At 44.1% G+C, this 57,671-nt stretch carries 57 protein-coding genes, 1 pseudogene and 2 riboswitches (2 of these 60 running past the window's edge); of the genes and pseudogenes, 8 read left to right on the top strand and 50 right to left on the bottom strand.

Features of this window, described 5'->3' with window-relative positions:
- The 44 genes from CHH48_RS03865 to CHH48_RS04080 all read right to left on the bottom strand — a co-directional run.
- A protein-coding gene (locus CHH48_RS03865; RefSeq protein WP_095217992.1) for an L-fucose/L-arabinose isomerase family protein crosses the window boundary here: on the bottom strand, positions 1-202 show its beginning. The gene continues 1,274 nt to the left of window position 1, outside the view; the window shows 202 of its 1,476 coding nt (coding positions 1-202); it begins with the start codon at positions 200-202; the stop codon falls past the left edge of the window.
- A 132-nt stretch (positions 203-334) separates the two neighbouring features.
- Positions 335-757, bottom strand: a complete 423-nt coding sequence (locus CHH48_RS03870) for a DUF1801 domain-containing protein (RefSeq protein WP_095217993.1) — start codon at positions 755-757, stop codon at positions 335-337.
- 215 nt (positions 758-972) lie between these two features.
- Entirely contained in the window at positions 973-2,016 is a 1,044-nt protein-coding gene (gene rhaS / locus CHH48_RS03875) for a rhamnose ABC transporter substrate-binding protein (RefSeq protein ID WP_095217994.1), read from the bottom strand.
- Positions 2,017-2,063: 47 nt separating this feature from the next.
- Positions 2,064-3,068: an ABC transporter permease gene (locus tag CHH48_RS03880; protein WP_095217995.1), complete on the bottom strand. Its 1,005-nt coding sequence runs from the start codon at positions 3,066-3,068 to the stop codon at positions 2,064-2,066.
- Positions 3,068-4,087: an ABC transporter permease gene (locus tag CHH48_RS03885; protein ID WP_095217996.1), complete on the bottom strand. Its 1,020-nt coding sequence runs from the start codon at positions 4,085-4,087 to the stop codon at positions 3,068-3,070. The genes CHH48_RS03880 and CHH48_RS03885 overlap by 1 nt, the downstream gene beginning before the upstream one ends.
- Before the next feature lie 16 nt (positions 4,088-4,103).
- Positions 4,104-5,621, bottom strand: coding sequence for a sugar ABC transporter ATP-binding protein (locus CHH48_RS03890; RefSeq protein WP_095217997.1), 1,518 nt, complete (start codon positions 5,619-5,621; stop codon positions 4,104-4,106).
- A gap of 110 nt (positions 5,622-5,731) precedes the next feature.
- Positions 5,732-7,258, bottom strand: coding sequence for a response regulator transcription factor (locus CHH48_RS03895; protein WP_176466360.1), 1,527 nt, complete (start codon positions 7,256-7,258; stop codon positions 5,732-5,734).
- Positions 7,224-9,059: a cache domain-containing sensor histidine kinase gene (locus CHH48_RS03900; RefSeq protein WP_141230049.1), complete on the bottom strand. Its 1,836-nt coding sequence runs from the start codon at positions 9,057-9,059 to the stop codon at positions 7,224-7,226. The genes CHH48_RS03895 and CHH48_RS03900 overlap by 35 nt, the downstream gene beginning before the upstream one ends.
- Positions 9,019-10,038: an autoinducer 2 ABC transporter substrate-binding protein gene (locus tag CHH48_RS03905; RefSeq protein WP_095218000.1), complete on the bottom strand. Its 1,020-nt coding sequence runs from the start codon at positions 10,036-10,038 to the stop codon at positions 9,019-9,021. Before CHH48_RS03905 ends, CHH48_RS03900 begins: the two co-directional genes overlap by 41 nt.
- Before the next feature lie 49 nt (positions 10,039-10,087).
- Positions 10,088-10,849 carry a DeoR/GlpR family DNA-binding transcription regulator gene (locus CHH48_RS03910; protein WP_095218001.1) on the bottom strand — a complete coding sequence of 254 codons (762 nt, stop codon included), beginning with the start codon at positions 10,847-10,849 and terminating at the stop codon, positions 10,088-10,090.
- A 53-nt stretch (positions 10,850-10,902) separates the two neighbouring features.
- Positions 10,903-12,156: an L-rhamnose isomerase gene (gene rhaA, locus CHH48_RS03915; RefSeq protein WP_095218002.1), complete on the bottom strand. Its 1,254-nt coding sequence runs from the start codon at positions 12,154-12,156 to the stop codon at positions 10,903-10,905.
- A gap of 12 nt (positions 12,157-12,168) precedes the next feature.
- The gene (gene rhaM, locus CHH48_RS03920) at positions 12,169-12,483 is read right to left on the bottom strand and encodes an L-rhamnose mutarotase (protein ID WP_095218003.1); all 315 of its coding nucleotides are present in this window, start codon (positions 12,481-12,483) and stop codon (positions 12,169-12,171) included.
- A complete protein-coding gene (gene rhaB / locus CHH48_RS03925) occupies positions 12,473-13,912 on the bottom strand; it encodes a rhamnulokinase (protein WP_095218004.1) in 1,440 nt (479 codons plus the stop codon). The genes rhaM and rhaB overlap by 11 nt, the downstream gene beginning before the upstream one ends.
- Before the next feature lie 11 nt (positions 13,913-13,923).
- The gene (locus CHH48_RS03930) at positions 13,924-15,990 is read right to left on the bottom strand and encodes a bifunctional aldolase/short-chain dehydrogenase (protein WP_095218005.1); all 2,067 of its coding nucleotides are present in this window, start codon (positions 15,988-15,990) and stop codon (positions 13,924-13,926) included.
- A 115-nt stretch (positions 15,991-16,105) separates the two neighbouring features.
- Positions 16,106-17,356, bottom strand: coding sequence for an MFS transporter (locus CHH48_RS03935; protein ID WP_095218096.1), 1,251 nt, complete (start codon positions 17,354-17,356; stop codon positions 16,106-16,108).
- 336 nt (positions 17,357-17,692) lie between these two features.
- Entirely contained in the window at positions 17,693-18,625 is a 933-nt protein-coding gene (locus CHH48_RS03940) for a DMT family transporter (protein ID WP_095218006.1), read from the bottom strand.
- Positions 18,626-18,913: 288 nt separating this feature from the next.
- Complete coding sequence (gene spo0A, locus CHH48_RS03945) at positions 18,914-19,699, bottom strand: sporulation transcription factor Spo0A (RefSeq protein ID WP_095218007.1); 786 nt, start codon at positions 19,697-19,699, stop codon at positions 18,914-18,916.
- 241 nt (positions 19,700-19,940) lie between these two features.
- Positions 19,941-21,206, bottom strand: coding sequence for a SpoIVB peptidase (gene spoIVB, locus CHH48_RS03950; RefSeq protein ID WP_095218008.1), 1,266 nt, complete (start codon positions 21,204-21,206; stop codon positions 19,941-19,943).
- Between the two features lie 160 nt (positions 21,207-21,366).
- A complete protein-coding gene (gene recN, locus CHH48_RS03955) occupies positions 21,367-23,091 on the bottom strand; it encodes a DNA repair protein RecN (protein ID WP_095218009.1) in 1,725 nt (574 codons plus the stop codon).
- A 24-nt stretch (positions 23,092-23,115) separates the two neighbouring features.
- Positions 23,116-23,565 (bottom strand): transcriptional regulator AhrC/ArgR, encoded by a 450-nt coding sequence (ahrC, locus tag CHH48_RS03960; protein ID WP_038561172.1) that lies wholly within the window; start codon positions 23,563-23,565, stop codon positions 23,116-23,118.
- Positions 23,558-24,415, bottom strand: coding sequence for a TlyA family RNA methyltransferase (locus tag CHH48_RS03965; RefSeq protein ID WP_095267091.1), 858 nt, complete (start codon positions 24,413-24,415; stop codon positions 23,558-23,560). The genes ahrC and CHH48_RS03965 overlap by 8 nt, the downstream gene beginning before the upstream one ends.
- 4 nt (positions 24,416-24,419) lie before the next feature.
- Positions 24,420-26,315, bottom strand: a complete 1,896-nt coding sequence (dxs, locus tag CHH48_RS03970; protein ID WP_095218011.1) for a 1-deoxy-D-xylulose-5-phosphate synthase — start codon at positions 26,313-26,315, stop codon at positions 24,420-24,422.
- 288 nt (positions 26,316-26,603) lie between these two features.
- A complete protein-coding gene (locus tag CHH48_RS03975; protein ID WP_176466361.1) occupies positions 26,604-27,491 on the bottom strand; it encodes a polyprenyl synthetase family protein in 888 nt (295 codons plus the stop codon).
- A complete protein-coding gene (locus tag CHH48_RS03980; RefSeq protein WP_095218012.1) occupies positions 27,492-27,725 on the bottom strand; it encodes an exodeoxyribonuclease VII small subunit in 234 nt (77 codons plus the stop codon).
- Positions 27,718-29,064 (bottom strand): exodeoxyribonuclease VII large subunit, encoded by a 1,347-nt coding sequence (xseA, locus tag CHH48_RS03985; RefSeq protein ID WP_095218013.1) that lies wholly within the window; start codon positions 29,062-29,064, stop codon positions 27,718-27,720. Before xseA ends, CHH48_RS03980 begins: the two co-directional genes overlap by 8 nt.
- A 14-nt stretch (positions 29,065-29,078) precedes the next feature.
- The gene (gene folD / locus CHH48_RS03990; RefSeq protein WP_095218014.1) at positions 29,079-29,939 is read right to left on the bottom strand and encodes a bifunctional methylenetetrahydrofolate dehydrogenase/methenyltetrahydrofolate cyclohydrolase FolD; all 861 of its coding nucleotides are present in this window, start codon (positions 29,937-29,939) and stop codon (positions 29,079-29,081) included.
- 14 nt (positions 29,940-29,953) lie between these two features.
- A complete protein-coding gene (gene nusB, locus CHH48_RS03995) occupies positions 29,954-30,337 on the bottom strand; it encodes a transcription antitermination factor NusB (RefSeq protein ID WP_095218015.1) in 384 nt (127 codons plus the stop codon).
- A 123-nt stretch (positions 30,338-30,460) separates the two neighbouring features.
- Positions 30,461-30,850, bottom strand: a complete 390-nt coding sequence (locus CHH48_RS04000) for an Asp23/Gls24 family envelope stress response protein (RefSeq protein ID WP_175072971.1) — start codon at positions 30,848-30,850, stop codon at positions 30,461-30,463.
- A 23-nt stretch (positions 30,851-30,873) separates the two neighbouring features.
- Entirely contained in the window at positions 30,874-32,223 is a 1,350-nt protein-coding gene (gene accC / locus CHH48_RS04005; protein WP_095218016.1) for an acetyl-CoA carboxylase biotin carboxylase subunit, read from the bottom strand.
- Between the two features lie 14 nt (positions 32,224-32,237).
- On the bottom strand, positions 32,238-32,714 hold the full coding sequence (gene accB / locus CHH48_RS04010) for an acetyl-CoA carboxylase biotin carboxyl carrier protein (protein ID WP_095218017.1): 477 nt from the start codon (positions 32,712-32,714) through the stop codon (positions 32,238-32,240).
- 111 nt (positions 32,715-32,825) lie between these two features.
- Positions 32,826-34,652, bottom strand: coding sequence for an ABC transporter ATP-binding protein (locus CHH48_RS04015; RefSeq protein WP_095218018.1), 1,827 nt, complete (start codon positions 34,650-34,652; stop codon positions 32,826-32,828).
- Positions 34,646-36,352, bottom strand: coding sequence for an ABC transporter ATP-binding protein (locus CHH48_RS04020; RefSeq protein ID WP_095218019.1), 1,707 nt, complete (start codon positions 36,350-36,352; stop codon positions 34,646-34,648). Before CHH48_RS04020 ends, CHH48_RS04015 begins: the two co-directional genes overlap by 7 nt.
- 481 nt (positions 36,353-36,833) lie before the next feature.
- On the bottom strand, positions 36,834-37,397 hold the full coding sequence (locus tag CHH48_RS04025; protein WP_095218020.1) for a SpoIIIAH-like family protein: 564 nt from the start codon (positions 37,395-37,397) through the stop codon (positions 36,834-36,836).
- Positions 37,398-37,409: 12 nt separating this feature from the next.
- Positions 37,410-38,051, bottom strand: a complete 642-nt coding sequence (gene spoIIIAG, locus CHH48_RS04030) for a stage III sporulation protein AG (protein WP_095218021.1) — start codon at positions 38,049-38,051, stop codon at positions 37,410-37,412.
- A complete protein-coding gene (gene spoIIIAF, locus CHH48_RS04035; protein ID WP_095218022.1) occupies positions 38,048-38,668 on the bottom strand; it encodes a stage III sporulation protein AF in 621 nt (206 codons plus the stop codon). The genes spoIIIAG and spoIIIAF overlap by 4 nt, the downstream gene beginning before the upstream one ends.
- A gap of 11 nt (positions 38,669-38,679) precedes the next feature.
- Positions 38,680-39,855 (bottom strand): stage III sporulation protein AE, encoded by a 1,176-nt coding sequence (spoIIIAE, locus tag CHH48_RS04040; protein WP_095218023.1) that lies wholly within the window; start codon positions 39,853-39,855, stop codon positions 38,680-38,682.
- A gap of 13 nt (positions 39,856-39,868) precedes the next feature.
- Entirely contained in the window at positions 39,869-40,267 is a 399-nt protein-coding gene (gene spoIIIAD, locus CHH48_RS04045; RefSeq protein ID WP_245609722.1) for a stage III sporulation protein AD, read from the bottom strand.
- Between the two features lie 4 nt (positions 40,268-40,271).
- Positions 40,272-40,478 carry a stage III sporulation protein AC gene (spoIIIAC, locus tag CHH48_RS04050; protein ID WP_038561221.1) on the bottom strand — a complete coding sequence of 69 codons (207 nt, stop codon included), beginning with the start codon at positions 40,476-40,478 and terminating at the stop codon, positions 40,272-40,274.
- A 23-nt stretch (positions 40,479-40,501) separates the two neighbouring features.
- Positions 40,502-41,014: a stage III sporulation protein SpoIIIAB gene (gene spoIIIAB / locus CHH48_RS04055; RefSeq protein ID WP_095218024.1), complete on the bottom strand. Its 513-nt coding sequence runs from the start codon at positions 41,012-41,014 to the stop codon at positions 40,502-40,504.
- Positions 41,011-41,925, bottom strand: coding sequence for a stage III sporulation protein AA (spoIIIAA, locus tag CHH48_RS04060; protein WP_095218025.1), 915 nt, complete (start codon positions 41,923-41,925; stop codon positions 41,011-41,013). Before spoIIIAA ends, spoIIIAB begins: the two co-directional genes overlap by 4 nt.
- Positions 41,926-42,045: 120 nt before the next feature.
- A complete protein-coding gene (gene efp, locus CHH48_RS04065) occupies positions 42,046-42,603 on the bottom strand; it encodes an elongation factor P (protein WP_095218026.1) in 558 nt (185 codons plus the stop codon).
- A 25-nt stretch (positions 42,604-42,628) separates the two neighbouring features.
- On the bottom strand, positions 42,629-43,690 hold the full coding sequence (locus CHH48_RS04070; protein ID WP_095218027.1) for a M24 family metallopeptidase: 1,062 nt from the start codon (positions 43,688-43,690) through the stop codon (positions 42,629-42,631).
- Positions 43,691-43,708: 18 nt separating this feature from the next.
- Positions 43,709-44,137 (bottom strand): type II 3-dehydroquinate dehydratase, encoded by a 429-nt coding sequence (gene aroQ, locus CHH48_RS04075; RefSeq protein ID WP_095218028.1) that lies wholly within the window; start codon positions 44,135-44,137, stop codon positions 43,709-43,711.
- An 84-nt stretch (positions 44,138-44,221) separates the two neighbouring features.
- Positions 44,222-44,698: a YqhR family membrane protein gene (locus tag CHH48_RS04080; RefSeq protein ID WP_175072965.1), complete on the bottom strand. Its 477-nt coding sequence runs from the start codon at positions 44,696-44,698 to the stop codon at positions 44,222-44,224.
- A 119-nt stretch (positions 44,699-44,817) separates the two neighbouring features.
- On the opposite strand from CHH48_RS04080, the gene CHH48_RS04085 reads away from it, so the two are divergent.
- Together CHH48_RS04085 and CHH48_RS04090 are read left to right on the top strand one after the other, a co-directional pair.
- Positions 44,818-45,762, top strand: a complete 945-nt coding sequence (locus tag CHH48_RS04085) for a DUF1385 domain-containing protein (RefSeq protein WP_095218030.1) — start codon at positions 44,818-44,820, stop codon at positions 45,760-45,762.
- 43 nt (positions 45,763-45,805) lie between these two features.
- Positions 45,806-46,228: an SA1362 family protein gene (locus CHH48_RS04090; protein ID WP_245840296.1), complete on the top strand. Its 423-nt coding sequence runs from the start codon at positions 45,806-45,808 to the stop codon at positions 46,226-46,228.
- A gap of 13 nt (positions 46,229-46,241) precedes the next feature.
- Here the strand turns inward: CHH48_RS04090 and CHH48_RS04095 are convergent, their stop codons facing one another.
- Together CHH48_RS04095 and mntR are read right to left on the bottom strand one after the other, a co-directional pair.
- On the bottom strand, positions 46,242-47,129 hold the full coding sequence (locus CHH48_RS04095) for a patatin-like phospholipase family protein (protein WP_095218032.1): 888 nt from the start codon (positions 47,127-47,129) through the stop codon (positions 46,242-46,244).
- A gap of 87 nt (positions 47,130-47,216) precedes the next feature.
- Complete coding sequence (mntR, locus tag CHH48_RS04100) at positions 47,217-47,636, bottom strand: transcriptional regulator MntR (RefSeq protein ID WP_095218033.1); 420 nt, start codon at positions 47,634-47,636, stop codon at positions 47,217-47,219.
- A 194-nt stretch (positions 47,637-47,830) separates the two neighbouring features.
- Here mntR and CHH48_RS04105 point away from each other — a divergent pair, with 194 nt between their 5' ends.
- Positions 47,831-48,217: a rhodanese-like domain-containing protein gene (locus CHH48_RS04105; protein ID WP_038561256.1), complete on the top strand. Its 387-nt coding sequence runs from the start codon at positions 47,831-47,833 to the stop codon at positions 48,215-48,217.
- A gap of 34 nt (positions 48,218-48,251) precedes the next feature.
- On the opposite strand, the gene gcvPB is transcribed toward CHH48_RS04105, so the two are convergent.
- The 3 genes from gcvPB to gcvT are packed head-to-tail and all read right to left on the bottom strand — an operon-like array spanning position 48,252 to position 52,172.
- Positions 48,252-49,715 (bottom strand): aminomethyl-transferring glycine dehydrogenase subunit GcvPB, encoded by a 1,464-nt coding sequence (gcvPB, locus tag CHH48_RS04110; protein WP_095218034.1) that lies wholly within the window; start codon positions 49,713-49,715, stop codon positions 48,252-48,254.
- Positions 49,699-51,057: an aminomethyl-transferring glycine dehydrogenase subunit GcvPA gene (gcvPA, locus tag CHH48_RS04115; RefSeq protein WP_095218035.1), complete on the bottom strand. Its 1,359-nt coding sequence runs from the start codon at positions 51,055-51,057 to the stop codon at positions 49,699-49,701. Before gcvPA ends, gcvPB begins: the two co-directional genes overlap by 17 nt.
- Before the next feature lie 14 nt (positions 51,058-51,071).
- Positions 51,072-52,172: a glycine cleavage system aminomethyltransferase GcvT gene (gcvT, locus tag CHH48_RS04120; protein WP_095218036.1), complete on the bottom strand. Its 1,101-nt coding sequence runs from the start codon at positions 52,170-52,172 to the stop codon at positions 51,072-51,074.
- A 66-nt stretch (positions 52,173-52,238) separates the two neighbouring features.
- Positions 52,239-52,326, bottom strand: a riboswitch (glycine riboswitch).
- Between the two features lie 3 nt (positions 52,327-52,329).
- A riboswitch (glycine riboswitch) is annotated at positions 52,330-52,417 on the bottom strand.
- Between the two features lie 195 nt (positions 52,418-52,612).
- Here gcvT and CHH48_RS04125 point away from each other — a divergent pair.
- Together CHH48_RS04125 and CHH48_RS04130 are read left to right on the top strand one after the other, a co-directional pair.
- On the top strand, positions 52,613-54,268 hold the full coding sequence (locus tag CHH48_RS04125) for a DEAD/DEAH box helicase (RefSeq protein WP_095218037.1): 1,656 nt from the start codon (positions 52,613-52,615) through the stop codon (positions 54,266-54,268).
- Positions 54,261-55,100, top strand: coding sequence for a YqhG family protein (locus CHH48_RS04130; RefSeq protein ID WP_095218038.1), 840 nt, complete (start codon positions 54,261-54,263; stop codon positions 55,098-55,100). Before CHH48_RS04125 ends, CHH48_RS04130 begins: the two co-directional genes overlap by 8 nt.
- Here the strand turns inward: CHH48_RS04130 and CHH48_RS04135 are convergent.
- A pseudogene (locus tag CHH48_RS04135) lies at positions 55,101-55,287 on the bottom strand (YqzE family protein); the annotation flags it as partial. It lies immediately after the preceding gene.
- A gap of 193 nt (positions 55,288-55,480) precedes the next feature.
- On the opposite strand from CHH48_RS04135, the gene comGA reads away from it, so the two are divergent.
- The 3 genes in view from comGA to comGC are tightly spaced (at most 14 nt apart) and all read left to right on the top strand, a layout consistent with a single transcriptional unit that may run on beyond the window.
- Positions 55,481-56,557, top strand: a complete 1,077-nt coding sequence (gene comGA, locus CHH48_RS19745; protein ID WP_245840298.1) for a competence type IV pilus ATPase ComGA — start codon at positions 55,481-55,483, stop codon at positions 56,555-56,557.
- A 1-nt stretch (position 56,558) separates the two neighbouring features.
- Entirely contained in the window at positions 56,559-57,500 is a 942-nt protein-coding gene (locus CHH48_RS04145) for a type II secretion system F family protein (protein ID WP_245840299.1), read from the top strand.
- 14 nt (positions 57,501-57,514) lie between these two features.
- Positions 57,515-57,671, top strand: the 5' portion of a protein-coding gene (gene comGC, locus CHH48_RS04150; RefSeq protein WP_095218040.1) for a competence type IV pilus major pilin ComGC. Its footprint extends 155 nt past the window's final position; the window shows 157 of its 312 coding nt (coding positions 1-157); the start codon lies at positions 57,515-57,517; its stop codon lies off the right edge, out of view.

Below are 57,671 nucleotides of genomic sequence, written 5' to 3' on the forward strand. Positions count from 1 at the left end.
CCTGCTCCTTTTGAAAGTATTCTCCAGCCGTCCTTCCAGCTTGCTCAGAGTCTACCAGACCAAAATTGCATACATCTGCCCATTGCTCAATCTGGTATCTTACATGCTGGTTATATCCTAACAAACGTTCCTTCAAGGAATGAAACTGATCCCAATAAGCCTCCAACCCTACAGAATATAAGCCAATTTTCGCTTTCCTCATATACTCTCCTCCTAAAGGACGTTGAATACTATCCTCCGTCTAGTTAATCTTCAGATTAATGATACCGCTTTCAAATTGCATCGCCAGTCCTTTGAGCTAGCTGAATCTTTTTCCGGTCTTCAGTCATTATGATTATTCTGGATACATTTCTCTTAGAAAGGCGACTGAGTCTGTTATTAATTGTTTCAAGACGTTTTCATCAATATCTGCTGTTTTATTAATATACACACATGCCTTCCCGGTCTTATGCTTACCCAGTTTCTGCAAGCGCTCTTCTCTATTTGTTTCACCTGGTGCCAGATAGAGACTGATATTGGCTTTTCTCGGCGAAAACCCGACAAGCGGTGCGTCTCCTTCGTGTCCGGTTGCATATCGATAGTGATAAGAACCAAAACCAATGATGCTCGCTCCCCACATTTTGGCTTCATGGCCCGTTGTCTCTGTAAAAATATCAAGAAGCTTATATGCATCTTCTCGTTTTTTAGGATTCTCCACAGCTTCAATAAAATCTAGCACACTATTGTCTGTTTCCTTTGTCTTTAGTTCATATCCCAATTATTTTCCTCCTCTATTGCAGATTACTTATTACAAAGGCTTCGAGACGGTCTTAATCAATAGTCGGCTCATTCATATGTTCGATAAACTTCCTTCTATGTCCTTTTTAAGGTTCATAGATATGTGATGAGAACATAGCACCGCCAATCTTGTCATTTATTCTATGAATTGCTATGAAAAAACCAGGGATTAAAAACTCCCCGGCAGTTTTACTATCAATATACATCTTTCCATTCATCGATATTGGTTTCATCGAATTTGAACGGATCTCCGAGCATAATCTGCGTACCTTCTCCGTCCTCGACCACTTCCACTTCACCAAGATCACGCAAGTCTACTTTCTCTCCTAGTTCGCCAGTGATGTTGCCTTCACCCAATTCATAAGCAGCATAAGCAGCTCCTTTACCGACATCAATCGGGTTCCACAAGTACATCCAAGGGCTAACACCGCTCTTAATATAAGTTGCCATCTCACTTGGTAAGCCTAGGCCAGTCAAAGCTATTTGGCCTTCTAAGCCTTTGTCTGTGAGCACTTTACCTGCTGCGGCAATACCAACAGTCGTAGGTGCAATGATTGCCTTCAAGTCAGGGTAAGATTTAAGCAATGCTTCCGTTTCTGATACACTCTTATCACGTAAATCGTCTCCGTAAGCCACTTTTACAAGTTCAATATCTTTATAATCTTCTTTTTCAAGTTCCTTCTTCATCCATTCGATCCATGTATTCTGGTTTGTAGCCTGGCTTGTTGCACTCAGAACTGCAATCTGGCCTTCGCCGCCGATCATTTCAGAAACAGCTTCGATCTGTACCCGGCCGATGCGTTCTGGGTTAGCTTGGTTCACGTGAATATCACGACTGGCAGCATTCACTGCTGAATCAACTGATAAAACTTTGATTCCTTGATCTTTTGCTTTCTTCAATGCCGGCTCCAATGCATCCGGATCGTTTCCAGCTACTGCAATAACATCTACTTTTTGCGTGATCAGCTGTTCGATTATCTGGATCTGTCCTTCGGCAGTTGGCTGATCTGGTGAGCGCAGAATGACTTCTCCGCCTAATTCCTTGATCGTACTCTCAAAACCGTCCAGCATTTTCTCACCATACGGATTTCCTGTATTTTTAAATACGAAAGCATATTTCTTTGGTCCGTCATTTGACTCTCCACCAGATGTACCACTAGATTCCGGTGCCCCTTGGCTGCAGGCAGCCAGCATAAATACTAACAGCATCATAGCAATCCATTTGCTCCACTTTTTCATCTCGGTCTCCCCTTATTATCTATTAGTATCAGCAAGCGCTGGAATACTCACTTTCTTTTCATCATGCCGCCAAGCTTTGGAATGGCAACTGACAGGATTAGCAATGCTCCTACAATAATTAAAAATATTTGACTTGGAAGATTGATTAGCCCGAGTCCATATTGCAAATAGCCGATGATGAAAACAGCTATGACAACACCTAACACCCGTCCTTTTCCGCCAGCTGTGCTGACACCGCCAAGCGCTGCCATCGCAATGATGTCAAGTTCATACATGGTAGCAATGTTCGGGCGTGTGCTGCCCATCCTTGATGTAAGGAAAATTGCCGTCACAGCAGCTAGCAATCCTGCCAGCATGAAGACGATCACTTTGACTTTATCTACCTTGATACCTGAAAAACGACTGGCTGTCGGATTGTTCCCAATGGCAAATACTTTTCTCCCGAAAGTCGTCTTGTGCAGCACGATGCCGAATAGTAGAGCCAACGCTGCGAATACAATCAGCAGAAACGGTATTCCGAAAACATAACCCCATCCAAAGAATCCGAACCATTCAGGAAAACCTCCTGCTGCCTGATCTTCCAGAATGATGTAAGCAATTCCCCGGTAAAGAATCATGGTTCCAAGTGTAACAATAACGGCCGAAAGCTCTTTGAACTTCACAATCAAGAGTCCATTGATCAGACCGCATATAGCGCCTGTTGCTAGACAAGCAATGATGGCCACTTCCATCGGCAGACCTGCACTTGTATAAAGCGTGGCCATGACAACAGACGATAACGCAACTGTTGAACCTACAGAAATATCGATATCGCGCATGATCATGATCATCGCCATCGGAAAGACAATCAATGCTTTATCCAGAAAGACCATCGTTCCGTCCCGCAAACTCGGATAATTCAGGAAATAAGGTGACACATAGCTTCCGAGCAGGAGCACGGCGATCAATATGAGTAAGAGCATCCATTCCCATTGGAAGAAGAGACGCTTCCAGGAGAACGGCAAGTTCGTTTCTAGAGTACGAGGTTGATATGTTTGCTTTTTTTGTTCCATCAGCCAGCCCTCCTAAGCAGATGAATTCGTTCGACACGGCGTTTCACGATGGCATTGACGATAACGGCAAGCAGAATGATAAAGCCTTGGATACCGTTTTGCCAGAATGGCGATACATTCAAAAGCGGCAGTGCATTGTTCAAAATCCCAAGCAATATTGCTCCGAGCAGAACGCCTGCTAGCTTTCCAGAACCACCAGCGATGCTAACCCCGCCCAATATACAGGCTGCAATGACTGTAAGTTCGTAACCCGAGGCTGTATCTCCTTGAGCCGATGCAAACTTAGATACCCACAAGACGCCGCACAGACCGGATAATCCTCCCATGATGGTATACACAAGGAACAAGATTCGCCCCTGTTTAATACCGCTCACAGCTGCTGATTGCGGATTACTTCCGACTGCATAGATCTGCCGTCCTGTACGTGTGTAATTAAGAAAATAAAAGAATACGAGGCAGAAAATAACCGCAATCCAGATTAGATGATTCAGGCCCAGAAAAGTTCCGGTTGCAATTTCCACGAAGCTTTCTGACATTTGATACGAACTAACCCACTCTCCATCACTCACTAAAAACGTAAGACCACGGAAAATGTTCATCAAAGCTAGTGTAGCTATGATTGGCAGCAAGCCGACTTTAGCAACCAGCAGGCCGATGACCATCCCGCACAAAGCTCCGATTATGGTACCAATAAGCAAGCATAGAAACGGATTGACTGTCGGGTTGGCTGCCACAAGCTGCGCTGTCAGCATACCGGAAAGCGCAATAACAGCTCCGATCGACAAATCGATTCCCCTTGTAATCAGAACGATCATCATCCCCAACGCAAGGATGACCAGGATCGATGTATTGGTTGCCATGTCAAGGATGTTTTCTCCCGTTAAAAAAGAAGGATTTCGCAATTGTACCCCGATACATAAAATAACGATGAAGAAAAACAGCCCAAGCTCTCGGAATTGATAAAACAGTGCCAGCGGATTTTTCTTCTCCAGATCTAGATTTTCTGTTTTGATTTCCATTTTGTCGCCTCCTTCTTTATCCGCTTTTCTCTTGTACTTGCTCTTCGCCCATTGCTGCTTCCAAAATCATCTCTTGGGTGATGCCCCTGTTAACGAAGTCGGCTGCAATCCTGCCCTCTTTCAATACTAAGATTCGATCGCTCATACCTAGGATCTCGGGCATTTCAGAAGAGACGAAAAGAACTGCATAACCAGCTTCTGCCAGTTGCTGGACTATTTCATATATAGCCGCCTTTGCTCCGATATCGACACCTTTCGTCGGTTCATCCAGCAAAATCACTTTAAGTTCCTTTGTCAGCAGTTTCGCAACGGCTACTTTTTGCTGGTTTCCACCGGAAAGTGAATTGACCGAATCAAAGATGCTCGTTGCTTTGATATGCACTTTTTCACCGAATTCTTTGGCCTGCCGCTTTTCCTTATCACGGTGTATCCAAGTAAAGGATGATAGATCGGATAAGTTTGCTAAGGTTATGTTTTTTTCGATACTCCAATCAACCAGCAAACCTTGATCCAATCGATCTTCCGCCAAATATCCGATACCATTATTCATAGCTGCCTGTGGATTTTTATTGCGAATCGACCTGCCGCTCAGCAGTATTTCTCCCTTGTCAAAGGCTGTTATGCCGAATATCGCTTGGCATACCTCTGTTCGTCCAGCACCAACCAATCCTGTCATACCGAGTATTTCGCCGCTTTTGATTGAAAAACTGATATCCTCGAATTCACCTAGCTTACACAAGTTTTTCACTTCCAGAACTGTCTCTCCTGCGCTCGTCTTTTTATCAGGGAAAATCTGATTAATTTCCCTTCCGACCATCGCAACAATCAATTTCTCATTTGATATGTCTTCCACATCCCAAGTGCCGATGTAGTTGCTATCGCGCAGTACCGTAACACGGCTGGCGAGTCTGTACATATCCTCGAAACGGTGAGAAATAAAAATGATGGAAGTGCCTTCATCCCGCAGCTTTTCGGTAATTCGATACAGCTCTTCACTTTCTCTTGCAGTCAGTGCAGCTGTCGGTTCATCCATAATGATGATTTTTGCCTTCGTACTTATAGCCTTAGCGATTTCGACGATTTGCTGCTGCGCCACGCTCAGCGTATTCATTTGAGCTTTAGGATCTAAACTGCTGCCCAATTCACGCAGCAGCTGCCGAGCCTGTTTATGCATCTCCCGCCAATTCAGCGTCTTCCATACTTGGTGCCTAATTTCATGATTCATGAAGATATTTTCAGTGACAGACAAGTCGGGATAACTGGTCACGTGCTGATAAATAGCCGCAATTCCATGCTGTTGAGCTTGTTTAGGATTTTGGAAAGACACTTTTTCTCCCACCAGAAGCATCTCGCCTTCTGTTGGTTGATGGACGCCTGTTATGATCTTGATGAAAGTGGACTTCCCCGCACCATTTTCACCCATCAAAGCGTGGATTTCCCCCTTCTTCAGCTGGAACTGCATATCGTTCAGAGCCTTTACACCAGGAAAGGCTTTTGATATCCCTTTCATTTCGAGTACAAATTCGTTTGTCATCTTTTGCCCTCCTTCACTACTGAATGCGCTTACATAAAGAGTATGAAAAAAGTCCCGCTTCGAGAAGGGGACGTCTTTCGGAATAGGAGGTTATTCTTCTGTTATTATCCTTATCGGCGCAAACGACGATATTCTGATGGAGCAAATCCTGTATGTTTCTTGAACAGCTTACTGAAATATTTGTGATCATGGTATCCGACTGAATCAGAGATTATCGTTACTTTATCATCTGTATCCTCCAGCTTGCGCTTGGCAAGCTCTAACCTCTGTTTGGTAACATATTGCAGTACGGTTTCTCTTGTATGCTTTTTGAAATAAGCACAGAAATACGTCGGGTTCATATAGACATGTGCTGCTACTTGTTCAATCGTTATCGCTTCCTGTACATGATGATGTATGAAGGCTTTCGCCCGCTCCACCGCTGTTCGATCTGAATGTTGATCCAATCTGATGCACATATCTGCCAGATCTTTGGTCCAATTTTCAAATCCTTGAAGCAATTCAAAAGCTGGTATGGTTTGACTCGTGTATCTCCCTAACTTCTGGAGCATCCGGTTAACATCATTGACGGGCAATCGTTTGCTGACATCATACAGCATTTCGATACCTGTACATTGAACGAGTGCTATTACCGAATCCAGCTGCTCTGCTGCAAGCTCGTCTTTTAATTTATATAAAGCAGCATCCACATCATCGAATACAAACTGCTTGAAAGAAAACCGCAATGTATGCAGGATATCCTGGGTGTCAGCATTGATGACTTCCGTATATTGACTTTCTGCAGAAGCAGGCTGGAGCTTTATCTCCATCTGCTCCGCTTCCATTGCCGCAGGCAGCAATTCCAATTCGTGCAGTATTTGACCAAGAGAAGCTGTTAGCTTGAAGAAAGTACGGTGAGACAGAGTTCCAGCAATATGATCGATAAATATGGATGGATTTTCTTCCTCAGTATGTACAAGCAGACCAAAGCTTTGTTCTTGATCCCACCACCACCAAAAGGATGAATCTGACCATTGATTTGACAGCTCTGCATTAAATATCCGGACAACTGCACTAAGCTCCTGGTGAAAACGAACAGGATCTCGTTTAGCTTTTTGCTGATGGAAGTTTTGAAGCTGTAAACGGCATGTGTAATACGTTCCTGATGGGAATATTTCTGTCCATTGTGTATCAGCCAGGCTGTTTTCACTCGAAAGAGCACGCAGCAACTGAAGCTGCTCTTGTTTCTGACTCTCCCGTTCTCGCACATTTTCTATTTCTTGTTTCTTTTCACACAGTTGCTGGAGCCGATCCTGCAGCTGCTGCCTATCGATTGGCTTCAAAAGATAATCGGTAACTTGATTCCGTAATGCTTGCTGCACATACTGAAAATCATCGAAACCGCTCAAAACAAGAAATTCTCCAGTGTAGCCAGCCTCTTTTAACTCTGTAATGAGCGTTAATCCATCCATAATCGGCATCTTGATATCTGTCAGAACAACTTCTGCTTTCTTACCAAGCCTCCATTCATCTAATGCCTCTTGCCCATTAGCAAACGTACCAATAACCGCGCATTGTGGCTGATTGCTGATAAAACGCTCTAGTCCCATACGAATTCGATATTCATCCTCTACGATCATGATTTGTAAATTCCGCATCCAGACTTCCCCTTTCCGAAACATGACGAAATGGCAAGTAAAGCCTTACAGTTGCACCCTTTTGATTGTTCTCCAATGAAACACCATAGTTATTTCCGTACAGCATTTTGATTCGATTGGCAACATTGCTTAATCCATAATGCGCAGATTTTGAAGTTATGCCTGGTTCCAGACTAAGCTCTTCTTCCAGCTTCGTTTTAACTGTCGGGTCAAAACCTGGTCCATCATCTTTTATAGTCAGTATGAGCATATCAGGTGTTTGATGAATCTTGATATCGATATGAATGCTAGTCTTGGTTTCCAAGCCGTATTTAATGCTGTTTTCGACAATCGGTTGGAGTATGAATTTTGGAACCTGCACATCAGTGGAGATTTCAGGATAAGCAGTTTTCCAAGTAAGCCGGTCATAGAAACGGAACTGCTGGATTGATAGAAAATCCTCGACATGTCTGATTTCCTCTTTAAGGGAGACAAATTTGACGCCATTATCCAAGGAATACCGCAGCATTCTGCCAAGTGTCGTGATAATATTGATAACTTCCTCCTGTTCCCCTGCTTCTACCGCATAATTAATCGTTTCCAGTGTATTGAAGATAAAATGTGGATTGATCTGGGTTTGGAGTGCATATAACTCGGCTTCCTGCTGCTTGAGTCTAATCATATAATTCTTTTGGATCAAATCGCGTATTTCAACAATCATGTGATTATAGCTCTCCGTCAGCCTGCCAACTTCATCCTGTTTGGTTACTGGCAGCGTTTGCTGGAACTTCCCGCCTTGGACGCTGCGCATATTATCTATCAGACGCTTAATAGGCTGCGAGACATTATAAGCAACAAATGTGTACAAACATAGACTGAATATAATGAACAGAAGAAAAAGAACAATTGAGATGGTTCGGGTTTGCTGCTGTTTGGCAAACAGTTTTTCTGTAGGTATTTCATAAATTAACGCATACTCCTGCTGTATGGCTGGAGTGATACCAACCAATTTACCATCCTGCAGAAAGCTTCCATTTTCGATTGGATAACGATCGTCCGGAACAACTTGATCGCTTTTCTCCTTTTTCGAATCATAAGCTATTCTTCCAGACTCTTTTTCCAAAAGCATGATTCTGGCAGCATTATGTTCTTTGAACGTGCCTGTAATACGGTCGACAAATGATACATCCAACGCCAAAAACATTGTTCCCAGATATTCTTGGTTTTCACGATCCTGCAGCGGTACACCGATTAACAGATAATCAGCATTATTCTCAAATACAAGATTTGTATCCTGCGGAAGAAGAATCATGCTTCCTTTTTCCAGCTCCAAGCTTTGGCCGTAAACAGCTGCTTCACCTTTAGAAAAACCGCTGTAATTTTTGGCTGTTGCCGCGAAAACTCTATTTTTAGAGAAGACAAACACACCGAGCAAATCAGAAGAACTACTATGAAGAAAACTGCTGGAAAGATAACGCTCCATCGTGTATTGCTGCTGCATTGCTTCCGCATGTAACTGAAAGCTATCCTGTCTCAATATCTCGATCATCTGCTGTGATTGATACAGTCTTTCGGGCATATTCGTTACATCCTGTACATTTCGATCGATTTGCTGACTTGCCTGTTCCAGCATTTGCGGTACCAGCGCCCCGATTTGCTCTTCTGCTGCTTTTGTATATGCTGTATAAATGAAAAAACCGAGCAGTGCGACCGGTATGATGGTAAGTAGTGTATAAGATAGCAGCAGCTTATGCATTAACGAAAGATTGCGGAATTTCTTTTTAAAAATCATATTGATCCACATTCTCCGCCGTAAAATCAATCGGTTCCCCCATAATGATTTGCTCTCCCTTTACTTGGATCCTCCCAACATCTTCTATGAACATACCATCCTCGATTACCGTACCATCTTGCATCAGTTTTGCTATCATGACAGTCAAGTAACCGAGTTTCTTAGGACTCCATAAGGTGATTCCTCGGACATCTCCTTCCTTTAAATGTGCATTCATGTCACGCGGAGATGCCAAACCGACTATAACGATATCATTTGATACATTCTCTTCCTTCAGCACTGCCGCTGCGGCTGGCGGACCGAGTGAGGCAATCCCAATAATGCCCTTTAAATCCGGAAAAGCTTTCACCACTCGTTTTGATTCCTGATAAGCTGTGACAGGACTATCATTTGTATAAGCCACTTCTCGAAGTATCAGATTCGGATAATAAGCTCGATTGTGCTGCTTAATCCAATGCAGCCATTCTTCTTGATTGAGCGATGACTGCGACCCGGAAAGAATAATATACTCTCCTTCCTCCCCGATTTGTGCTGCTAGGCTGTCAAGCAAATGCTCACCTAGCATTTCAGCATCTACCATATTGATAAAATAATCTCTAGCTTCAGGATGAGCATCCGCATCCCATGTCAGAACCGTTATACCTTGCCGTCTAGCCTCTATCAGTACAGGTGAGAGTCGATCTGGGTCTATGACACTTACCGCCAGAACGTCGACTTTTTGTTTTATAAAAGTACGAATGATTTCTTCTTGCTGAGCAGGATCTGCTGTTGTTGGACCTTTGAAATGAACAGTAGCACCAGAGGACTTAGCCGCTTCTTCCACTCCCTGTTGTACTGCTTGAAAATAGGGAATTTCCATCACTTTCGGCACAATAGCAATATCGATTTGTTCCGTTTGCTCAGGATGTGACTCTGACGGCGGCGTTTCCTGTACATAAAGTATTTCCTTTTTGTTGCAAGCGCTTACAAAAATCAACAGAATAAGCAGGACAAGTGATTTCTTTTGCATAGTATCATCCTTAGCAACCCCGCAAGCATTGCTTTGCGGGGTCGGTTGATTAGTTCACAGCTTGGAACTCCATGTTTTGTTTTTCAAAATAACTTTTTGTGACAGAATCGATCCCTGTATCTGTGTAGACCTTTGAAATACGCCCAAGATCAGTGATCGTTGCAAAAGCACGCTTTCCGAATTTACTTGAATCAGCGAGCAAAATTGTCTGGCCTGCTATCTCGATCATCTGTTTCTTTACAATAGCCTGCTGTTCATTCGAATCACTCAAGCCGTGTTCGAGATGTACGCTTTTACAAGAAAGGAAGGTTTTATCCACATAATAAGTCGTTAATGACCTCTCCGTCAGTGGACCGACGAAGGATAAAGATTTTGATAGCAGCTGTCCGCCGAGCGAAGTGACTCGTATTTGATCCTTCGTACTGCAGGCGAGCGCCACCTTGATGCTGTTCGTAATGATCGTCAGCGGCATGTTTGGTAATTCCTTCGCCATATACCATGCTGTCGTACTGGCATCCAGAATAATCCGCTCCCCAGTCTGGATTTCTGAAACTGCTGCCTTGGCAATTGCCTGTTTCTCCTGCATTCGCATTACTTCACGCGCTTCATGGGCAATCTCAGTTGCCCCTTCCTCGATGCGAACTGCTCCGCCATGGCTGCGATGCAGCAGCTGTTCCTTTTCCAGCTTCTCAAGGTCACGGCGTATCGTTTCCTCCGTCACATGAAAGAGAGAGCTGAGTTCGGTAACCCGGACACTGGCCCGCTCGTTAACCAGTTCTACAATCTTCCTCTGTCTTTCTACAACTAACATCCCTTTTCCTGCCTTTTTCACGTTTTGATTATAGTGTAGCATAATATAACGCGTTACCGATGAGCCATTTCGTTTCTTTCATACTCCTGGACATGCTGGAGCCAAGCTGTACCGCGCGGAACTTGCATCTCTTGACAGAAATAATCCCACACTGCGCCGAATGGATAACTCTTCATCTCTTCCATCAGCATGAGTCTTTCAGTGAATTGTCCCTTTTCTTGATATTCTTTCAGCTCTGCATGCGGTGTCAGCAAAGCGTAAAGAAGAGCCTTCTGCATATTGCGGGTACCGATTACCCAAGCAGCAACACGATTGATGCTTGCATCAAAGAAATCAAGTCCGATGCGGATTTTATCAAGCGTGTCATTACGGACAAGCTCATGTGCAATTTCCTTCAGCTCGTCATCAAATGTCACCACATGATCACTGTCCCAGCGAACCGGCCGTGATACATGCAATGCAATCTTATCTGTAAATGGAAGCGTGCCGCTGAGTTTGTTCGAAACCATCTCCGTTGGATGATAATGCCCAGTATCCATCAGCAAGTGCTTGCCGCGAGTTAAAGCATATCCCATGTAAAATTCGTGAGAGCCGACAACATAAGACTCAGAACCGATTCCAAACAGCTTGCTTTCCACAGCATCAATATTGTATTTTTCATCAATTTCAACCGCAAAGATTTGGTCGAGTGAGCGCTTCAGGCGTTCTCTCGGTGTCAGACGATCACTTGGTACGTCCTTGTAGCCATCGGGTATCCAAATATTTGTCAGGCTCGCTGTACCAAGTTCTTTTCCAAAATATTCCCCAATCCGTCGTGAAGCGATGCAGTGCTCGATCCAGAATTGACGTATTTCCTCATCTGGATGTGCAAGAGTTAATCCATCGGCAGCTTTACCATGGGAAAAGATAGTCGGATTGAAATCAAGTCCTAGATCATGCTGTTTGGCCCACTCCACCCAATTACGGAAATGTTCTGGCTTGATTTCATTACGCTCCACATGCTGACCGTCAGTCTCTGCGTAAATAGCGTGCAAGTTGATACGATGTTTGCCTGGAATGAGACGCAATGCCATCTCAAGGTCTGCGCGCAGTTCTTCCGGGGTTGTCGCTTTACCAGGATAGTTACCTGTCACATCAATTCCACCTGACAGCTCATTCTGCTGCACTTCGAAACCGCCGATATCATCTCCTTGCCAGCAATGGATACTTATTGGTACCGTTTTCAATTTATCCAATGCCGCTTCAACATCGACTCCTAATCCCTCGTACATCGCTTTAGCTAGTTCATACGCTTTGATCACTGTCATATGCTTTCCTCCTCAATTTAAATGGAATACTTCTTTCACCGTTTCACTGACCGGACTATGATCAGGATTTGTCTGCATAATATCTTGCATATATGCCCACCATCGCTGGCACACTTCCGTTTCAGCTATACGAGCATGCTTTTCTTCTGATTCAGCCTCCAAATAAGCAAATAACATAGCAGTCGGTTCATGCAGAAAGATACTATAGTTGCTGACTCCATGCTCCTTCAAAACTTCCTCCATCTCTGGCCAAAGCTGATCATGGCGTTGTTTGTATTCGTCGAATTTATCCTGATAAACATACATGACACTAGCTTTACGAATCATGGACTGTCCTCCTATTTTTCTCTATTGTATCTTGACTGGCTGGGGTGAAAATCTCGACAGGGAACGATTTACGGATAAGCTGTCTGCCGGCATCCAAGGAATCAAGCTCTCCTGCAGCTATCATTTGTACAATCATATTTCCGAGAGCTGTCGCTTCTGTAGGACCAGCAACTATGTGTAACCCACTGTAATCTGCTGTCAGCTGATTTAGAACGGCATTCTGCGACCCGCCGCCGACAATATGCAAGGTTTGGATGCTCTCTCCTGTCAATGCTTCCAATTCTTTCAAAGCTTCGCTGTAAGCAATAGCCAGATTATGAAATACCGTCAGACTAAGCTCCCCAATACTAGTAGGTACATATTGATCTGTTTCTCGGCAATAGTCCTGGAGTTCTTCAATCATATTGTCCGGCTTTAAAAATCTGGCATCATTCAAGTTGACCGAAGCTACTTGTTTTAGGTCAGTCTGCTTTGCTGCTTCAACCATCTCACTAAAATTATAATCAACATGATATACTCTTCTGATTTCCTGGATAACCCACATACCGATAATATTTTTTAAGTAACGATATGTGTTGTTGATGCCCCATTCATTGGTGAAATTCTTTTCTAAACTGCTGTTCTCAAGAATGGGCTGTTTTCGCTCCGTCCCTATCAGAGACCAGGTGCCGCTGCTAAGATATGCCCACTCTTCCCCACTCGCAGGCACACCGGCAATTGCAGAAGCTGTATCATGAGATCCGACCGCAATAACAGTACAAACGGGCAGATCATACTGTTTATTTAGTAACTCGTGTAGTTCCCCAATAATTGTTCCAGCTTCGATCAGTGGAGCAAACTGCTCCGAATGGAATCCTGTTAAAGCAAGCAGGTCCGCGTTAAAATCCTTGGTGTGTGGATCTAATAACTGCATCGTAGAAGCATTGGTCGCTTCCATTACTTTTTTCCCGGTAAGTCTATAGTGCAGATAATCCGGGACAAGCAATATCGTATCCGTTTTTTGAATCAGCTCCTCACTTTCTGTGAAGAGCTGATAAATTGTATTGAACGACTGATACTGGATACCTGTTTTTCGGTAAATTTCACTTTTCGATACCTTTTCCCACACTTGTTCCATCACACCATCTGTCCTGGAATCGCGGTAAGCGATCACATCACGCAGCCGCTCACCATCCTTCCCAAGTAACACGTAGTCCACTGCCCACGTGTCGATTCCGAGTGTACATTTTGTGATGCCCTGCTGCTTGGCAATTTCCAAGCCTCGCAATATTTGCTCTTCCAAATGATCAATATCCCAGCAATGGTGGTCTCCTTGTTTCTGGTATCCATTCGCAAAACGGTGGATCTCCTGTATGACAAGCTTCCCATCTTTCAGTTCACCAGAAACGAGACGGCCACTTGACGCTCCGATATCTACCGCAATATGCATGTGATATCCCCCTATCTAGTGAAGGCAGCCGGTACGCCGCCATCCACTGTTATCATGCAGCCAGTTGTCTTGAGTGCTGCATCTGAGGCAAAGAAAGCAATGGATTCTGCGATATCACTTGGATAGATATTGACACCAAGTGTCGTCCGTTTGCGATAATGCTCCTCCAGTTCATCTGGCGAAATGTTATAAGCGGCAGCACGCTCCTCACGCCATTTGGAGCCCCAGATTGCTGACCCTTGCAGCACAGCATCAGGCAGGACACCGTTCACTCGGATGCCATAGCTGCCGCCTTCTGCAGCAATACATCTAGCCAAATGCATCTCCATCGCCTTCACTGCACTATAAGCCGCTGCATTCTTACCGGCATAAACGCTGTTTTTTGATCCGACAAATACCATGCTTCCACCAATGCCTTGCTGCTTCATCAAACGGAATGCTTCACGGGCTACAAGGAAATAACCTGTGCCTAAAACATCCATATTAAGCTGCCATTCTTTTAATGTTGTTTCATCAAATGGACTGCTCGTAGCAAGCCCTGCGTTATTGATGATATGATCTACTCCGCCAAACTGTCGGACTGCTTTCTCAAAGGCTTCAGCGATAGCACTTTCATCCGTTACATCCATTTTGACAGCTATCGCACGTCCTGCCCCGTACGTTTCGTTTAGCTCCTGTGCAACCTTTTCTGCCCCTTCAAGATTGATATCGGTCACAACTGCATGAGCTCCGCCTTCCAGGAAGACGCGCAATGTTGCACTGCCAATACCGCCAGCTCCGCCTGTGACGAGAACGACAGAACGGCTGAACCTTGCTTCGGGTGGTGCCAAGGAAAGCTTATACAGCTCAAGTGGCCAATATTCCACTGCAAATGATTCCGATTCGGACAAGGAAACAAAGTCACCGAGTGCTGTTGCTCCCTTCATCACTGCAATTGCACGATGATACAAAGCAGCACTGATATCAGCAGCTTTTTTGTCTTTTCCAGTCGTCACCATACCTACACCAGGGATGAGTACTACTCTAGGCACTGGTTCGAACATCACATCTCCCTCAGACGCAAGGCGACTGAAATAATCTTCGTAATCTTTAGCGAAGTTTTGGATACCTTCTTCTACTTTTAGAAGCAGATCATCAGCATTGTCAGCAGACGGATCGAATGCGATGTACAAAGGCGTACGCTTTGTATGTACAAGATGATCCGGGCACGCAGCACCTACCTGACTCAACAGCTGCGCTTGTTCACTGTTTACGAATTCCAGCACATCTACGCTGTCATCGAAGCTTAGAATCATTTTCTTTTCTCCGCTCACTGCGCCTCTGATGGCTGGCATCACTTTCGTAATAAGCTGATTTCGTTTGTCCTTATCCAAAACTGAAAATTTCTCTCCACTGAAAGCTTTCGTTTCTGACTGCTTTTGAGAAATATAGCTTTCTGCTTCATTAATGACAGCAATCGTACGATCATAGCTTTCTTTCGCTGTCTCCCCCCACACGACCAGGCCATGCTTCTCCATCAGCACAAGTTCCGCCTGCGGATTTGCAGCTACTGCCTCTGCAATCATTTTAGATAAAGTGAATCCAGGACGGATATAAGGCACCCAGACGAATCGCTCACCGAAGATCTCTTTAGCGATTTCCTGTCCATTGTCTGCGCAGCACAGACTGATAATGCTGTCAGGATGTGAATGGTCAACGTGTTTATATGGAAGAAACGCATGCAACAGTGTTTCAATAGAAGCACGCGGATGACTTGCATCAATCATGCATTGACTCAAGTATGAAACCATCTCCTCATCTGACATAGAATCACGTTCAATCAATGGGCGAATATCCTCCATACGCAAACCGGTGAAGTTATGCGCTCCCATTGTTGCCAAATCAGATCCGCTGCCTTTGACATACATAACTTCTACCGGGCGTCCGCGGAAGTCCTCAACCGTAGTTTTCATAGATGTATTTCCGCCACCCCAGTTACAAACAGAACGGTCACTTCCAATCAAATTAGACCGGTAAACTAGCTCCCCTAATCCTTCATAGTGATTTGCATTCGATTCATTCCATTTATTCTGTACCAATTCTACCACTCCTTTTGCATTTGATGAAGCGCTTTCAATTCATGAACTCATTATACATTAGATACAAGCAAATTTGTGTATTTATCTTTATTTTTATTTGTTTATTTTTGTTTTGTTAATTTCTCGCCTGACGCTGTCTTTCTTCTGCTCTTCCATATCGATCCTCCTGGATTTCCTCCAATGACTTCCCTCTTGTTTCTGGTGCCATGATCAAACCAATAACCGCCGCGATAACGAGGAATCCAATCATGATCATACCTGCCGACTGAAATCCGAGTGAAGTTATCATCAAAGGTACAACAAGCGAAATCAATCCGACCGCTATTCTCGCCAAGGCAAAGATAAAACCTTGCGCTTTTGCCCGGTAACGCGTATGGAACAGTTCTCCAGCCCAAAGCCCATAAAATGCTTGGGCCCCGAATCCAGCAGCAATCCCCCAAAGGACGACAAATGTGATCAGCTCGAACATTCCCATTCCGCCAAACGTAAGAACAAGCCAAGCAGCGATTCCCATACCCGCACCTACTCCATAAAGAAGCTTACGATTTACCCGGTCACCGAGCTTAATGAAGACAAAATAAGTAGCTGCCACAGTTAATGTCCAAAGGAAGCCTTGCAGCAAGTTTGCCTGAGATGCAGATAATCCGCCGACCGTTTCGTAAATATAAGGCATGAAATAGCCCATAACACCTGCAACAAGATTCCAAAACACATAAATGCCAACAAGCAGAACAATCGCTTTTAGATTGGCTTTAACAGTAAACAACTGCTTCCAAGATACATCTTGTTTCCCAACTTCTCTTTGGCTTTTTTCTTTTTCTTTCTCTTCCGTCCATATTGTTGACTCATTGATCTGCTGCTGCATGATCCACGTGATAAGAGCCACGACAAAGAGCTGAGCAAAGATGATTCGGCTGCCAAGCAAACCTAAAGGAGCCAATAAAACTGATAGAAACAGCGTAATTGCCGGTCCGATCGACCAAGCAAACTGCCCCCATCCGACTCGTGCTGCCCTCTCCCCCTTGGGCGCTTCTTCCGCTATGTAAGTCCAAGCAGCTGGTATTGCCGCTCCGACAGCGATTCCAGTTACCACATAACCGACAAGCAGCATCGGGAAATTGAACGAAAACATGATTAGTAAAATCCCTAGCATGTACACAAGCAGATCATACTTATAAATGAATTTTCTGCCGAACTTGTCCACCAGGATGCCACCAAGAAAAGCTCCAATCGCCGACCCGAAGCCATTGGCACTCAATGCACCGAGAAGTCCAAGCTTCGCATCATTCAAATTCAGGTACTCCATCCACAAAGTCAATCCGCCAGCTCCGGCAACAATCGAACCTGCCTCCAAGTAGTTGGACATTGCAACGGTAATTGTAGCTTTTAAACTTCCTTCTTTTGCTGCCACTATGCTTCCCCTCCTATGTATTACAGCAGTTATTAATAAAGCGCTTACATAACGTTTTACGATTGAATTATACACTAGATTGTTTTGTTTGTCTTTATTTGTCTTTATTTACTTTGTTTTATTGTGGAAATAGGAATTATTACTCAAAAAACACTAAATAGTTTACATAATTATATTATGATAAACTATGGCATATAAAAAAGCTTGCATTATCGACTACTGATAATACAAGCTTAAAATATTGCTATTAAAGTGCGGTCCCTAAGCATTCGTTTTATTATTTACCTTGAATTAAAACATTCTAATCAAGAATACTCCTGCCAAGATCATAACAAGACCCACTATCTGTATAAAATCAATTTGAGTTTTATAAGACCCCATCAATCCTAAGCGCTGGATCAGCAGACTTCCTGCAATCTGTCCAAATAAGACTAAGACAACTGTTTGTCCTGTCCCTACTTGGCCAACTAAATAAATGTTGATTAACACGTATGCTGCTCCTAAGAATCCACCTAACCAAACCCACCATGCCGCTTTTTGTTTTATGGGATTTCTTACACCGGCAAAAGTGCGTTCTTTTAAGGCAACTACAACAATCAATGTAAGTGCGCCGATGAAAAAGGAGACAAAAGCGGCTTGTATGGAAGAATGTAGAACAATTCCTAGCTGACCATTAATCGCCACCTGTGTTGACATCAGCATTCCTGATCCTATTCCAACTAAACGCCAAATCCACAGATTCAGATTTTTCTCATTCGATTTTTCCCGTCGTGATCTGACTTCTTGTATGGCAATAGCAAAAAACACGCCAATTATAACTAAAGCTATTCCTATTATTCGATACATATCAAATGGTTCCTTCATAGAATGGAACCATCCAAAATTATCAATCAGCATTCCCATGATGATTTGCCCTAAAATCGGCATGATGGCTGTTTGTACACTACCCAGTTTAGGGAATAACAAAATGTTGACAGTAAGAAAAATAACACCGAGCACCCCTCCAAGCCAAATCCAAACCGGTTGTTGGGAGATGAATCCCCATGATATTCCAAGCGGCGAACCTGTTATCAAAGTTATGACGGCCAAAGATAGAGCCCCAATCACGAATGAGATCATGGAAGCCAAATACGGTGAGATAACAAATTTTCTCAACTGTGAATTCACAGCAGTTTGAAATGACAATCCCGTACCTATTAAAATTCCTATTAATGCAGTAAACATAAGATATAACTCCTCAAGAAAATTATTTTATCACTGTTTTTGACAAAATAAGGAGGAGGTAATGAATTATAGCAATCGTTTTTCGTATGTATCTTCCTCTCCCTGATGATAGTTCTATTGTATACCCTTTAAGTGGCTGTTAGTCAACTGTTGCAGGCGTAATAATAACACAAAATAAAAACGCCTCCCTTATCGTCGATCGATAAACAGAAGCGTTAAAACCTTGAATTTATAGCTTAAGTATAACCGTTCTAGGGTTATTTATATAACGATCAATCCATTTCAGCCTTAACTGGCACGGTGCTCAAGCCGCAGGCGATCTGCTACCATTGCAATGAATTCAGAATTTGTCGGTTTTGCTTTGGAGATGCTGACTGTGTATCCGAACAGAGAGGAGATGCTATCCATATTTCCGCGGTTCCACGCTACTTCGATAGCATGGCGGATTGCTCTTTCCACTCGGGAAGCTGTCGTATTGTATGTTTTGGCAATGTCTGGATAAAGAACCTTGGTAATAGAACCGAGCAAGTCAATATCGTTATAGACCATTGTAATTGCTTCACGAAGGTACATATAACCTTTGATGTGTGCCGGTACACCGATTTCGTGGATGATATTCGTGATGCTCGCTTCCAGATTCGGTTTTTTATCACGTTTTTTCTCTTTTACGCGAAGCGGACTTGACTCATAACTTCCGCCATATCCGCTTACCTGACGGATCTGTGCTGCCAGGTTCTCAAGATCGAAGGGCTTAAGGATGAAATAAGCAGCGCCGAGATCGACTGCCTTCTTCGTTACTTCTTCTTGACCGAAGGCTGTTAGCATGATCACATGTGGCATCGGTGCGGATGTTCTTTCTCTTAATGTACGAAGAACAGCCAGTCCATCGACATGCGGCATGATGATGTCGAGTACGACGACATCCGGCTGGATATCTTCCAGCATATCTAAACAATCTTTTCCATTATAAGCTGTTCCAATTACCTCTATATCGGATTGGTCTTCAAAATATTCCTCCATAAGCTGCACAAGCTCTCGATTGTCATCGACCAAAACTGCTTTTATCTTATCCATTCCCAGCTTCCTCCCTTAATATCCCTTATGATTCCACGTTATAGTTTCGACACATCAAGGTCAATTCCTGCCAAATTGAAAAAAACCACGCTTTTATTTCCAAAGAATGAAATCCTGCCCAACATTCGACAACATGTGACACTGTGCGTTCCGAACAAATGTTTCTTGTCTTTACAGTATACCGCATGACTTGAAAAAGAAAAAGACAATCCTATTCGTAAACGAACAGGAATTGCCTTTATCAGCTTGCTTTTTTATCACTTTTGTAAATGTCGATACCTGCTTCCTGCAGCATCCATTCTATGTGTACACCATAACCGGATGTCGGATCGTTAACGAATACGTGTGTAACAGCACCAATAAGTTTACCATCTTGAATGATTGGACTTCCACTCATCCCTTGGACGATTCCTCCTGTTTTAGAAAGCAGCCGCTTGTCTGTCACCTTGATGATCATACCTTTTGTTGCGGGATGGTCCTGCGGTACGCTATTGACGATTTCCACATCAAATTCTTCAATTTTTTCGCCATCCACTACTGTTCGAATGACTGCTGGTCCTTTTTTAACGTCCTCGCTTAAAGCAATTGGAAGTGCTTTTGCTTCTTCATTTTGACGCATATCACTTTCCAGTTTTCCAAAAATACCAAATGGGCTATTTTTCGTGATAGTTCCGATATAATTGCGGTTCATGCTGAATTCAGCGAGTTTTTCCCCTGGTTTGCCATTGTTTCCTTTTTGAATGCTTGTAACATTAGATCTGACGATTGTACCGTCATGAATCTCAATAGGCTTTTGTGTATCCATATCCGATATAACATGGCCTAATGCACCATAGTTCTTTGATGCCGGATCATAAAAGGTCATCGTACCGATACCAGCTGCTGAATCACGGATATAGAGGCCCATTCGGTACTGCTTATCCTTGTCGTCCAGTGCAGGATTGAGTTCAGCAGTCAAAACTTGGCTGCCGCGTTTTACTTCAATGCTGACAGGCTTACCCGCTTTACCAGCTTTTTCGATCAGTGGAGCAACTTCTTCCATCCTGTGGATTTCTTTTTCATCGATTTTCAAAAGAATATCCCCAGTATAGATAGCTGCATCTTCTCCAGGAGATACACTTGTTTCGGCAGTTCTTACTTGGTGATGACCGACAACAAGTACACCTAATGTATGAAGTTTGACTCCAACTGAATGTCCTCCAGGAACAATGCGGATATCTGACAATACGTCAACAGATACCTTTTTGACAGGTATACTGCCTACCGTATAAACAAGGTCTTGTTTGCCTGTTGACTGCCCCTGAAAAGCCTCTTGGTCAATAGCTTCTACAGCCTCTCCGTCCCCAAAGGCCGGGAGAGCGTCAGAAAGATCGTTATTTGAAAACAAAGTCAATGTTTTGGGTATGCTCAAAAAGGACTGTACTGGTTTTGTCAATGGTGCGGCTAATAATACAGCCAGCAGACAAAGACCAATGGCGATGCGCAGTGCTGCTACCTTATTCTTCATTTTCTCATCTCCTAGAAGTCCTACCCCACAGCAGTTCATGCTTGTTTATGTACTTCTAGTTTGACTTTCACAGAGGCTTTTTAAACCCAGAAAACATCAGAAAAAGCACCTATCTTTTCCTTTATTTAAAACGAAAAAGATCCTGCCATATATGGCAGGATCATGAATGTTTGTATTGTCCAGCAAGTGTTATCAGTTCTCTTGCATGTTCTTTGGTCTTTTCCGTGAGAACTGTCCCAGTCATCATTCTGCTGATTTCTTCGACAGCAGTGTCCTGACCAAGTTCTGTTACTGACGTATGCGTACTGTTGTTTTCAACATGTTTTTCGATTAATAAATGCGTATCCGCCATGGAGGCAACCTGTGGTAGATGGGTAATACACAATACCTGCGACCCGACAGAGATACCATATATCTTCTCTCCTATCGCCTGGGCAACACGGCCGCTGACACCTGTATCCACTTCATCAAAAATGACACTCGTCACACCTTGATGCCTTGAGAAAATTCGTTTCAGAGCTAGCATGATACGAGATAATTCCCCTCCTGAGGCGACTTTGTGCAGTTCCTTCAAAGGCTCTCCCGGGTTGGTAGAAATATGGAATGTAATCGCGTCAAAACCATCTGTCGTCAACTGGACAGGTTTACCATTCAATTCTGGATCACCAGAATTCCCATTCTTTAACTGTACGTCAACATGGAAACGAGCTTTCTCTAAATAAAGATCCTTCAGCTCATCATGGATCGCGTCTGTCAACTGGACAGCTGCTTGAACACGCAGGTCATGAAGCTGCTTTGCTTCAAGCATTGCGTCCTCACCAAGATCCGCAATCTGCTGCTCCAGCTGATGAATGTGTGAGTCGCGATTTTGAATCTGATCGATTTGATCTTCAATACTTGCTGCATATTCTAAAATTTCTTCGACCGATTGGCCGTACTTCTTTTTCAATCTGCTTATTTCATTCAAGCGCATTTCAATTTCATTCAAGCGTTCTGGATTATAAGAAAGTGAATCAAGCTGGCTGCTTAGCTGGAATGTGAGATCCTCCATCAGATAATATTGTTCACTGATCATCTGATGGTGCTTCTGTATATCATCATCATAGGAACTAGCCGATTCAAGACTAGCTAAAGCATGCCCTACCCAGTCCAGGCCTTTCTGCTCACCGTAAAGTGCGTTATAAGCATCATGAAGCGATTGATATATTCGTTCATAATTCATCAGCTTTGTGCGCTCTTCTGTAAGTTGTTCGTCTTCACCAGGCTGAAGCTCCGCTTCTTTCAATTCGTTGTATTGAAATTTAAGTAAATCAAGACGCTGGGCCATTTCCTGTTCATTCGTATTCCATTCTTTGTAGCGCTTTTTCAATTTTTGAAGTTCTTTGAATTGAAGCGCATAGGTCTCCTTTGCTTTGCCGATTGCTTCTGCATCGTACAAATCCAAGAGCTCTATATGCTTATCTGCATCCATTAAAGATTGGGTTTCGTGCTGCGTATGAATATCGATCAATGATTTGCCGAATTCACGTAATATAGCCAAAGTCACCAGTTTGCCATTTACACGACAAATACTTTTCCCGCTTGTCGTCATGGTACGCTCCATAACAACCATTCCATCATCAATATCTACACCAAATTGAGCACCTACAGTATAAATAGGGTGATCAGGTGAGTCAATGATAAACAGGCCTTCCAGCTCTGCTTTTTTCTGACCGTGGCGGATGAATTCAACCGACCCTCTTCCGCCGCTAAGCAGCTGGACTGCATCAATGACAATAGACTTACCTGCTCCTGTTTCTCCAGTCAGCACAGTAAGCCCTTCTTTAAAATGTATCCTTATTTGGTCAATAATCGCAAAATCCTTAATCGAAAGTTCTGTAAGCATGGTATCCCCTCATTTCACTTCCGTTTACAGCATGGCCAGCAGTTTGTCTTTCACAAATTCTGTATCAGCTTCCGTACGGCAAATGATCAGAATCGTGTCATCCCCGCTAATCGTACCGAGAATTTCATCCCAATCCAGGTTATCTAAAAGAACAGCAAGCGCGTTCCCGTTACCAGGAAGTGTTTTGAGTACAATAAAATGACTTGTCGTATCAATACTCACAAAAGCATCCATGATAAGCCGCTTCAGTTTTTCAAGCGGATTGAACCGATTGTCTGCAGGTAAACTGTATTTGTAAGCTCCCTCAAAGGTCGGAACTTTGACAAGGTGCAATTCCTTAATATCACGGGAAACGGTAGCCTGTGTCACATTGAATCCTAAATCTTTCAGATGATCTACTAGCTCGTCCTGTGTTTCAATATCGTTGTTTGTGATCAGCTCGCGAATTTTGATATGTCGTTGAATTTTACTCATTGTCTTCCTCCATCGCTTTCTCCGACACGGCTTTTTTCGCAGTTAATTGCTTATGCGCATCGTCGACGACTGATTGAATCGCTTCTGCATCAGGGAAATCAGCTGCAGTATCTTTATCCCAAGCTAAGTGAGCCAAGAATTCGATATTGCCGTCTCCTCCAGTAATTGGCGAAAAAGTCAGTCCTTCATACTGAAAACCAAGCGATTCACTGAATTTCAGTGTATCCTCCAGAACTTCAAAATGCACTTTACGATCACGTACGATTCCTTTTCTGCCTACTTGCTCACGTCCTGCTTCGAATTGCGGTTTTATGAGCGCGACAACATCACTGCCTGGCGCTAATATCTCTTTCAATGCAGGCAAAATCAATCGCAAGGAAATGAAAGATACATCTATCGATGCAAAATTCGGCAGTCCCTTTGTTAGCATATCAGGTGTGACGTAACGGAAATTCGTTCTTTCCATAACAACAACACGCGGATCATTCCGAAGCTTCCAGTCGAGCTGATTATAACCGACGTCAATTGCGTAACTGCGAGCTGCACCACGCTGCAAAGCACAATCAGTAAAGCCTCCAGTAGAAGAACCGATGTCAACCATTGTCCGGTCTTTAACATCGATTTCAAAATAATCCAAAGCTTTTTCCAGTTTCAGTCCGCCACGTCCTACATAAGGAATGACTTTGCCTTTCACAGTAAGGTCAGCTGTATCGTCAACCTTCATACCAGGTTTATCTAGACGATCATTGCCGGAATATACGAGTCCAGCCATGATTGTCCGCTTTGCTTTTTCTCTTGTTTCAATAAGTCCCCTATCAACGAGGAGAACATCTAATCTCACTTTTGCCATTCACTCAAGCCCTTTGCTCTTCATTCATTCTTAGTATTTTACGGAGGCTGTCGATTGTATTTTCCTTGGTTAATCCAACTTCCTCCATTTGTTCCGGTACACTTCCGTGTTCAACAAAGTAGTCAGGTATACCCATTCGTTTGACAGAAGACGCATTGTAGCCATTCTCCTCAGCGAATTCCATCACACCACTGCCGAAACCGCCTTTTAGCGCAGCTTCTTCAATCGTCAGGATCGGTAAATCGGAAGCGAAAATTTCATGCAGCATCGCTTCGTCCATCGGTTTGATGAAACGAGCATTCACAACACGAACAGAAATACCGTCCGCAGCGAGTGACTCACTTGCATCCATTGCCAGCGGAATCGTTGTCCCAAATGTTAGGATAACAGCATCCGTTCCTTCTTTTAGCACTTCCCAGCTTCCGATTGGTAATGCATACGTTTTATCATCTACAGGAACACCGAGAGCGTTTCCACGTGGATAACGCAGAGCAATCGGGCCATCTTCATGTGCCAAAGCTGTATGAACCATGTGCTGTGCTTCATTTTCATCCTTTGGCATCATTATGGTGAAATTCGGCATTGCTCTGAGGAAGGATATATCGTATACACCTTGATGCGTCTCTCCATCAGCTCCAACAAAACCTGCGCGGTCAATTCCGACAAAGACATTGAGATTTTGTCTTGCAATGTCATGAAGCAGTTGATCGTAAGCTCGCTGCAGGAAAGTGGAATAAATGGCTAGGAAAGGTTTTACACCTTGTGTTGCCATACCAGCTGCCATCGTTGTGGCATGCTGTTCAGCTATTCCAACATCAAAAAGACGATCAGGCATTTCTTTTTTGAAGTTTTCCAGTTTGGAACCGAGAATCATTGCTGGAGTAATGACTGCAATCCGTTTATCCGTACGCGCTTTCTCAAGAACAGCTTCACTGATCACCTTACTCCAAGCAGGTGCAGTAGCGGAACTTTTAATCTTTTCACCGGATTCAATCTTATATGGTCCGACTCCATGCCAATTGTCTGTTTTGTCACTTTCAGCAGGTTGATACCCTTTTCCTTTTTGGGTAACAACATGAATGATTTTAGGTCCTTTGGTCTTTTTAGCGTAATTTATTGCTTCTTCAAGGTCTTGGAAGTTATGGCCGTCAACAGGTCCGAAATAGGTGAACCCTAGTTCTTCGAAGAACATGCCAGGAACCATGAAATACTTCATGCTATCTTTCATTCTTTCTGCAGCGGTAGCAAGCTTCCCGCCAACAGCAGGAATCTTTTTAAGCAGTGTTTCCATTTCATCCTTCGCACGCTTGTACTTACCTGCACTGCGCATTCTTCCTAAAACGTGATGCAGCGCACCAACATTATTTGCAATAGACATTTCATTATCATTAAGGATGACGGTGATGTTCTTTTTCTCATCGCCGATATTATTCAGCGCTTCCAATGCCATTCCGCCAGTGAGGGCACCATCTCCAATAATCGGCACGACCTCATAATTCTCGCCCATCATATCTCTTGCTGACGCCATTCCCATCGCAGCAGAAAGGGATGTAGAGCTATGTCCTGTTTCCCATACATCGTGCTCACTCTCAATCCGTTTCGGGAAACCGCACATGCCTTTATATTGGCGTAATGTTTCAAAGTCAGCGGTTCTGCCGGTCAATATCTTGTGAATGTATGCTTGATGCCCTACATCCCAGATAAATTTATCCTGCGGACTATTGAATGCTTTATGCAGTGCTAGCGAGAGTTCCACGACACCAAGATTCGCACCAAGATGTCCTCCTGTGACGGACAGCTTTTCAATCAGAAATGTTCGGATGGAAGCTGCAAGTTCACTTAGCTCCTCATTCGACATCTCCTTCAAGAATGCCGGATTCTTAATTGCTGTTAAATCCATATAACCTTCCCCTTTTGTCACCGGCCTGATCAGCCTGACAGCATAGTATGAATAGGTACATTTCTGCGCCGGACGAAGAAATCAATCCTGTAAGTTTATACCCTGTTTCTATCTCTCCAACATCAATTTCAGACAATTTCTGCACTTCGGCCGTGCAGGAGCCTATTTAAAAATAGCCGCTAGCACATATGTGATAACGGCGTTTTCTATGTTCGTACGTATCAGTTCTGTCCTATATTCCTAGTAGCAATATATCACAGTTGGCTATGAGCTTACAATCAATAACAGTCAGCTCGTCCTTCTGCTCAAATAAACGGTAAGCTCATGCAATCTGGAATCCTTGATTTCCGCTTGTTCCAAACACTGATGCGCCAGGTTGACGTATTTGTCCATTTGCGCCTTCGCTCCGTCAAGTCCAAGCAGCTTAGGATACGTGCTTTTCTTGTTTTCTTCGTCACTGCCGACTGGTTTTCCAAGGACAGATGCGTCCCCTGTTACATCCAGGATGTCATCCTGCACCTGAAAAATAAGACCAATATAGGTGCCGAATTGTTTCATCAGATCCAGCGTTTCCGGTTTCACTCCGGCTAAGTAGGCACCGGCAACAATTGCATATGTTAATAACTTACCCGTTTTTAGATTATGTATTTGCTCTAATTGATCCAACGTGCTTTCTTTATCTTCTGCTTCCATATCCAAAGTTTGTCCAGCAATCATGCCAGTTGGACCAGCAGCTTCAGACAAATAAGACATCAGGTATACCTTTTCCTCAGGCTGAATTCCTACGGCTTGCCCGATGACAGAAAAACTTCTTGTAAGGAGTGCATCACCTGCAAGAATCGCTGTTGCTTCCCCAAATTTCTTATGGTTTGTCAGCTGTCCGCGGCGATAATCGTCATCATCCATCGCAGGCAGATCATCATGAATCAAAGAGTAGGTGTGCACCATTTCGAGCGCCGCTGCGACTGGAAGGACTTTATCTCCACGTCCGCCGAATGATTCAAATGCTGCCCGCATGAGAATTGGACGCAGCCGCTTGCCTCCAGCTCGCATGCTATATAAAACAGATTCAGCTAAAGAGTTTGGAAGGATGTTGTCATGTTCAAGCAAATTCATCATGTACTCGTTTAGCTGCTGCTGTTCTGCTTTCAAATAATCCTGCAACGATTCACTCACTTATTCTTCCTCCTGTACAGTGAATGGCTCGGTTTCGCCGGCATTATTCACGATTTCCACCATTTGCTTCTCGACTTGCTCGAGCTTATCGCCACAGATTTTGGAAAGCTTCATACCTTCTTGATAATAACCGATCGCCTGCTCAAGCGGAACATCTCCTTGCTCCAGCTTGCTCACAATCTCCTCCAACTGCTGCATTGCTTCTTCAAAGGTCTGTTTTTTCTCCTCAGCCATTTGTATCCTCCTTCACTTCCTTGACGATACAATCTATCGTGCCATCCTCCAGATGAATTTGCACATCATCGCCTTTAGTAACCTGATCCACGCTCTTTAGAAGGGTATCTTGTTTGTACGAGATACTATATCCTCGCTTCATCGTTTCCAATGGATTCAATAAAGAAAGCTTATTGATTTGATGAAGAAACTTTTGCTGTTCACTTTGATGCCTTTTTTCCATCGCTTGCTTTAATCTAGCTTGCAGGGCAGTCAGCTGCTGATCATAGCTCTGAGCCTGTTTACCAGGATGAACAAGCGAAAGACGATTAACCAATGTGGTAAATTGCTGTTGCCTTGCCGACACAGCGGTCGTACCCGCTCTGCTTAGTCGATCGGAAAGCTTGTCCAGTTCTATTTCTTTCTGCCTGAGAAGCTGCTCAGGATAGCGAAATGCATAGGAACCTCGAAGTTTTGACAATCGGTTCGCTTCTTGACTGTAGCCTTGACGGACAACATAATGCATCCTGTTAGACAGCTGCACTAAACGATGAAGCAGTTCTTCACGGGCTGGAACTGCCAATTCAGCTGCACCGGTCGGAGTAGCTGCTCTGACATCGGCAACGAAATCACTGATAGTGAAGTCCGTTTCATGGCCAACCGCGGAAATAATCGGGATACTTACTCGGTGAATAGCTCGTGCGACTATTTCCTCGTTGAAGCTCCAAAGCTCTTCAATTGAGCCGCCTCCCCTTCCGATGATCAGCACATCGAAATCATGTTCTTCCGCATAGGAGAGAGCCTGTACAAGCGACGGAGCTGATCTATCACCTTGGACAGATACAGGCAGAACCGTCACTTTAACAATCGGATACCGTCTTTTGATTGTCGTCAAAATATCCCTTACAGCAGCACCCGTCGGGGATGTTATGACTCCAATATGCTCCGGATATTCCGGGAGTGGTTTCTTGTGGGCAGCGGAAAATAACCCTTCTCTTTCCAGCTTCTCTTTTAGCTGTTCATAAGCTTGATACAGCGCTCCCACTCCATCCGGCTCCATATGCTGAATATAAAGCTGATATTGGCCCTGTGGCTCATATAAGCCTATTTCTCCGCGGATCAGAACGGTCATCCCGTTTTCAGGAACAAATTTCATTCCTTTGTTTTGACTTGCAAACATGACAGACTGTATCCGCGCTCCGTCATCTTTCAAAGTCATATACATATGACCGCGACTGTGATGCTTGAAGTTTGATATTTCAGCTCTTAGCCAAATATCCTTCAAATGCTTGTCCGTTTCCAGCTTCCGCTTCATATAGCGGGTCAAGGCAGTCACGGTCAAATAACGGTCATCACTCATACTTTTCCTGCTCCTTACACTACCGCTGCTGCTTGGCGTCTAGCTGCTTTAATTGTGTTAAGCATCAGCATTGTAATTGTCATTGGACCTACACCGCCCGGCACTGGTGTTATAATAGAGGCAACTTCCTTCGCATGTTCGAAATCGACATCTCCTGTCAGCTTGCCTGCTGCATTCCTGTTCACACCCACATCAATGACGATAGCACCTTCTTTGATATCCTCAGCTTTGATCATATGCTCACGTCCAACCGCCACAACAAGGATATCTGCTTGTTTTGTAAAGCTTCTAAGATCCGGAGTGCGTGAATGCGTATGGATAACAGTTGCATGCTCATTTAAAAGCAATTGCCCGATCGGTTTGCCTACAATATTGCTTCGTCCGACGATGACAGCAGTTTTACCTGCAATCTCAACATCCTTCGACTTCAGCATTTGAATGATTCCGTACGGTGTACATGGATAGTATGTATCTTCTCCAAGCATCATTTTCCCAACATTAGCAGGGTGGAAGCCATCTACATCTTTTTCTGGATCAATGCTGTCAATGACAGCTTGTTCGTCGATATGTGCCGGAAGAGGCAACTGGACTAGAATGCCGTTCACATTTGTATCCAAGTTCAATCGCTGAATAAGGTCCAACAGCTCTGTCTGTGTCGTCGAGCTTGGAAGTTCTATCAGATCAGAACTGATACCAATTTCAGCTGAGGCTTTTTCTTTTCCTTTTACATAAGATTTGGAGGCAGGATCGTCTCCTACTATTACAACGGTCAGATGAGGCAGAATATCTTGTTCTTTCAGTGCTGCTGCTTCTTGTTTCAGTTCTTCCCGAATCGTTGCTGCAAGTTCTTTTCCGTAGATTAATTCTGCTGTCATGCTCATCCGCTCCCTTATTTTTTAATTATTCTTGATAGTACGCCGTTAACGAATTTGCCCGATTTTTCATCTCCGAATAGATTTGAAATCTCAATTGCTTCGTTGATGACTACACCTTGTGGTACATCTGAATGATAGAGAAGCTCATATACAGCGATACGCAATGCTGTCTTCTCTACACTCGCAAGCCGGTCGAATGACCAATTCTCTAAATGCTCGGCAATTTTTGCATCGATTGCAGTTTTATGCTCTATTACGCCATTAATAAGACTGGCCAAAAAAGCATTCTGCAACGGCTCTCCTAATACATTTTCCACAGCCTCTTCTGGCTGAATATCGTTCATGTCCATCTGGAAGAGGACTTGGAAGGCAGTTTCCCGTGCCGTACGTCGTTTCATATTCTATCTCCTTTTAACTCATCTCATCAAATCATAACATGATATATAGGCTTAAATCTATCTTTGAACAAAAGAAAAGACCTCAGGGCCGAACCAGCCAAGGTCTTTTCCAACGAAAACAGTCTACTCGACAGTGTCCGCTTTTTGATCGAGTTGTATACCTACTATATGGACATTGATCTCTTTGGTCGCAAGTGCCGTCATCGTCTGCAGCGCCTGACGGATATGCTGCTGAATGTCTTTGGCTACCTCAGGCATCCTGCAATCGGCACTAACCGTGATAAAGACGTCGATTGCAACTCCTTGTTCTGTCAGTTCAACCTTGACACCTTTACCATGTGCCTTCTTGCCGAGCTTCTCTGCCACACCAGTGGCAAATCCGCCCCGCATTGCCATAACACCCTTCACTTCGCTTGCTGCAATTCCGGCAATGACCTCAACTACAGCAGGTGAAAGCATGACATTGCCAAGTGCTCCCTTATGACCGATCGATACGAAAGATTGCTCTTGCAAAGATCTCACACCCTTTAGGTTATTTACTCCATGATTGTGTAGTTTTCAAGGAAGTTCGTGTTGAAATCCCCTTCTACGAATACGGGATGCTCCATCATACGAGAATGGAATGGAATCGTCGTATGCACACCTTCGACAGCAAATTCACCCAAAGCACGCTTCATGCGGGCGATTGCTTCTTCACGTGTTTTACCGAACGTGATCAGCTTCGCTACCATACTGTCATAGAATGGCGGAATAGAATAGCCCTGATAAGCTGCTCCGTCCACACGTACACCGAAACCGCCAGGTGCAAGGTATAAATCAATCTTACCTGGTGAAGGCATGAAGTTTTTGAACGGATTCTCTGCGTTGATACGGCACTCGATAGCCCATCCGTTAAATGTTATATCTTCCTGCGCGTAACGCAATGGCTCGTTATTGGCAATGTGAATCTGTTCCTTGATAAGATCCACACCTGTCACAAGCTCCGTAACTGGATGTTCTACTTGAATACGTGTATTCATTTCCATGAAATAGAATGTATGATCTTTTCGGTCAAAAATGAATTCGATTGTACCAGCACCGGAATAATCAACCGCTAACGCGGCTTTCACAGCCGCTGCACCCATTTTCTCACGGATTTCCGGTGAAACAGCTGGTGAAGGAGATTCTTCGATTAGCTTTTGCATACGGCGCTGTACAGTACAATCACGTTCTCCAAGATGAATAGCATTGCCATGGTTATCCGCAAGCACCTGAATTTCCACATGTCGGAAATCCTCTATGTACTTCTCTAAGTAGACACCAGGGTTGCCGAAAGCTGTTGCTGCTTCCTGCTGTGTTACACTGATTCCTTTTACAAGCTCTTCTTCCGTACGGGCGATTCGGATACCTTTACCGCCGCCACCTGCTGTTGCTTTGATGATGACAGGATAGCCAATCTCTTCCGCAACTTGTTTGCCTTCTTCTGCGTCTGCTACGATGCCATTTGAACCAGGTACTACTGGAACACCAGCTTCACGCATCGTTTCACGCGCAACGTCTTTTGTTCCCATCTTATTGATGGCATACGCACTAGGACCGACGAACGTGATGTTACATTCTGCACACAGCTCTGCAAAATCAGGATTCTCTGCTAAGAATCCATATCCAGGATGGATGGCATCGACACCTGTCAGCGTCGCTACACTAATGATATTCGAGAAATTTAAATAACTATCTTTACTTGCCGCCGGACCAACACAATATGCTTCATCCGCCAGCTGTACATGTAATGCTTCTCTATCTGCTTCCGAATAGATTGCGACCGTCTCAATATCCAGCTCATTACAGGCACGGATAATCCGGACAGCAATCTCTCCTCGGTTGGCAATCAATAATTTCTTAATCACAACGAGTCAACCCCTTAGTTAGCCTTCACTCTGAACAGAGGTTGTCCATACTCAACAAGCTCTCCGTTTTCCACTAGTATCTCGACGATTTCACCAGTTACATCTGCAGTGATTTCGTTGAATAGTTTCATCGCTTCCACGATACATACTACTGTGTCTTTCTCCACCCGTTCACCGACGCTAATGAAATCATCAGAATCTGGATTTGGTTTGCTGTAGAAAGTACCGACCATCAATGATGTAATTTCGTAATCATAATTCTTTGCAGCTGCTTCTGGAGCTTGCGCTGCCGGCTCAGGCTGTGCAGCTGATACCGGAGCCTGCGGAGCACTCACGGCCGGCTGAACTGGCGCTGGTGCTGCTGCTACTTGTACAACTTCTTTGTTTTTGCGAAGAGAGACTTTTTCCCCTTCTGTTTCATAATCGAATTCATCTATTGAAGATTGGTCAATTAAGGTAATAAGTTCTTTCAATTCTTCTAATTTAAGCATATTGGCACTCCTTTACAATGGTCCTGCAAAATGGTTCCTACAGATTTAATCACTAACATATTTTACGCAAACGTTAAAAAAATCGCAACACCTAACGATTAACCTGAAGCATCAGCTGGTTGAGCTATGCTGCTTTTTTTCGCTCTGCAGTGCAGAATAGAAGCCTTTTTGCTCTATCAATTCATGATGGCTTCCTTGTTCTTTTATTTCGCCATCCTGCAGTACAAATATCTTATCTGCCTGTTCTATCGTATTGAGACGATGCGCCACTACAATACTTGTACGACCCTCCATCAATGCTTTCATTGCTTGCTGGATCCTAAGTTCAGTAATTGTATCAATGCTGGATGTAGCTTCGTCCAGCAATAGGATATCCGGATCCTTTAATAAAGCTTTGGCAATGGACAGCAGCTGACGCTGTCCATGACTAAGACCACCGCCATCCTGTCCGACTATCGTTTCATATCCATCAGGCAGCCTGGTGATGAAACGGTGAGCATTGGCCGCTTTGGCGGCTTCTATCACTTGGTCATCTGTAGCATCTAATTTACCATAGCGGATATTCTCCAGGATTGTGCCTTTGAACAGAAAATCCTGCTGTAACACAACACCGATTCCATTACGATAGCTGTTTAAGTCGAGCTCAGATAGTGGCATATCATCGATTGTAACTTGGCCATTATCAGGCTGATAGAAACCTGCAATCAGATTCATGATTGTTGTTTTCCCAGATCCTGTCGGGCCGACAAAAGCAGCCATTTGTCCTGATTGAACAGAAAAACTGATATCCTTCAGAGCCGGTTCTCCTTCATAAGTGAATGTGACATTTTCGAAGTGTATGTCTCCTCGAAGTTTTGATATTGTTTGTTTCGCCGTCTCTTGGTGTTCTTCCTGCTCGTCCAGAATCCCAAAAACTCGCTCTGCTCCAGCAAGCGCTGAGAACAAGGAGTTAAATTGGTTTGCCAAGTCATTCAGCGGACGCGTGAATTGTCTTGAGTATTCCAAGAAGATGACAATCGTACCCACAGTTATACCCGCACAGCCATACCCGATTAAGAGAGCTCCAACGCCGGCAATTACCGCAAAACTGATGTTATTCAGCATGTTCATCCACTTTGGAATGAAACCGGAAAACGTTTGAGCCCAGAAACCTGCATGCTGCAGCTCCTCTGTTTTGCTACGGAAGGTACCGATAACTTTGCTTTCTTGGGCATATGCTTTAATGACTGCTTGGCCGGATATGCTTTCTTCTGCATAACCGTTCACTTTGCTGACAGCTTGCTGCTGTGTTCTGAAAGCATGCCGGGTACGGTTGGTGATCCATTTGATGCCGATGAACATGATCGGCACAACGAGCAGTGTAATGATTGTAAGTATCGGGCTAAGAATGACCATGACAGCCAGTATGCCGATAAAGGTGATGATGCTGGAAACAATCTGAACCATTGACGTATTGAGCGTAGTTGAGATATTATCCACATCATTCGTCATCCGGCTCATTAGCTCTCCATGCTGCCGTTTATCGAAGAAAGCAAGCTTCAATTTCTGAAGATGGACAAATAAATCCTTCCTAATTGAATACACTGCAGTTTGCGAGATGGTAATCATCCAATATCCTTGCAGAAAGGTCATAACAGCAACAACTGAATAAATTAGCAGCAGCCAGCTTAATTGCTGTAGAAGATATCCAGCCGTATACTCCCCACTTACAAACCGGTCAACGATATGCCCAAGAATGACAGGACCAACCAACGCTAGTATAGAGCTTACAATAATCATACCGAGCGTACTGAAAAGAAGTCGTCTTTCGCGAAGCATGTAATGCCAAATTCTAAGTAGCGTGCCTTTAGGATTTTCTACTTTTGCTTTCTGTTTACGAGCACTTGCCGTATATGCCGGCCGTTTATAACGGAACGCTTCGGATAACTTTTTCATGATGTCGCCTCCCTCTGCGCTTGAGAAGCCTGAATCGCGCGGAACAGCTCTGATTGCTCCAGAAGCTCATCTGCTGTACCATATGCAGTTCGTTTTCCTTCTTCTACGATTAAAATCCGGTCACATTGCATCGCCGTACTAAGCTTCTGTGTGACAAGCACCGTCGTACATTCATACCGCTTGAGCGCCTCCAATAGTTTGCGTTCTGTCTGCAAATCTAGCGCACTTGTACTATCATCTAAGAGCAGAAGTGAAGGCTTTAACAGCAATGCTCTTGCAATCGTCAGCCGCTGTTTTTGTCCTCCTGAAAGATTGATCCCATTTTGACCAAGTCTTGTATCAAGCTTTTCTGGCAATTTGCTAATCGTGTCATAAATTTGCGCATCTTTTGCAGCACGAACAATCGCTTCTTCACTTGCATCAGGTATTCCCCAGGCGATATTCTCACGGATTGTACCGGAAAACAACTGCACATCCTGGGATACAAATCCGACTTCTCGGCGAAAAGACTTACTGTCCAGGTTAGGTAATGGCGTATCATCGGCCAATACTTGACCTTTGTCAGGTTCATATAAGCCAATCATAAGATGTAATAAAGTTGACTTACCAGACCCTGTTTCCCCTAATATGGCAACACGTTCTCCGGATTTGATTTCCAGCGTAAAATCTTCAATGACCGGTACTTTGCCATTTGGGTATCGGTAGGTTACCTGCTCCAGATCTATTTTTCCGCGGAAAGTTTCTGATGTTGTCTCACCATCATCTGCAGGAGGGTCTAGCTCCAGAATATCAGCAATTCTAGTACTGGATGCTTTCGCTCGCGCATAAAACGTGATCAGCATGCCGACAACACTCAATGCACCCGTAATCCTTGTTGCATAGTTAACGATTGCGACTATATCTCCGACATTCGTCTGCTGCTGCATTCCACCAATATATAAAATTGCCAGAATAGCGATATTCATCACCAAGGTGAGCAGAGGCACAGACAATTCCGTATAACGAAATGCTTTCAGCATATTTTGACGAAGCTCATTGCTGGTCTGCTCAAAGCGCTTCTGTTCGTGCTGCTCTCGAACGAATATTCTGATAAGCCGGAGTCCGACAAGGTTCTCTCGCATCACATGGTTGACTTTATCGACACTGCGCTGCACAGTTCCGAAATAACGGATGCTCCTTTTCATGATAAAACGAAGAAAAATCAGCAGTATGGGAATGACGATCAATAAGATAAGTGCAATACGTGCATTCACTACAAAAGCCATGACGGTTCCGCCGATAATCAGGAAAGGAGCCCTAATCATGAATCGAAAGAACATGACAAGTGTCAACTGAATTTGGTTTACATCATTAGTCAGTCTGGTTAAGAGTGTGCTCGTGCCAAAGCGCTGGATATCTTGAAGCTCTGCCTTTTGAACCTTTTCATACATCTGATCACGCAGCTCTTTTCCAACACTCTGACCAAGATGGTCGGCAAAGAAAATATTGATGATTCCAGCTCCAAAACCGACGATTGCAATGGCCACCATTCCAAGACCAAGCTCAATTACAAGTTCATTATTGCCGGCAGCAATTCCATCATCAATGAGCTTTTGTAAGAGAAATGGCTGCACAAGTTCGACGGAAAGCTCCATCATGATAAAGATCAATGAAGTTACGATTATGAGCCAATAAGGTTTAAGATAACTAAATACTGTCTTCACTGCTTACGCCTTCTCCCTGCTTATGTATAGCCTGCTGCTAATCATACCCTAGCATACCACCACTTCAAACAAAATCGTACTAAACACCCTCCCATAGAAAAAGGACTGGAAAATAACTGGATTACCAGATTCAATGTGTGAATCGCCGCTCCGGAAATACACTACACTTTCTGCGTATTTCCGGAGCTAGTTAGTCTTTACGAACTTCTCTTTCATACAGGAGACGCAAACAGCACTGGCAGAATGAGAAGACTCCTTGAAAAATACAAATCTATTTTTAAATGCGATGATATGCTTGCAAAGCCATTTTGGTTCTGTGGGAACAGCACGAGTCCGTGCTTACCGAAAGCGAAGTATTCTGTCGGAGCAGGATTCGTATTAATTAAAATACAAAAATCCGAACCTAAGCAAATTCACTAAGGAATTTGCATCGTTCGGATTTTTGTTTAGCCAAAACACTTTTGTCCCAGCCTCTCACTTCTTATTTCTGTGGAATATATTTTACATCCACGTTGGCACCGGTGAATTCATCTGCAGCCATCTGCATAATGCTGTTAGCTTCTTGAGCTGTCATTTTATCCGCTTTAACGGTAATCTGCACATGTCCATCTTCTGCTCGGACAAGCACTTCCTCATAGTTCTTCTCTGCGATGATTGATTCTTCCAGGATGGACTCTTTTGACGCGAATTGCTCCATTAGTTCGATTTGGCTGACTGCATCATTCTTTTCTTCTGTGCTTGTAGAGGAGTTGGCAACGATTTCTTCAAGTCTGGTTTTTGCTTCACTTCGTTGATCCATCGTTTGCATCCGAATGCTGGCAAATAGTTCATCGACATTAGCTGGTTCAGTCGTTACATCTGCTTCTCCTTCTTCTTTAGACTCAGTTTCTCCGGAGTCACCAGCAGTTGTGCTTGTCCCATTTTCATCCGCTTTGTCATTTATAAAAGCCAGTTCGTCTCCGTTCGGAGAGGTCATATAATAGACACTCAATACGATTAGCAAGCTCAGCATCGTCAATAGCCATACTGTTTGTTTTTTCAACATCATAATTCCCCCTTAATTTTTCGGCATAACCGAAATTCGATGTGTCGGTACATCTAGCACGCGTGAAACTGCCTGTACAACCCATTCCTGAACTGTCGCTTGTTCTGCTCCTTTTGCAACAACAAGCACCCCTCTCACTTCTGGCTTTCTTGTTTCGACCAGCAGCGGTACTTCTTGATCTCCTTGTCTGACAAGCACTACCTGCTGTTCCTCATTTTCATCTTCCACTACCCGTTCGCCGCCGTTTTGGTCGGTTTCTTCAGATGTTTGCTGGCCGATGATCAGATTCTTTTCATAGATTTTCTGGTGGGTGCTGTTCAGATTGACCATTACTTCCACCTCGGAAACACCTTTGATTTTTTCCAGAAGGCCAACCAGGTCTTGCTCATATGCTGCTTCCAAGTCTGTAGTGGAAGAAGAAGCGTCGTTTTCTTTCTTGGCGAAAGTCTCTTCTGTTTCTGCTGCTGTTGAATTTTGAGTCTGCTGGGTGCTTTGTCTATCCGGCTCTTTCTGTTCCGTGAATAAGCCGCTGACAAGTAAAAGTAAGGCACCAAGCAGTCCGACAATGACCAAATAACCAAGCTTTGTCGGTTTCTTATTCTGAGAATCTTTCAGCTTCCACTGTTCGGTAAGCTTGTCTAGTAATTTTTTCATTCTGTCCCCCCTTTTTGGGTGACCTCAAGCGGCAGATCCTCAAGCTCCCAGATTTCGGCCAGATAGGATTTCACTCTCTCCATATCCTCGGTCTGTTCATTTGCTGCGATTGGACGGGAACTGTCGATGACGACGTCGCTGATTTCTCCTTCCGGTAATTCCTGGTCGGTACTCTGCACCTTAACTTGGATGGAATCGATTGCTTCGGTCGTTTCCTCATCCTCTCCCTCCTTAAAGGCCACTGCGATGTCAGTAATCTGCATGTGAAATTTCTCTTGCAGCGTTGGATTTGCTTGGTCCTTCAATTGGACAGCCATCTGTTCCTCAATATATGCGCGCTGTATGGAATCTATTTCACTTTTCTTCTCTTCTATTGAATTTTCTATCGAAGGCGCATCTGTAAGGGCAGCAAAGCCTTCCATTGCTTCTTGCACTGCTCTCGTTGAATCGACCTGGAATAATGCGAATACAGGCTTAAGGAACAACAAAAGCAGCATAAGCCCCATGACCAGCTTGACGTATTTGCGGATATCGGTGTCAGGCAAAACCATATCGAGTACAAAAGCGAGTAAGATGAACAGAATGATCTGCATCACCCATGATTGCAAAGCTTCCAAGTGATCAGCTCCTATCTCAGCATTAATGTAACGTTGCTCGAAGCGACAATGATCACAATAGCTATGAAGAACATGAACGCAACAACGAGCAAACAAGCAAAAATATAAAGGATATATTTACTCATCACTTGCATCGATTTGATGATCGGACCATCACCTAGCGGCTGCAGCAAGGCTGCGGCAATTTTGTAGATCAGTGCGATGGCAAGAATCTTTATTGCAGGGAATAAGGAGATTGCTAAGACGATCAGTACCCCGACAATTCCGATTGCATTCTTCAGAAGAAGCGAAGCACTAAGTACAGTATCAGTGGCATCGGTGAACATCCGGCCAATGACGGGTATGAAGTTTCCTGTAACGAATTTGGCTGTCTTCATCGCTACACCATCCTGGACAGCTGTAACGGCGCCCTGGACGGAGATGACACCAAGAAAGACAGAAAAGAAAATTCCTAACAGCCATAGCCCTATATTTTTCAATAAATCAGCAAGCTGGGTAACCGGGTATTCTTTGTTGATTGTACTGACTAGATGCAAGAGAGCGCTCATGAGGAATAACGGGATAATTATCTTAGCGATCAATAGACCGCTGGCATGGATAAGGAAAACGATTATCGGATGAAAGAAAGCAACAGCAGACAAACTTCCAAATGAAGCCATCAATCCGAGCAACAGCGGAATCAAAGCCAGCATAAAATCACTCATACCATTGATAGCTTCCATTGCATAATTCACTGACAAACGGAAACTATTCAAAAGAAGTGTCAGAAGAACCATACATACGATCAGATAAGCAACTTTGCTGATTGAGCCTTTATTGAATGCGGTTTGGATCGTTTGGAGGATGCTGCTGAAAAGCGTTAAAAGAATCAAAATACCAAGCAGCTTTCCATTTAAAAGCAGCTCATACAGCAGATATTCAAAAAGCCCTTTCAGCCACGATTGGATGGAAATGTCTCCTTGCTGTTTGATAAAATCAACAAAAGAGCCTTTCTCCAGTTCCGGGATAAATTGGCCGTACTTATCAGATAAAAGCTCCCAATACTCAGTGAGTTCTTCTGTCGGAAGGCTATCGAATGCTGTGACCGCAACTTCCTGTTCTTCCACTGGATCTGTCTCACCATAAGCAGCTGATGGAACCGCAAGTACACCAAACAAAGCAAAAAGAATTACCAAGCAGCGTTTCAACGTATCCAGCTCCTTATCCGCCCGGCATGAAACTCATGATTGTCTCGATGACCGCTGTCAGAATCGGTATGGCCACCGTTATGATAATGATCTTTCCGGCAAGCTCTATTTTTGCAGCAATTGCTGACAATCCGGCGTCTCGTGTTAAATGCGCACCAAATTCCGTGATATAAGCAATGCCGATGATTTTCAAAATCGTCTTGATATAAAGACCTTCTACATTTGCCCGTTCACCCAGCTGCTCAATCAAAAGCAGGATGCCTGTAATCTTTTGCAAGATGAACAGGAAAATAATGATACCTGTCACTACTACTACGAAAAATGCAATGGATGAATTTTGTTCTTTTACAATCAAGGCAAGCAAACTTGCTACAATGCCAATGGATACGATTATAATAATATCCATCTTAATCGCCTCATCCCTGGAATAAGAACACCGACTTGATCTGCTGGAACAATTCCGATAATTTGCCCAAGACGATGAGCAGTACGAGTATGAATCCCATCAGTGTTGTAAATTGTGCAATCTCTTCCTTACCCATTTGCTTCAATACAGTATGAATGATTGCAACAATCATCCCGATACCTGCGATTTGAAATAGAATCATTGCTTCTCCGAGCATAGCGGACTCCTTTCCTACCTCGTTCAGATAAGCAGTAGTACGATAAGCAAACCTGTCAGGAATCCGAGGTTTCGGATCATTTTCCCATAGCGCTGGTTGGCTTCTTCTGATTCCTCCAGCTCCCGTTCCAGGTGGGTTCTGGCCAGCTGGATATGCTTTTGCTGCTGTTCAAAATCATGCTGACCAAGAGTACGGCCGAATTGCAGCCAAACATCCTTCTCAGAAGGTTTTAGCGCTGTTGTGCCTATCCAAGATTCTGTCGTCTCTTCCCAGCAGTCATACAAATCCACCGGGTGCAGCAGCAGCTTATCTGATAGAGATCGAAAAAAGGCAGCTGCCGGCTGTGGAATTTGCTTGGCCAGATTATCGCTTGTTTCAATAATGCTTGTCTGACTATAAAGGATTTCTGCCTCCATCACTTGCAGACTGCTGATCAGCTGCCGGATTTGCTTCGGGCGTTGCTGCAGTCTGCGGGATAAATCGAAACCTACCCAAGTTGCGGCGATAAGCACAAGTATCGCTCCTACCCACTTCATGCGTTTGCACCTGCTGGGCTGGCTGTTTCCAACACTGCTTGTACTACGCCAGGGGACATCCCCTTCTTCAAAATGACGATACGTTCAAACACTTCTTGTTCAAATAGGGGCCTTAAGGAAGGACGATGACGAATGGAATCTAAGCTGTCTCCATGAACACTGCAAACGATCTTTACACCTGCATGCAAGGCTTCCAACAGCGCCTGGACATCACGTTCGCTTCCAATCTCGTCAGCCACTATCACATCAGGAGACATCGATCGAATCAGCATCATCAATCCTTCTGCTTTTGGACAGGCATCCATGATATCTGTCCTTTTTCCAAGATCATGTTGCGGAATGCCATTGATGCTGCCTCCAATTTCAGAGCGTTCGTCAACGACTGCTGTCTTCATCGCTTTATATTGCTGCCAGCCTGTGGATAGAGAACGAACAATATCCCGAAGAATGGTCGTTTTACCGGACTTCGGCGGTCCTATGATAAGCGTGTGGTGACAAGTGCCGTCAGGCTTGTACAAGGAAGACATAATTCTACTCGCTGCTCCTGGTCTGGCCTTCGCAATTCTTATATTGAAGGAGGATATATGCTTGAGAGCCTTGACGACACCGCCCTCTGTATTAACTTGTCCGCTCAAACCGACTCGATGGCCTCCTGCAATGGTGATATAGCCTTCTCGTAATTCATTTTCAAGTGCATATAAAGAAAAATCACTCAATTGATTCAGCATAAACCGAGCATCCGCAGCCTCCATTAGCGATGCTTCTATCCATTCGGTTCTGTCATCGAAGCAGAGCTCAAGTTGCTGGTTCGTCCGACAGCGAATTTCCTGCAGCTTATCCCATCGTCCTCCTACTTTTTCTGACAATAGTGCTTGTAAAGGCGGTCGAAACAATTTCTGGATTTCCTTCATTCTTGCTCACCTCTAACTTCGATTGGACATGTTGTCCATACTGTAATGTATGTGCCTCGGGTTTGTTTATGCACAAAAAAAGAGCCTCTTCCCATATGGGGAAGAGGCTCTTTAGATAGCTTATGCGCGGGAAACGTATTTCCCGTCAGAAGTGTTTATAAGCAATACATCACCTTCATTAATGAAGAATGGTACTTGCACACTCAAGCCAGTTTCAACGATAGCAGGTTTCGTACCGCCGCTAGCAGTGTCACCTTTGATGCCTGGCTCTGTTTCTACTACTTTCAATTCTACGTTATTCGGAAGATCCACACCGAGTGTCTCGCCCCCGAAAGTCATAACGCTGATTTCCATGTTTTCTTTTAGGAATTTCAGTTCATATTCGATCTGTGCTGTCTGAAGCTCTAGTTGATCGTATGTGTCTGTGTCCATAAACGTATGTGTTTCACCTGAAGCATAAAGATATTGCATCTTTTTATGTTCAATATGTGCACGAGAAACTTTCTCACCGGCACGGAATGTTTTTTCCTGGATGTTACCGTTACGTAAATTACGCAGCTTAGAACGTACGAATGCCGCACCTTTACCAGGTTTTACGTGCTGGAAATCGATAACCTGCCAAAGGCCATTATCTACTTCAATTGTTAGGCCCGTACGAAAATCGTTTACTGAAATCATTGTTTTCCTCCTTCGAAAACGGCTGTTACAAAGTAATTAAATCTTTAGTGGAGAACGTCAGGCGTTCACTGCCATCAGCTGTCAGCACAAGATCATCCTCAATTCGGCATCCGCCTACTTCCGGTATGTAGATCCCCGGCTCTACTGTAACAACCATTCCCGGCTTCAATACCGTATCGGAGCGGAAGGATAGAGCCGGTGATTCGTGTACATCCATACCAAGACCATGTCCGGTAGAATGTCCGAAGTATTGGCCATAGCCTTTTTCATTGATATAGTCTCGTGTCAGTGCATCGGCTTCCTTACCAGTAATACCCGGTTTGACGCCTGCTACTCCTCGAAGATTCGCCTCTAGTACTATATCATAAATCTCACGTAATTTGTCACTTATCTCCCCTACTGCGAAAGTTCGGGTGATATCCGAGCAATATCCATTGTAAAGGGCACCATAATCAAGTGTGACCAATTCACCCTTCTGAATCTCCTTATCAGAAGCTACACCGTGCGGTAATGCGGAACGGTAACCAGAAGCGACGATGGTATCGAAGCTAGACTGTGTCGCACCCTGCTTGCGCATAAAGAACTCAAGCTCATTGGATACTTCGATTTCCTTCATGCCTGGCTTCACGAAAGTAAGGATATGTGTGTATGCTGCATCAGCAATCTCGGCAGCGGTCTTCATGATAGCAAGCTCCGCCTCTGATTTAATCAGACGCAGCTCCTCAATCAGGCCCGATGCTGGGATAAGGTCTGCGTGTACAGCATTCTGGAACTGTTGGTACAGTGCGAAAGTAACATCCTCATGCTCGAATCCAGCTTGCTGAGCACCTTCTTTAAGAAGCTGTGCAGCCGCTTCCTGGATGATGGACTGTTTGTGCTCGATGATTTCAAAATCAGGTGCTTGTTCTGTTGCTTGCTCTATATAACGGAAATCAGTAATGAATAACTGCTTAGATTTAGTAATGATAAGCAATCCAGCACTTCCTGTAAAACCTGATATGTATCGGCGATTCTGAGCACTCGTTACGATGAATGCGTCCAATTTTTTCTTTTCCATTAAAGCACGTAATTTCTCTATTTTCTCCATCTGTTTCTTCCTCTCCCTTTATTTCTCCAGCAGTGCTAAAGCTGCATATCGGTAGCCTTTAATCCCCAGACCAACGACCTGCCCCTTACATACGGATGCCAGCATCGAATGATGACGAAATTCCTCCCGGGTATGGATATTGGATATATGTACTTCCAGAACCGGAATCGGGACACTGGCAATTGCATCCCTGATTGCGATGCTAGTATGCGTATAAGCGGCAGCATTCAGGATGATACCGCTGCATGTACGGCCAGCCTCTTGTATCTTATCCACCATTGCACCTTCATGATTTGACTGAAAGTCATCCAGTTCATATCCGAAGCTATCTGTCACTTTCTTAACTTCAGCTACCACATCGGCCAGCGTATGACTTCCGTAAATACCGGGCTCTCTCGTTCCGAGCAAGTTTAAATTTGGTCCATTGATCAACATTAAGCGATTCACGTTCTTCATCCTTTGGTTACATTATTTTAACTTTCACATAGTGTAACATAAGACGAAGCCTTTGTGATTGAAAATTCGAAATGCTTAATTATCCTGGTATGCTTCGCTTTGTTGGTATTCAAAGTTTATGCTGTATCCGATAAATACAGCATAAAGCAAATACAAGCACATTGTCGTGATATTTGCATTCCGATCTGCTTGGAAAGCACTATCTACTCCATGGATAACCGGGGCCAGCACTAATTGGACAAGGACCCAGAGCACAGCACCGAAGATCAGGCTGGGCAGCATGCCTTGCTGTTTCTTCAAGAATAGGAAATACAGGTAAGCGATTAAAATGGATAGAATCCCGACTAGGAATATGCTAATTAGCTCTGCCACCCATGTCTGTGCCCAAGGCATCCAAACCCAGGAACGGAGGACGAAATCCGCCACAGACAAATCGGTGAAATGAAAGAAGTACGCTACCCATGCGAGAGCTGACCAAAGCACGCCGCCGACGAATCCGGTCACAACGGCACTTCTATTAAAACGTGATGCAGTTTTCCGATTTTGCTGCATAAAACTCACCTCAATACGTAGCATGCCTTGATTATACGATTTTAATCACAGATCCCATCTAGTGTTATCTGTATTTTTTTAGTAAAATAGAAGGAAATCGAAACGAGGCTGGTGAAATAATGTCAGATAAACAAACCAATACCTATGGCGGGCAAGCCGTCATTGAAGGTGTCATGTTTGCGGGAAAAAACAGCTTCGTTACAGCCGTTCGCAGAAATGACGAGAGCATTGACTACTTAACCGTCGAACGCCAAGACAATCCGAAACTATCCAAGCTGAAAAAGATACCTATACTGCGAGGGATCGCAGCGATTATACACGCCAGCGCTAATGGTACAAAGCATCTAAATTTTTCCTCAGAACGTTATGGGGTCAATCCGGAGGACGATGCTCAGATTGTTCCAGAAGAGAAGAAATCAAAGCTGGCGATGATTATCGGTATCGGTGCTGTTGGAGTACTATCCTTCATTTTCGGAAAATTGATTTTTACACTAACTCCTGCACTTGTCGCCGATTTCTTCGACAAGTGGCTTCCTTCCAGATTCGAACAGGTTGCACTGGAAGGTTTCCTGAAGCTTATTTTGCTTCTCGCATATGTTTATCTTGTTTCCCTTACACCATTGATCAAGCGGGTATTCCAATATCACGGTGCTGAACATAAGGTCATCAACTGTTACGAAAACGGCCTGCCGCTTACGGTAGAGAATGTCCAGAAACAATCTCGTCTTCATTATCGATGCGGATCGAGCTTTATGCTGTTTACTGTCATAGTCGGCGTGATCGTGTATATGTTCGTTGCAACAGATCCGCTATGGTGGCGTATGGTAAACCGTATCCTGCTCCTGCCGATTGTCATCGGGCTTTCTTTTGAGGTACTTCAGCTGACGAACAAGGTTCGTGATATCCCTGTTCTTCGCTTCCTCGGCTATCCAGGTCTTTGGCTCCAGCTAGTTACAACAAAAGAGCCCAAGGATGATCAAGTGGAAGTTGCACTGGCTTCTTTCAAAAAAGTGCTAGAAAATGATTCTGTACAGGTGAATAGTGGTATAAAGATAGTAAGATAAAGAAACCATGTCACCATCAAGGCATGGAAAGGAGGAAAATGGGTTGCGTAGATCTGGGTCTTCCATCATCGTCTTTGTTTTGATTGGCCTTGCTGTTATCGGTGTCAGCATGCAGCTCGTGACAAATCCAGGAGCATTCTTCCAAAATGTGCTTGTTTGGATCGGAGGTGCCGTTCTTTTCGGTGCATTGCTTTATTTTATACTTACACGCATGCGTGGCCGTAATGCTTCAGCTGGGAGCGGCAGCAGCAGCGATATGCAGAAATATAAGAAAGCTGTAAAGCAATCCAAACAGAAATACAAACAGCCCAAAGCCCGCCCTGTCAACAAACCAGCGAAACAAGCTGCTAGCATTAAGAAAGCTTCCGTTGCTAGAAAAAAACGAACGGTTAAAGATCGGTCTGGCGGTCCACAGCTTCGTGTCATTGAAGGCAATAAACAGAAACGGAAAAAGTCGAGCATCTGATGCCCGACTTTTTTTATGGCCAGCGTTTTAGGAAGTGCTCTGCCTTCTCTCGGCCCCCTGTTATCAGTTTCTCCTTTTCTATAGCCGATATATTGAAATCGGCCATTCCGATGTCCTCTACCGGAATAAAGATGATATCCCTTGCTGTTTCCTGATTTATGTGGCGCATATCATGTGCTACCTTCATCGTTTTAAAAAGCGCATAAAACAAATCAAAAGATTGGTGGACTTTTTGAACCGGAATTTTTTGTACTGCTTCACTTAGCTTCATACCTAAGATCGGGCGTCTTAATAGACGTTCATCTCCATCCAGCGTCCAGATTGGGAAGTTACTTAACAATCCGCCATCCAGCAGCAGACTTCTTTTTCGGTTGCTGTATAGCAGCTTAGCCGGCATGAATATGTACGGAATACCTGCGCTCATCCTGATGGCCCGTGCTACTGGGAAACTTCCACCATCGATACCATATGTCTCAGCTAAATCATCCGGAAAAACGATTAAGCGTCCCAAGGTTACATCTGCGGCAATCACTTTCAATGTTCTTGGCTTCAAATCTTGAAAGGTATATACCTGCTTTTTTGCCAATGCTTCATAAAGCCAGCGTTCCAACGCATTCCCCTTGTACAGCCCCATCTTGAAATAAAGCGTCAGCCAGTTGGCAAAAGGAATATACCTCGTAAGCTTAATAGGATCAGTGAATTTACTGATATCTGTTTCCTGTAATAATGCCTCCATTTCTTTTCCGCTATATCCCGCTGCCAGCAAACCGGCGACAATAGCACCAGCAGAGGTGCCCGCTACATTTTCAAACTCATACTTCTCCTTCTCCACAGCCTGAATAGCACCGATGAAGGCGAAAGCCTTCACCCCCCCACCTGAGAAAACGCCGTCTATTTTCATAAGCACACTCCATGATGACTTTTTATTATACCTAATCAGGAAAGTGCTCCTTTAGAACAAAAAAACCATCCAAATGGATGGTTTGAGTTAAGACTTCTGTTTTTGCTGTATTTTGATTAGCGCTTCTTTTCGTTCATTATCTTCCTGGAAGTACTGAACAAGATTGCCGATCCGCTCGATGGAATTCCAGCTCATATGATGCTCAATTCCTTCTACATCCTGATAGATATTCTCTTCCTCGACACCGATAATCCGCAGGAAGTCTTCCAAAAGTTTATGCCGATAGACAAGCCGTTTGCCGACCTGCTCTCCTTTATCAGTAAGAATCAAGCCACGGTACTTTTCATATTTCAGATATTCATCTTTGTCCAGCTTCTGCACCATTTTTGTAACAGAAGACGGATGTACCTGCAGGTTCTCTGCTATATCAGACACACGGGCATATCCCTTTTGTTCCATTAATATGTAAATTTGTTCAATATAATCTTCCATGCTCGGTGTAGGCATAAAATTCCTCCATTCAATCCACTGCAACTTCTACATCTTTATATGATACACCTTTTCGAGCGGACAAACAAGCCAACAAAGTTGAAGCAGGTAAAAAGTGTTACACTTATATGAACGGCTATTAAAAAATCTTTGAAAATAAGCGCTTGCTTGCTATAATGTAAGTTGGAGTATCAGCAGATGGGGGAAATGACATGGAAGCAGTATTAGTTATCGGAATTGCACTGATTGTATTCATCGCATATAGTGTAATCCGCTATTTCATTCAGAAGAAACACCTGAAAACTCTTACAGAGGAAGAATTCAAAGCTGGATACCGTAAAGCACAGCTGATTGATGTTCGTGAACCGAAGGAATTCGATGGCGGACACATTCTAGGTGCACGAAATATCCCGTTAACCCAGCTTCGCTACCGTTTGGCTGAAATCCGCAAGGACAAGCCCGTTTATATGTATGATCAAAACGGTACACGTACTGTTCGTACTGCAGCAATGCTGCATAAAAAAGGCTATCAGGATCTTAATCAGCTTAAAGGCGGTTTCAAAGCCTGGAGCGGTAAGATCAAACGAAAAGGCGAATAAAAGAGCTTTGCACATGATGTGCAAAGCTCTTTTTTTATTCTGATATATAGCGAAGAATCGGTTTTCTGGCGGCAGTCGTTTCATCCATTCTGCTCACTACGGTCGTATGGGGTGCTTCCTGCACGATTTCAGGATGACTTTCAGCATCCGCTGCAATTTCCAGCATCGTATCAATGAAACTATCCAATGTTTCTTTTGCCTCTGTTTCGGTGGGCTCAATCATCAGTGCCTCTTCCACATTAAGCGGGAAGTAGATGGTCGGTGGATGGTACCCGAAATCAAGCAATCGTTTCGCGATATCAAGCGTACGGACACCAAGCTTTTTCTGTCTGCGTCCGGAAAGAACGAATTCATGCTTGCAATGCTGTGTGTATGGCAGATCAAATGCTTCACTCAAGCGACGCATCATGTAATTTGCATTCAGGACAGCATATTCACTTACGCGTTTAAGCCCTTCTGGTCCCATTGTACGGATATACGTATATGCACGAACATTGATACCGAAGTTTCCGTAATAAGGTTTCACGCGACCAATTGAGTCTGGACGGTTTTCGTCAAGGATGATTTCATCTCCTTGTCTGCGTACGACAGGCTTCGGCAGGAATGCTGCAAGCTCCTCCGAAACACCGACAGGGCCAGATCCTGGTCCTCCGCCGCCATGCGGACCAGTGAACGTTTTATGCAAGTTCAAGTGCACCACATCAAAGCCCATATCTCCAGGTCTTGTATAACCCATGATGGCATTCAGATTCGCACCATCATAATATAATTTGCCGCCTGCTTCATGGACAATCTTAGCCATCTCCAAAATATCCTTTTCGAACAGACCGAGTGTATTCGGATTCGTAAGCATCAATGCTGCCGTATCTTCTCCAACAACTCGACGCAAATCATCCAAGTCTACTAGTCCTTCTTCATTGGATTTCACTGTTACAGATTCGAATCCAGCAACCGTCGCTGAAGCTGGATTCGTACCATGTGCTGAATCCGGCACGATAACCTTCGTACGCTGCATCTCTCCATTTTTCTCATGTAGAGCACGGATCATCATAAGTCCAGTCCATTCACCATGAGCTCCTGCTGCAGGCTGCAAGGAAACCTCGTGCATACCGGTAATTTCCTTCAGTTGCTCCTGAAGATCGAACATAAGCTCTAGTGCACCTTGGGCCGTTTTCGTATCCTGATATGGATGCACATGGCTGAATCCTTCCATTCGGATAACATCTTCATTGATTTTCGGATTATACTTCATCGTACAAGAGCCGAGTGGATAGAACCCTGAATCGACGCCGTAATTTCTTCTTGATAGAGCTGTATAATGCCTAATGATTTGCAGCTCGCTCAGCTCCGGAAGTTCTGCAGGCTCACTGCGGATATAAGCTGATTCAAAAACTTCTGAAAGATCCGTTTCTGGAACATCCAGCGGCGGCAAGCTGTAACCTGTCCTGCCTGGTTTCGTTTGTTCGAATAACAATGGGAAATCAGTATTGTTTTGCATGGACTGCCGCCACCTCTCTTACGAATGTATCAATCTGTTCTTTTGTGCGCTGCTCCGTCACAGCAACAAGTATGTGGTTCTTCAAACGATCATCCGTCCGTCCCAAGTGATACCCCCCGATAAACCCTTGTGTAACCAGATGATCATTCAGTGCATCTGCATCGTCTTCTACTTTGATTACCAACTCATTAAAGAAGGAGCCTTGGAAGATGACTTGCAGCCCGTGTGCTTCAAGCTGCTTTTTCATATAATGCGCTTTTTGAATATTCAAGTGAGCCATTTCTGCTACACCTTTCTTCCCCAGTGCACTCATCGCCACCGAGGAAGCCAATGCGTTCAACGCCTGATTGGAACAAATATTCGATGTTGCCTTATCTCGGCGGATATGCTGTTCGCGAGCTTGAAGTGTGAGAACAAAGCCACGTCTGCCTTCTTCATCTTTCGTCTGACCGACAAGTCTTCCCGGCAGTTTGCGCATCAATTTTGCTGAGCTTGCGAAATAGCCGCAATGTGGTCCGCCAAACTGTGCCGGGATACCGAATACTTGCGTATCACCAACGACAATATCTGCTCCAAAGCTGCCTGGTGGTGTCAAGAATCCTAGAGCCAATGGATTACTGGAGACAACCATCATCGCTTTCGGCTGTGCATCAATGATGTTACGAATATCGGCTAACGGTTCGACCTGTCCGAAGAAGTTTGGATATTGCACAATAACACTTGCCGTATCGGCGTCTACTGCTTCTTCCAGTGCTTGTAAATCTGTCAAACCATCCTTATGCGGAACAGTTACAATTTCCAAATGCTGTCCTCTTCCGTATGAATCGATCACCTGACGTGATTCAGGATGAACGGCTTCTGATACAACAATTTTCTTCTTCCTCGTTTGACCAGCACTTAGTGTCGCTGCCTCTGCAAGTGCAGTTCCGCCATCATACATGGAACTATTTGCTACATCCATTCCTGTCAGCTCGGCAATCATCGTTTGAAACTCAAAGATTGCCTGCAGCTCGCCTTGAGAAATTTCTGGTTGATACGGCGTGTAAGCTGTATAGAATTCAGATCTGGAGATTACATGATCCACGATCGAAGGGATGTAATGATCGTATACACCCGCTCCAAGGAAGGAAGCATGTGTCTTCATCGTCACATTCCGACTTGCCAAAGCTGCAAGTTCCGCTTTCAGTTCACCTTCACTTTTCGGCTCTTTGATCTGAAGCGGTCCCTTTAAGCGAACTTCCTCCGGAATATCAGAGAAAAGTTCCTCCGTGTCTTTCACACCTATCGTTTGAAGCATTTCTTCTTTGTCTTGCTCAGTCATCGGTAAGTACCTGAAATCCATGCTGTATCCTCCTTCTATTTCCGTTTATAGAATGGTGTTGCGACAATCTTGGCCTGCAACTGTTTCTTTCGGATCTGCACGTCCACAATATTGCCTTCTTCGGCAGCATTCGCATGTACGAGCGCAAGACCAATATAGCTATCCAGCGTCGGTGACTTCGTTCCTGTCGTTACCTCACCAATTTGTTCGCCGCCGCTGAAGATCGGATATCCATGGCGCGGTATACCTTTTTCCAGCATTTCAATGCCGACGAGCTTCCGCTTCGTTCCGTTCTCTTTTTGCTTCTTTAAGGTTTCTTTACCGATGAAGTCGGCAGATTTGTTCGTCTTCACTGCAAATCCAATACCAGCCTCGATCGGAGTAATATCCTTCGACAATTCATTTCCATACAGCGGGAGATTCGCCTCAAAGCGTAATGTGTCTCTTGCACCCAACCCAACAGGCTGAAGATTGAATTGCTTGCCTTTTTCGAGCAACAGCTCCCATACAGCTTGCCCGCTTGCGGCCGGTCCATAGATTTCAAAGCCATCTTCACCTGTGTAGCCTGTGCGTGAGATAAGAAAATCTCCTTCCACATCTTCCAGCTTCACTGGATAAGCGAATCGGAAAAATGAAATTTCCGACAATTTTTCATCTGTCAGCTGCTGCAGAATTTGCTCCGCATGAGGTCCTTGCAAGGCAACCTGCATGTACGATGCAGATTTATTCTCGATGTTGACATCTTCTCTTTTATGAGAAAGCAGCCATTCGAAATCCTTATCTGTATTGCTGGCATTCACCACCAATAAATAACGGTTCTCTTCCAGCATATAAACGATTAAATCGTCTACTGTTCCGCCATCTTCATAACACATCACACTGTACTGCGCTTTGTTCGGAACGAGCAAGTCAATGTCATTCGTCAGGACAAATTGCAGGAAGTCTTTGCTCGCTGGTCCTTCAACTAAAATCTCACCCATATGGGAAACATCGAACAAGCCAGCTGCTTGCCGCACTGCATGATGCTCTTCCTGGATGCTGCTGAAATGGACTGGCAGTTCCCATCCGCCGAAATCGATCGTCTTGCTGTTAGCCTGATAAGCAGGATAAAGCGGGGTTCTTCTCAACTCACTCATCATCTTGCTCCTCTCTTATGTACCTCGCAACAAAAAACAGAGCCACCTCGAAAAAGCTTTGAGGGGCTCTGTCCATTTACCAGAAAGTTTCTTATCGTCCTTTGGACCATAGTTGCTTCTTGGGTGGCTTCTACTAAGGAAGCACTCTCCAGAGTTGCGTCCTGTTGGAGTTCTTTTGCCTGAGAGATTCACTCAATATTTGCTCCTTCGGCGCCGCATATAGCGGTCTCTCCTCCAACATTCACTCGCGGTTTATGAAATTGGAAAACGCGGGCATACTAACAGACAATCAACCTATAAAAAAGCAAAATCCAAACATTCTAATAAAAAATATTAATAATGTCTGGTTTCAGCCTCATTATAACATAACATTTTTAGGATGTGTCTATCTTTTTCGGCTTTTTAAATGAAACTCCGAAGAATAAGGAGATGAAATCACTATGCAGGTGCATATAAAAGATGATAAACCTTTCATCGACATGATGGATGATGTTTTGCAGCAAGAAGGAGAAACAGCCTCATGGGAGCATTTCCAAATGGCATATACAGCTGCAAAAGAAACGAATATTGATACGTTTACCGGGTTGGTTGCACCCGGGTATTTGCCACATATGACCTTCCATCCTCATCAGCTGGAAGCAAGTCGACGAGTTGTGGAAGAAATGAACGGACGCGCCATCTTGGCAGATGAAGTTGGTCTTGGGAAGACTATCGAAGCAGGTCTCGTATTGAAAGAATTGATGATTCGCGGCTTGGTGAAAAAGGTATTGCTGCTTGTGCCGGCGTCTCTTGTCAACCAATGGGTAAACGAATTGAACTCTAAATTCCATATACCTGCTGCCTCCCAGCGAAAACAATATGTATGGGAGCATTATGATGTAATTGTCTCCTCTATTGACTTGGCAAAACGCTCCCCTCACAGGGAAATCATCCTAGAGCAGGACTATGATTTCGTGCTAATTGATGAGGCTCATAAACTGAAAAACAGCCAGACAAAAAATTATGCTTTTATCCAATCACTTAAGAAGAAATATTGTCTGCTGCTGACTGCAACCCCTGTCCAAAACAAACTGAGTGATATTTATAATCTCGTATCCTTGCTTAAGCCTGGCTACCTTGGCAGCTATAAGCAATTCAAAGATACATATGGAGATGACCGAAGAGATGCAGAAGAGCATCATTACTTAAAGGAACTTATCCGGAAAGTGATGGTACGTAACCGGCGGGGAGAAACAGGACTGCAATGGACAAAGCGAAAAGTGGAAACTATTTGGATTGATTTTACCGAACAAGAGCGGCTAGTGTATGAGAATATGCAAGATTCCACCAGCGCCGCTGCGACTTTCGCAAAAATAACCCTACTCCGCGAACTCTGCAGCTCCAGGGAAGCAGCATACTTGTCTATGAAAAAAATGGTGGAGGAAAATCCGGAAACAGGTAATGCTTATTTGCCTGTGATGAAAGAAATCGAAAAGCTGCCACAGCATAGCAAGGCACTGAAAGTGGTAGAGCTGATCAAAGCTGCCCCGCCTGGAGAAAAGTTCATTATTTTCACAGAATATCGAGCAACGCAATTTTACTTGCAATGGACACTGAAGCAGCATGATATATCCTCCGTTCCTTTCCGAGGCGGCTTTAAGGCTGGTAAAAAGGATTGGATGCGCGAGCTGTTTGAAAAACATGCACAAGTTCTGATTGCGACCGAAGCCGGCGGTGAGGGTATCAACCTCCAATTTTGCAGCAATATGATCAATTATGATTTGCCGTGGAATCCCATGCGGCTGGAGCAGCGCATTGGCCGGATTCATCGTTTTGGTCAGAAAAAGGATGTACAAATCTATAACTTTGCCGTACGCAACACACTTGAAGCGCACATATTGGAATTGCTTTATAAGAAAATTAACCTATTCGAGCGGGTAATCGGTAACCTTGATCATATCCTTGCCGAACTGCAAGTTTCTGATGTAGAAAAAGAGATCAAGCGAATTTTTGCCGACTCTCGTTCCGAAGGAGAAATAAAAGTGAAGCTGGATAATTTGACTGCGGTTATTACCGAGACAGGCGAACAGCTGGAAAGGGATAAATTACATGGATAGACACACACTCCATCAGTTTCTGAAGAAATTTTTCCTAACAAATGGCTGTCAGCTGATAGAGGAAAAAGAAGGGCTGCTCCATTTCCTGCTGACTCCAGAACTGGATGAAGAATTGATGAATCGCCCGTTTTATTGGCGATATAAGAAAAGACTTGGTCAAGAAGGCGATCCTATGGAACTAACCCTCCTAACTGATCCAAACGAGACAGCCGAAAAAGCAGAACATATTCATTTCGGCAGCCCTCGTCTGCATAAGATTTTCCGTCTCATTCGTGACTCCGCTCAAGTTGCTCGTCTTTATGAAAAGGTGGATACAGCTTCCAGGACGCCGTTGTATCCGTGGCTCATCCGCAATATGAGTGTACATTTTTCCGGAAAACGCAAGCGTACGGAAACACATTCTGTCGGATTACAGTTATTAAATGGGCAGCTGGAAACCGATTGGATGGAGAACTTCTCTCAGGTCGAATTCAAACAGCAAATCAGTGATCAATGCTATTGCCTCTCCCCTATCATCCGATATCAGAGCGGCTACCAGCGAATAAGCAGTTATATGCATACCTATCTGGATACTATCGATGACAGCTGGGTGAAGGAGACAAAAGATACACTCAAACAAGAAGAAGATTTACTGGCGCATTTTTTCGATCAAAGTGCTCAGGAAGAGCTAGAAGAAGAAATCCGTGAAGAAAGAGCTGCGTTATACAAGAACGAGCTGGATGCAGTGCATAAAAGACTAGTCCCATCCATTCAAATGGAGACAATCAATGCCGGCATATTCTATCTCTCTGAAGAGACTGCACGGAAACTTTTCCATAAAAAAGAGGCCTGAATTATGTTCAGGCCTCTTACTTTTTACGACTACGGAAGAACAGCTTGAAAGCAAATGGCAGAACACCAAACCACTTTCCGTGCAGCTGGTGTTTTTCTTTTTCCTTCTGTTTCTTTTCCTGCTTCGGCGCATCCATCTTTTTCACCAGCTCCTGGGTTACGAATCGGAAATAATCATTCGAAGACATGTGCTATTGCCCCCTCTTACTTTTACTTGTAGCGTAGCCAATTTCATTTCTTTCCATACAACCTGTGTTAAGAAAGCTACTTTATTGGGAAAAAATCATTTTTGCACGCTCATTCACTGCTGATTCCTCTATTTTCGCAGTATGACTGCTGTCAGGAACTTATAGTATTGTAACTGCAAAGGAGGTGATGTAAATGCTGGATAGCCCTTCCGTTTTTGCTGCAAGTTTGATGGAAGAAGCGATACAACAGCAGGCTTCTGACATTCATTTTACGCCGGAAGAAGACGAGACTAGCGTATTTATACGGATACATGGAAAACGTATCCTCCATAGCCGCTTATCGACTCCGAGCTTTCGCAAGCTGATAGCATACTATAAATTCGTCAGTGGCATGGATATCGGAGAAATGCAAAAACCTCAGGATGGGGCTATGCCGTTTTCGTACCAAGGACAAAAGCAATACTCTCTTCGTCTCTCAACTTTGCCGCTCAAGCAAACAGAAAGTTTGGCAATCCGTATACTTCCCCAAAGTGAAGCCCCCTTGCTCGACCAGCTGTTTTTGTTTCCATTCCAAATAACTTTACTACGTCAGCTTTTGATGGAAAGTACAGGAATTCTTTTGTTTACAGGTCCGACAGGCAGCGGGAAAACCACTACTATGTATAGCATCCTGCAGGATTTATTGCGTATAAAAGCTTGCCAGGCTATCACATTAGAGGATCCGATTGAAAAAAGAATGGAGAACATGCTGCAGGTGCAAGTGAATGAGAAGGCCGGTCTAACATATCAAGCAGGTTTGAAAGCAGCACTGCGACATGACCCAGATGTGCTGATGATTGGAGAAATCCGCGATGAATCCACAGCCAGCTTTGCCTTTGAAACAGCAAGGACTGGACATCTTGTCATCAGTACTTTGCACGCTAAAAATGCAGCAGGTGCCATTCACCGCTTAAAGGAAATGGGAATTCCTATAGCTGACTTGCAGCATACGTTAATTGGTGTCGCTTCGCTGGAACTTCTTCCTATTACAAAGCCCCACCCAACACGAGCCGCCATTATGGAGCTGGTCGACTCTGCGCAAATCAGCCGCCTGCTGAAAGCTAACAAAACGTCTTTCCTGACATTCGCGAAACTTAGGAGGAAAGCTTATGCATATGGCTTTATCACGAAAGAAAATTATCAGGTTCAAAAAGGAAGACAAACTGCTGTCTATGGAACAGCAGATGCTTTTCCTCCAGCAGCTTCATCGACTCAGAACACAAGGATATGATATGGCTCGATCGCTGGACTTCCTTCACTGGCAACCGCAATGGCAAGGGGCAACCCAAAAATTACAGGAAGGTCTGCGGCAAGGTTTAAGGCTGGACGAGGCCTTTTCACACGCTCATTTTTCACCAATAATCGTCATCCATTTTTATGTGGCACATCATGACGGAAACTTGGAAGATGCATTAGCAAGAAGCTACACAACTATGCAGAAACAAATGCAGCAGCTTGCCAAGTTCAAAAAAGTCACCCGTTACCCCATCTTTCTTCTATTCAGTATTCTGCTACTGCTACTGTTTGTGAAGCTGTACGTCTATCCTTCATTTCTATCTCTATTTGCATATTCTGCAGACTCTGCAAACCTTCTCCACTTTTTCTCCAATCTGGTGAACTTTCTTTTGTATGCCAGTTTACTTCTTGGTGTTATTGGTATCAGTCTATATTTTCTCCAGGGATATTTCAAAAAACGCTGGCCCTCAACAAAGAAACGCTATTACTTGGAGCGCATACCTGTTATTCGTACTGTAGCCCGTACAAGGACAAGTTTTCAGTTTGCCATTCAGCTTGGTAATCTTCTTTCGGCTGGGCTTTCACTGTATGAAAGTCTCCAGCTCTTGTCCAAACAGAAATATCACGACATGCTTCAGTTATACAGCAGTATCTTACTATCTCAGCTATCCTCAGGCTATTCATTGGATGAATGTCTGCCTAGTTTCCCACTGCTTGATGCCCAGCTTCAAAGTATTTTGATGAAAGAAAATGATGTGTCATCACAATCGGAGGATTTGCTGATGTATGCGGAGATCATGACGACTAAAATGGAAGACCGGACAAAATCTTTTCTTTATCTGCTTCAGCCTATTTTGCTCTGTATCATGGCCTTGTGCATCATCATTGTCTATCTATCTTTGCTTCTTCCAATGTTCCAAATGGTCCATACATTATAGAAAGAGGTAATCAGATGCGAAATGAAAAAGGATTCACTTTAATTGAAATGCTTATCGTCTTGCTTGTTATATCGGTGCTGATGATTCTTGTTGTACCTAATCTAGCTGATAAGAATGACCGGGTCCAAACACAGGGCTGTGACGCACTATTAAAATTAGCTGAAAGCCAAG

It is taken from the genome of Terribacillus saccharophilus (assembly GCF_002272075.1).
In the GTDB taxonomy this organism is placed as follows: Bacteria; Bacillota; Bacilli; order Bacillales; family Amphibacillaceae; genus Terribacillus; species Terribacillus saccharophilus_A.

Coding starts and splice junctions, on each gene's coding strand:
- rhaS (WP_095217994.1), bottom strand. CDS start 2,016: ATGAAAAAGTGGAGCAAATGGATTGCTATGATGCTGTTAGTATTTATG.
- CHH48_RS03880 (WP_095217995.1), bottom strand. CDS start 3,068: ATGGAACAAAAAAAGCAAACATATCAACCTCGTACTCTAGAAACGAAC.
- CHH48_RS03885 (WP_095217996.1), bottom strand. CDS start 4,087: ATGGAAATCAAAACAGAAAATCTAGATCTGGAGAAGAAAAATCCGCTG.
- CHH48_RS03890 (WP_095217997.1), bottom strand. CDS start 5,621: ATGACAAACGAATTTGTACTCGAAATGAAAGGGATATCAAAAGCCTTT.
- CHH48_RS03895 (WP_176466360.1), bottom strand. CDS start 7,258: ATGCGGAATTTACAAATCATGATCGTAGAGGATGAATATCGAATTCGT.
- CHH48_RS03905 (WP_095218000.1), bottom strand. CDS start 10,038: ATGCAAAAGAAATCACTTGTCCTGCTTATTCTGTTGATTTTTGTAAGC.
- CHH48_RS03910 (WP_095218001.1), bottom strand. CDS start 10,849: ATGTTAGTTGTAGAAAGACAGAGGAAGATTGTAGAACTGGTTAACGAG.
- rhaA (WP_095218002.1), bottom strand. CDS start 12,156: ATGACAGTGATCAAAGCGTATGAACTAGCTAAAGCGATGTACGAGGGA.
- rhaM (WP_095218003.1), bottom strand. CDS start 12,483: ATGATTCGTAAAGCTAGTGTCATGTATGTTTATCAGGATAAATTCGAC.
- rhaB (WP_095218004.1), bottom strand. CDS start 13,912: ATGCATATTGCGGTAGATATCGGAGCGTCAAGTGGCCGTCTCGTTTCT.
- CHH48_RS03935 (WP_095218096.1), bottom strand. CDS start 17,356: ATGTCCAACTACTTGGAGGCAGGTTCGATTGTTGCCGGAGCTGGCGGA.
- CHH48_RS03940 (WP_095218006.1), bottom strand. CDS start 18,625: ATGTTTACTGCATTAATAGGAATTTTAATAGGTACGGGATTGTCATTT.
- spo0A (WP_095218007.1), bottom strand. CDS start 19,699: ATGGATAAGATAAAAGCAGTTTTGGTCGATGACAATCGAGAGCTTGTG.
- spoIVB (WP_095218008.1), bottom strand. CDS start 21,206: ATGAAGAATAAGGTAGCAGCACTGCGCATCGCCATTGGTCTTTGTCTG.
- recN (WP_095218009.1), bottom strand. CDS start 23,091: ATGCTTACAGAACTTTCGATTAAGGATTTTGCGATTATTGACCAAATA.
- ahrC (WP_038561172.1), bottom strand. CDS start 23,565: ATGAGTAAAATTCAACGACATATCAAAATTCGCGAGCTGATCACAAAC.
- CHH48_RS03965 (WP_095267091.1), bottom strand. CDS start 24,415: ATGGCAAAAGTGAGATTAGATGTTCTCCTCGTTGATAGGGGACTTATT.
- dxs (WP_095218011.1), bottom strand. CDS start 26,315: ATGGATTTAACAGCAATTAAGAATCCGGCATTCTTGAAGGAGATGTCG.
- CHH48_RS03980 (WP_095218012.1), bottom strand. CDS start 27,725: ATGGCTGAGGAGAAAAAACAGACCTTTGAAGAAGCAATGCAGCAGTTG.
- xseA (WP_095218013.1), bottom strand. CDS start 29,064: ATGAGTGATGACCGTTATTTGACCGTGACTGCCTTGACCCGCTATATG.
- folD (WP_095218014.1), bottom strand. CDS start 29,939: ATGACAGCAGAATTAATCTACGGAAAAGAACTTGCAGCAACGATTCGG.
- nusB (WP_095218015.1), bottom strand. CDS start 30,337: ATGAAACGACGTACGGCACGGGAAACTGCCTTCCAAGTCCTCTTCCAG.
- accB (WP_095218017.1), bottom strand. CDS start 32,714: ATGCTTAAATTAGAAGAATTGAAAGAACTTATTACCTTAATTGACCAA.
- CHH48_RS04025 (WP_095218020.1), bottom strand. CDS start 37,397: ATGTTGAAAAAACAAACAGTATGGCTATTGACGATGCTGAGCTTGCTA.
- spoIIIAG (WP_095218021.1), bottom strand. CDS start 38,051: ATGAAAAAATTACTAGACAAGCTTACCGAACAGTGGAAGCTGAAAGAT.
- spoIIIAC (WP_038561221.1), bottom strand. CDS start 40,478: ATGCTCGGAGAAGCAATGATTCTATTTCAAATCGCAGGTATCGGGATG.
- spoIIIAB (WP_095218024.1), bottom strand. CDS start 41,014: ATGAAGTGGGTAGGAGCGATACTTGTGCTTATCGCCGCAACTTGGGTA.
- spoIIIAA (WP_095218025.1), bottom strand. CDS start 41,925: ATGAAGGAAATCCAGAAATTGTTTCGACCGCCTTTACAAGCACTATTG.
- efp (WP_095218026.1), bottom strand. CDS start 42,603: ATGATTTCAGTAAACGATTTTCGTACGGGCCTAACAATTGAAGTAGAT.
- CHH48_RS04070 (WP_095218027.1), bottom strand. CDS start 43,690: ATGGAGAAAATAGAGAAATTACGTGCTTTAATGGAAAAGAAAAAATTG.
- CHH48_RS04080 (WP_175072965.1), bottom strand. CDS start 44,698: ATGCAGCAAAATCGGAAAACTGCATCACGTTTTAATAGAAGTGCCGTT.
- CHH48_RS04085 (WP_095218030.1), top strand. CDS start 44,818: ATGTCAGATAAACAAACCAATACCTATGGCGGGCAAGCCGTCATTGAA.
- CHH48_RS04095 (WP_095218032.1), bottom strand. CDS start 47,129: ATGAAAATAGACGGCGTTTTCTCAGGTGGGGGGGTGAAGGCTTTCGCC.
- mntR (WP_095218033.1), bottom strand. CDS start 47,636: ATGCCTACACCGAGCATGGAAGATTATATTGAACAAATTTACATATTA.
- CHH48_RS04105 (WP_038561256.1), top strand. CDS start 47,831: ATGGAAGCAGTATTAGTTATCGGAATTGCACTGATTGTATTCATCGCA.
- gcvPB (WP_095218034.1), bottom strand. CDS start 49,715: ATGCAAAACAATACTGATTTCCCATTGTTATTCGAACAAACGAAACCA.
- gcvPA (WP_095218035.1), bottom strand. CDS start 51,057: ATGGATTTCAGGTACTTACCGATGACTGAGCAAGACAAAGAAGAAATG.
- gcvT (WP_095218036.1), bottom strand. CDS start 52,172: ATGAGTGAGTTGAGAAGAACCCCGCTTTATCCTGCTTATCAGGCTAAC.
- CHH48_RS04125 (WP_095218037.1), top strand. CDS start 52,613: ATGCAGGTGCATATAAAAGATGATAAACCTTTCATCGACATGATGGAT.
- CHH48_RS04130 (WP_095218038.1), top strand. CDS start 54,261: ATGGATAGACACACACTCCATCAGTTTCTGAAGAAATTTTTCCTAACA.
- comGA (WP_245840298.1), top strand. CDS start 55,481: ATGCTGGATAGCCCTTCCGTTTTTGCTGCAAGTTTGATGGAAGAAGCG.
- CHH48_RS04145 (WP_245840299.1), top strand. CDS start 56,559: ATGGCTCGATCGCTGGACTTCCTTCACTGGCAACCGCAATGGCAAGGG.